Origin of the sequence: Methylotetracoccus oryzae, from assembly GCF_006175985.1 — a bacterium.
Classification (GTDB): Bacteria; Pseudomonadota; Gammaproteobacteria; order Methylococcales; family Methylococcaceae; genus Methylotetracoccus; species Methylotetracoccus oryzae.
Map to the genome: position 1 here is coordinate 56256 of NZ_SRSH01000008.1, position 56827 is coordinate 113082.

Annotated in this window: 55 protein-coding genes (2 of these 55 only partly in view); 29 read left to right on the top strand and 26 right to left on the bottom strand. The window is 63.7% G+C overall.

All coding sequences use genetic code 11. From position 1 onward, the window contains the following. The 13 genes from cpaB to BWR02_RS09670 all read left to right on the top strand — a co-directional run. Window positions 1-361, top strand: partial view of a Flp pilus assembly protein CpaB gene (gene cpaB / locus BWR02_RS09615; RefSeq protein WP_139557529.1) — the end only. 566 nt of this gene lie to the left of the window's left edge; only the last 361 of its 927 coding nucleotides appear in the window; its start codon lies beyond the left edge, outside the window; the stop codon is at window positions 359-361. Then, window positions 358-1992: a type II and III secretion system protein family protein gene (locus BWR02_RS09620; RefSeq protein WP_162560091.1), complete on the top strand. Its 1635-nt coding sequence runs from the start codon at window positions 358-360 to the stop codon at window positions 1990-1992. The genes cpaB and BWR02_RS09620 overlap by 4 nt, the downstream gene beginning before the upstream one ends. 1 nt (window position 1993) lies before the next feature. Beyond that, window positions 1994-2338 carry a hypothetical protein gene (locus BWR02_RS09625; RefSeq protein WP_139557531.1) on the top strand — a complete coding sequence of 115 codons (345 nt, stop codon included), beginning with the start codon at window positions 1994-1996 and terminating at the stop codon, window positions 2336-2338. A gap of 121 nt (window positions 2339-2459) precedes the next feature. Then, window positions 2460-3641 (top strand): CpaE/TadZ family protein, encoded by a 1182-nt coding sequence (locus BWR02_RS09630; protein ID WP_139557532.1) that lies wholly within the window; start codon window positions 2460-2462, stop codon window positions 3639-3641. 106 nt (window positions 3642-3747) lie between these two features. Further along, window positions 3748-5199 (top strand): TadA family conjugal transfer-associated ATPase, encoded by a 1452-nt coding sequence (locus tag BWR02_RS09635; RefSeq protein WP_139557533.1) that lies wholly within the window; start codon window positions 3748-3750, stop codon window positions 5197-5199. A 23-nt stretch (window positions 5200-5222) separates the two neighbouring features. After that, a complete protein-coding gene (locus BWR02_RS09640; protein WP_129882428.1) occupies window positions 5223-6197 on the top strand; it encodes a type II secretion system F family protein in 975 nt (324 codons plus the stop codon). A 35-nt stretch (window positions 6198-6232) separates the two neighbouring features. Further along, window positions 6233-7147 carry a type II secretion system F family protein gene (locus BWR02_RS09645; RefSeq protein WP_139557534.1) on the top strand — a complete coding sequence of 305 codons (915 nt, stop codon included), beginning with the start codon at window positions 6233-6235 and terminating at the stop codon, window positions 7145-7147. A 55-nt stretch (window positions 7148-7202) separates the two neighbouring features. Continuing rightward, complete coding sequence (locus BWR02_RS09650) at window positions 7203-8150, top strand: tetratricopeptide repeat protein (RefSeq protein WP_162560092.1); 948 nt, start codon at window positions 7203-7205, stop codon at window positions 8148-8150. A 50-nt stretch (window positions 8151-8200) separates the two neighbouring features. After that, a complete protein-coding gene (locus BWR02_RS09655; protein ID WP_162560093.1) occupies window positions 8201-9658 on the top strand; it encodes a TadE/TadG family type IV pilus assembly protein in 1458 nt (485 codons plus the stop codon). Further along, window positions 9658-10218, top strand: a complete 561-nt coding sequence (locus tag BWR02_RS09660) for a TadE/TadG family type IV pilus assembly protein (RefSeq protein ID WP_139557537.1) — start codon at window positions 9658-9660, stop codon at window positions 10216-10218. Before BWR02_RS09655 ends, BWR02_RS09660 begins: the two co-directional genes overlap by 1 nt. Window positions 10219-10232: 14 nt before the next feature. After that, window positions 10233-10829 (top strand): TadE family protein, encoded by a 597-nt coding sequence (locus BWR02_RS09665; protein WP_162560094.1) that lies wholly within the window; start codon window positions 10233-10235, stop codon window positions 10827-10829. 215 nt (window positions 10830-11044) lie between these two features. Further along, complete coding sequence (locus BWR02_RS20850) at window positions 11045-11203, top strand: hypothetical protein (protein WP_162560095.1); 159 nt, start codon at window positions 11045-11047, stop codon at window positions 11201-11203. A 60-nt stretch (window positions 11204-11263) separates the two neighbouring features. After that, entirely contained in the window at window positions 11264-11677 is a 414-nt protein-coding gene (locus tag BWR02_RS09670) for a DUF423 domain-containing protein (RefSeq protein WP_139557538.1), read from the top strand. A 10-nt stretch (window positions 11678-11687) separates the two neighbouring features. Here BWR02_RS09670 and BWR02_RS20855 read toward each other — a convergent pair whose 3' ends face one another. Beyond that, window positions 11688-11849 (bottom strand): hypothetical protein, encoded by a 162-nt coding sequence (locus tag BWR02_RS20855; protein WP_162560086.1) that lies wholly within the window; start codon window positions 11847-11849, stop codon window positions 11688-11690. A gap of 140 nt (window positions 11850-11989) precedes the next feature. Here BWR02_RS20855 and pepN point away from each other — a divergent pair, with 140 nt between their 5' ends. Both pepN and BWR02_RS09680 read left to right on the top strand, forming a co-directional pair. Further along, the gene (pepN, locus tag BWR02_RS09675) at window positions 11990-14644 is read left to right on the top strand and encodes an aminopeptidase N (RefSeq protein WP_139557539.1); all 2655 of its coding nucleotides are present in this window, start codon (window positions 11990-11992) and stop codon (window positions 14642-14644) included. A 76-nt stretch (window positions 14645-14720) separates the two neighbouring features. Next, window positions 14721-15716: a zinc-dependent alcohol dehydrogenase family protein gene (locus tag BWR02_RS09680; RefSeq protein ID WP_328591514.1), complete on the top strand. Its 996-nt coding sequence runs from the start codon at window positions 14721-14723 to the stop codon at window positions 15714-15716. A gap of 27 nt (window positions 15717-15743) precedes the next feature. Here the strand turns inward: BWR02_RS09680 and BWR02_RS09685 are convergent, their stop codons facing one another. Continuing rightward, window positions 15744-16313, bottom strand: a complete 570-nt coding sequence (locus BWR02_RS09685) for a hypothetical protein (protein WP_139557541.1) — start codon at window positions 16311-16313, stop codon at window positions 15744-15746. Window positions 16314-16406: 93 nt separating this feature from the next. Here BWR02_RS09685 and BWR02_RS09690 point away from each other — a divergent pair, with 93 nt between their 5' ends. The 3 genes from BWR02_RS09690 to BWR02_RS09700 all read left to right on the top strand — a co-directional run bounded on the left by BWR02_RS09690 (window position 16407) and on the right by BWR02_RS09700 (window position 19692). After that, window positions 16407-17531: a lipocalin-like domain-containing protein gene (locus tag BWR02_RS09690; protein ID WP_139557542.1), complete on the top strand. Its 1125-nt coding sequence runs from the start codon at window positions 16407-16409 to the stop codon at window positions 17529-17531. Between the two features lie 43 nt (window positions 17532-17574). After that, complete coding sequence (locus BWR02_RS09695) at window positions 17575-18981, top strand: c-type cytochrome (RefSeq protein WP_201276218.1); 1407 nt, start codon at window positions 17575-17577, stop codon at window positions 18979-18981. A gap of 66 nt (window positions 18982-19047) precedes the next feature. After that, complete coding sequence (locus BWR02_RS09700; RefSeq protein ID WP_139557543.1) at window positions 19048-19692, top strand: DUF2231 domain-containing protein; 645 nt, start codon at window positions 19048-19050, stop codon at window positions 19690-19692. 34 nt (window positions 19693-19726) lie between these two features. On the opposite strand, the gene BWR02_RS09705 is transcribed toward BWR02_RS09700, so the two are convergent. From BWR02_RS09705 to BWR02_RS09765, 13 genes are all read right to left on the bottom strand, one after another. Further along, a complete protein-coding gene (locus BWR02_RS09705; RefSeq protein WP_139557544.1) occupies window positions 19727-19933 on the bottom strand; it encodes a hypothetical protein in 207 nt (68 codons plus the stop codon). Window positions 19934-20017: 84 nt separating this feature from the next. After that, on the bottom strand, window positions 20018-20413 hold the full coding sequence (locus BWR02_RS09710) for a hypothetical protein (protein WP_139557545.1): 396 nt from the start codon (window positions 20411-20413) through the stop codon (window positions 20018-20020). 162 nt (window positions 20414-20575) lie between these two features. Beyond that, entirely contained in the window at window positions 20576-21610 is a 1035-nt protein-coding gene (locus BWR02_RS09715; protein ID WP_139557546.1) for a quinone-dependent dihydroorotate dehydrogenase, read from the bottom strand. A gap of 5 nt (window positions 21611-21615) precedes the next feature. After that, window positions 21616-22371, bottom strand: a complete 756-nt coding sequence (locus tag BWR02_RS09720; RefSeq protein ID WP_139557547.1) for a (5-formylfuran-3-yl)methyl phosphate synthase — start codon at window positions 22369-22371, stop codon at window positions 21616-21618. After that, window positions 22368-22946, bottom strand: a complete 579-nt coding sequence (locus BWR02_RS09725) for a DUF447 domain-containing protein (RefSeq protein WP_139557548.1) — start codon at window positions 22944-22946, stop codon at window positions 22368-22370. The genes BWR02_RS09720 and BWR02_RS09725 overlap by 4 nt, the downstream gene beginning before the upstream one ends. Next, window positions 22943-24349: a DUF6513 domain-containing protein gene (locus BWR02_RS09730; protein ID WP_139557549.1), complete on the bottom strand. Its 1407-nt coding sequence runs from the start codon at window positions 24347-24349 to the stop codon at window positions 22943-22945. Before BWR02_RS09730 ends, BWR02_RS09725 begins: the two co-directional genes overlap by 4 nt. 433 nt (window positions 24350-24782) lie before the next feature. Then, entirely contained in the window at window positions 24783-25319 is a 537-nt protein-coding gene (locus tag BWR02_RS09735) for an urease accessory protein UreE (protein ID WP_139557550.1), read from the bottom strand. Window positions 25320-25423: 104 nt separating this feature from the next. Next, complete coding sequence (gene urtE / locus BWR02_RS09740; protein ID WP_139557551.1) at window positions 25424-26119, bottom strand: urea ABC transporter ATP-binding subunit UrtE; 696 nt, start codon at window positions 26117-26119, stop codon at window positions 25424-25426. Then, complete coding sequence (urtD, locus tag BWR02_RS09745; protein ID WP_139557552.1) at window positions 26119-26943, bottom strand: urea ABC transporter ATP-binding protein UrtD; 825 nt, start codon at window positions 26941-26943, stop codon at window positions 26119-26121. Before urtD ends, urtE begins: the two co-directional genes overlap by 1 nt. Continuing rightward, window positions 26940-28031, bottom strand: coding sequence for an urea ABC transporter permease subunit UrtC (gene urtC / locus BWR02_RS09750; protein WP_139557553.1), 1092 nt, complete (start codon window positions 28029-28031; stop codon window positions 26940-26942). Before urtC ends, urtD begins: the two co-directional genes overlap by 4 nt. Before the next feature lie 3 nt (window positions 28032-28034). After that, the gene (gene urtB, locus BWR02_RS09755; RefSeq protein ID WP_139557554.1) at window positions 28035-29636 is read right to left on the bottom strand and encodes an urea ABC transporter permease subunit UrtB; all 1602 of its coding nucleotides are present in this window, start codon (window positions 29634-29636) and stop codon (window positions 28035-28037) included. A 212-nt stretch (window positions 29637-29848) separates the two neighbouring features. Continuing rightward, entirely contained in the window at window positions 29849-31150 is a 1302-nt protein-coding gene (gene urtA, locus BWR02_RS09760; RefSeq protein WP_139557555.1) for an urea ABC transporter substrate-binding protein, read from the bottom strand. A 54-nt stretch (window positions 31151-31204) separates the two neighbouring features. Then, window positions 31205-32500, bottom strand: coding sequence for a putative porin (locus BWR02_RS09765; protein WP_139557556.1), 1296 nt, complete (start codon window positions 32498-32500; stop codon window positions 31205-31207). Window positions 32501-32948: 448 nt separating this feature from the next. Between BWR02_RS09765 and BWR02_RS09770 the strand changes: the two genes are divergently transcribed. The 3 genes from BWR02_RS09770 (at window position 32949) to BWR02_RS09780 (ending at window position 38472) form a co-directional block, all read left to right on the top strand. Further along, a complete protein-coding gene (locus BWR02_RS09770; protein ID WP_139557557.1) occupies window positions 32949-33743 on the top strand; it encodes a hypothetical protein in 795 nt (264 codons plus the stop codon). 404 nt (window positions 33744-34147) lie between these two features. Then, a complete protein-coding gene (locus BWR02_RS09775) occupies window positions 34148-37531 on the top strand; it encodes an ATP-binding protein (RefSeq protein WP_139557558.1) in 3384 nt (1127 codons plus the stop codon). A 2-nt stretch (window positions 37532-37533) separates the two neighbouring features. Beyond that, window positions 37534-38472: a response regulator gene (locus BWR02_RS09780; RefSeq protein WP_139557559.1), complete on the top strand. Its 939-nt coding sequence runs from the start codon at window positions 37534-37536 to the stop codon at window positions 38470-38472. A 54-nt stretch (window positions 38473-38526) separates the two neighbouring features. On the opposite strand, the gene BWR02_RS09785 is transcribed toward BWR02_RS09780, so the two are convergent. Then, window positions 38527-38922 carry a hypothetical protein gene (locus tag BWR02_RS09785; protein WP_139557560.1) on the bottom strand — a complete coding sequence of 132 codons (396 nt, stop codon included), beginning with the start codon at window positions 38920-38922 and terminating at the stop codon, window positions 38527-38529. Window positions 38923-39400: 478 nt separating this feature from the next. On the opposite strand from BWR02_RS09785, the gene BWR02_RS09790 reads away from it, so the two are divergent. Further along, window positions 39401-39688 (top strand): DUF5132 domain-containing protein, encoded by a 288-nt coding sequence (locus BWR02_RS09790; RefSeq protein WP_162560096.1) that lies wholly within the window; start codon window positions 39401-39403, stop codon window positions 39686-39688. Continuing rightward, window positions 39685-40152, top strand: coding sequence for an HMA2 domain-containing protein (locus tag BWR02_RS09795; RefSeq protein ID WP_139557562.1), 468 nt, complete (start codon window positions 39685-39687; stop codon window positions 40150-40152). Before BWR02_RS09790 ends, BWR02_RS09795 begins: the two co-directional genes overlap by 4 nt. Window positions 40153-40275: 123 nt before the next feature. Here BWR02_RS09795 and BWR02_RS09800 read toward each other — a convergent pair whose 3' ends face one another. The 7 genes from BWR02_RS09800 to soxZ form a co-directional block, all read right to left on the bottom strand. Next, window positions 40276-41529: a VOC family protein gene (locus BWR02_RS09800; protein WP_139557563.1), complete on the bottom strand. Its 1254-nt coding sequence runs from the start codon at window positions 41527-41529 to the stop codon at window positions 40276-40278. Between the two features lie 189 nt (window positions 41530-41718). Next, window positions 41719-44055: a cytochrome P450 gene (locus tag BWR02_RS09805; protein WP_139557564.1), complete on the bottom strand. Its 2337-nt coding sequence runs from the start codon at window positions 44053-44055 to the stop codon at window positions 41719-41721. After that, window positions 44034-45212 (bottom strand): glycosyltransferase family 2 protein, encoded by a 1179-nt coding sequence (locus BWR02_RS09810; protein ID WP_139557565.1) that lies wholly within the window; start codon window positions 45210-45212, stop codon window positions 44034-44036. Before BWR02_RS09810 ends, BWR02_RS09805 begins: the two co-directional genes overlap by 22 nt. Before the next feature lie 46 nt (window positions 45213-45258). Further along, a complete protein-coding gene (locus BWR02_RS09815) occupies window positions 45259-45813 on the bottom strand; it encodes a hypothetical protein (RefSeq protein WP_139557566.1) in 555 nt (184 codons plus the stop codon). A 118-nt stretch (window positions 45814-45931) separates the two neighbouring features. Next, window positions 45932-47227, bottom strand: coding sequence for an MFS transporter (locus tag BWR02_RS09820; RefSeq protein ID WP_201276219.1), 1296 nt, complete (start codon window positions 47225-47227; stop codon window positions 45932-45934). 154 nt (window positions 47228-47381) lie between these two features. Further along, complete coding sequence (locus BWR02_RS09825; protein WP_139557567.1) at window positions 47382-48035, bottom strand: lipocalin family protein; 654 nt, start codon at window positions 48033-48035, stop codon at window positions 47382-47384. Window positions 48036-48449: 414 nt separating this feature from the next. Further along, the gene (gene soxZ / locus BWR02_RS09830; protein ID WP_236102095.1) at window positions 48450-48722 is read right to left on the bottom strand and encodes a thiosulfate oxidation carrier complex protein SoxZ; all 273 of its coding nucleotides are present in this window, start codon (window positions 48720-48722) and stop codon (window positions 48450-48452) included. A 279-nt stretch (window positions 48723-49001) separates the two neighbouring features. On the opposite strand from soxZ, the gene BWR02_RS09835 reads away from it, so the two are divergent. Continuing rightward, window positions 49002-49361, top strand: coding sequence for a thiosulfate oxidation carrier protein SoxY (locus BWR02_RS09835; RefSeq protein ID WP_162560097.1), 360 nt, complete (start codon window positions 49002-49004; stop codon window positions 49359-49361). A 4-nt stretch (window positions 49362-49365) separates the two neighbouring features. Here BWR02_RS09835 and BWR02_RS09840 read toward each other — a convergent pair whose 3' ends face one another. Genes BWR02_RS09840 through nagZ form a run of 3 tightly spaced genes read right to left on the bottom strand, consistent with a single transcriptional unit; the run spans window position 49366 to window position 51671 of the window. Next, window positions 49366-50103: an S-methyl-5'-thioinosine phosphorylase gene (locus tag BWR02_RS09840; protein ID WP_139557569.1), complete on the bottom strand. Its 738-nt coding sequence runs from the start codon at window positions 50101-50103 to the stop codon at window positions 49366-49368. Between the two features lie 15 nt (window positions 50104-50118). Next, window positions 50119-50667 carry a hypoxanthine-guanine phosphoribosyltransferase gene (locus BWR02_RS09845; protein ID WP_139557570.1) on the bottom strand — a complete coding sequence of 183 codons (549 nt, stop codon included), beginning with the start codon at window positions 50665-50667 and terminating at the stop codon, window positions 50119-50121. Next, entirely contained in the window at window positions 50664-51671 is a 1008-nt protein-coding gene (gene nagZ / locus BWR02_RS09850) for a beta-N-acetylhexosaminidase (RefSeq protein WP_139557653.1), read from the bottom strand. Before nagZ ends, BWR02_RS09845 begins: the two co-directional genes overlap by 4 nt. Window positions 51672-51964: 293 nt before the next feature. Between nagZ and hfq the strand changes: the two genes are divergently transcribed. The 5 genes from hfq to BWR02_RS09875 form a co-directional block, all read left to right on the top strand. After that, window positions 51965-52216 carry an RNA chaperone Hfq gene (gene hfq, locus BWR02_RS09855; protein ID WP_129882651.1) on the top strand — a complete coding sequence of 84 codons (252 nt, stop codon included), beginning with the start codon at window positions 51965-51967 and terminating at the stop codon, window positions 52214-52216. 112 nt (window positions 52217-52328) lie between these two features. Then, entirely contained in the window at window positions 52329-53558 is a 1230-nt protein-coding gene (hflX, locus tag BWR02_RS09860) for a ribosome rescue GTPase HflX (protein WP_407941061.1), read from the top strand. 132 nt (window positions 53559-53690) lie between these two features. Then, window positions 53691-54884, top strand: a complete 1194-nt coding sequence (gene hflK / locus BWR02_RS09865; protein ID WP_139557572.1) for an FtsH protease activity modulator HflK — start codon at window positions 53691-53693, stop codon at window positions 54882-54884. Further along, the gene (gene hflC / locus BWR02_RS09870) at window positions 54881-55741 is read left to right on the top strand and encodes a protease modulator HflC (RefSeq protein ID WP_236102097.1); all 861 of its coding nucleotides are present in this window, start codon (window positions 54881-54883) and stop codon (window positions 55739-55741) included. The genes hflK and hflC overlap by 4 nt, the downstream gene beginning before the upstream one ends. Window positions 55742-55880: 139 nt before the next feature. Next, a protein-coding gene (locus BWR02_RS09875; RefSeq protein WP_139557573.1) for an ATP phosphoribosyltransferase regulatory subunit crosses the window boundary here: on the top strand, window positions 55881-56827 show its 5' portion. It continues 277 nt past the right edge of the window; the window shows 947 of its 1224 coding nt (coding positions 1-947); its start codon is at window positions 55881-55883; the stop codon falls past the right edge of the window.

Sequence of the window (56827 nt, forward strand, 5' to 3'; positions counted from 1 at the left end):
GCAGGCGGAATTGCTCGACGAGGCCGGACATCGTAGCCCGCTGCGCTTTACGCTCCGCAATCCCCATGACGAGCAGCCAGCGCCGCGGGTCCCGGCTGTCCCGGTGCCCTCGCCCGCGCCGCGCGCGCCCGTTTCGCCGCCGCGTGTCGCGCCCCCGCCCGCGCCGGCGCCGAAAGCTCCGACGCCGCCCACGTTGACCGTCATCGAGTGGACCGGCAAAGGTCAGGTCGTCGTGGAGCGATGCACTCAGTGGCCGTGCGGTGGTCGGGTCACCGGCGGCGGCAGTCCGCTCCCGGCGACCGCGGCACCGCATTCCGAGTTGCTGAATTCGATTTCCGCGGTCGGACAGGCTGTCGAGTGAACGTGGCGTCCAGCAAGAATGGGTCGTTCTGGCTCCGGATCGCCCTGTCGCTGCTGCTCGGGGCACTGACCAGCCTCGCCCAGGGCCGCGTCGTCATGCGCGATGTGGATTCCGACCACATCGAGATCCCCCACCGCAAGGCGCGCGTGATCGCGACGGAACAAGGCGTTGCCCGCATCTCGATGGCCGATCCCGAAGTCGCCGAACTGATCGTGCTGAATCCGCGGGAAGTGCTGATCCACGGCAACAAGCTCGGCAGCAGCAATGTGCTGTTGTGGAATGCGGCCGGACAGGTATTCAAGACACTGGATCTGGAAGTCATCTACGACCTCGATACCCTGAAGCAGAAGCTGTTTCAGGCGCTGCCCGACGAGCGGGGCATCGAGATCTACGTGTCGGCCTGCCGGATTGTGTTGAAGGGGCAAGTTTCCAGTCTGGCGAGGATGGATGCGGCGCTGAAGATCGCCGGCAGCTTCGCGGTGCAGACCGCGCGTCAATGTGCAGGGGGTGGCGGCGCCGCGTCAGGCGGTGGTGGCGGCGTACAAGGCGGCCAGGGTGGCCAGGGCAGTGTCGAATGGAATCAGAACGTGATCAACTTGCTGACCGTGGCCGGGGCCCAGCAGGTGACGCTGTCGGTCATCGTCGCCGAAGTCAACCGGAACCTGTTGAAGACCATGGATGTTCGCTTCCGAACGTTTGGCAGCCAAGGTGACTTTCTGGCGGGCCTGGTCGGGCAGGGGGGCGGCAGTGTGCCCGGTGCACTGATTCCGGGCGGGGCGATACTGCCGGCAAGCGGCGCCTTCGGCGGTTCGCGCAACGTCGGGACTCAGGCCCTGGAGACGATCGCCAGTGGCGGGGTCTTCAACTTTCTCGGGAACAATGTGCTGGTCAACGTCGTGCTCGACATCGCCAAGACGCAGAACCTGCTGAAGATTCTGGCCGAGCCGAATCTGACCGCGCAGAGCGGTGAGAAGGCCTCGTTCCTGTCGGGTGGCGAGTTTCCGGTGCCGGTCAGTCAGGGCGGCGGCGCCGGCTTCAATGCGATCTCGGTGGACTTCAAGCCTTTTGGTGTCGGTGTCGAGTTCGTGCCGATCGTGCTCGATCCACAGCGCATCAATCTGAAGACCAACGTGACGGTGTCGGACATATCCAGCGACGCGGCGATTGCAGTGGCGGTCGGCACGACCGGCAACGAGTTCGTGATCCCGTCGCTCAACACGCGTCAGGCATCGACCACCCTGGAACTCAATGACGGCCAGACGATGAGTATTGCTGGCCTGATCAACAACCGGACGCGCGAGGCGTCGTCCCGCTTTCCGTGGCTGGGTGACGTTCCGGGCATTGGCGCCTTGTTCCGGAGCCAGGAGTTCCAGAACAACCAGACCGAACTCGTGATTTTCGTGACGCCACATCTGACCCGGCCCATCGATCCGCGCGACATCCGGCTGCCGGTCGATAATTTCGTCGAGCCCGACGATATCGAGTTCTATCTGATGGGCAAGATGGACGGGGCCGTGCGTCGCGGAACCAGCCTGAACCGATTCATGGAAACCCTGGGCTCAGGAGGGAAGGGCGGACTCGAAGGGCCGGTCGGCCTGCAACTCGACGATGAACCTGAACAGGAGCCTTGACATGGCGATGCCCAGCGAGAGACGTCTGACGGTTTGTTTGGCTCTGGTTGCGGCGGCCGCTGGTTCGGCGGGCTGCTCGCCGGTGTGGAGCGTGGATCCCGTGCTGCTTGACGACCCGCTGGGTGCGTCGGCCCGGCACACGCTCGTGGCACAGATCTACGATCCCGAGGCGGCGGCGCACCCTGATCCGAATCCGGTGACCCGGTTCGACGGCTACAAGGCCAACAACTCCCTGCAGGATTATCGCCTGACGGTTCTCCAGAGGCAGAACATTCGAACCTTCAGCGTCACCAACAGCAGCCAGTTCACCGGCGGTGGTGGTGGCGGCGGAGGCGGCGGGCAATGAGACACCGGGCCCATATCCGCATTCTGAGCGTAGCACAGCCAGCCTCGAGGCTCCTCCCACGGTCGGCCATGGCGCCGCACCCGCGATGCTTCGCGTGGACCGTTCGAGATTCAACTGATCGATGACGCAGCAGACGCTGACCGTATTCCTTGCCGGGCGCTCCGAGCTGAGCCTGAAAAAGCTGCAGCTGGAGCTGCAGGGCATTCCTCATGCCGTGATCGAGAGCCTCTGGATTCCCGCGGTCGAGGTCGACCCTCTGGGCTATCTGACCACTCGGCCCGACATCGTCGTGCTGGAACTCGGGGTCGACCCCGACGCCGAGCTCGCAAATCTCGGCAAGACACCACTCCATCTGCGCCCCGTCATCTTTCTGATCGGCCCGCCGGACAACACCGTCCTGATGCGCAAGGCGCTGCAGGCGGGCGTGCGCGACTATTTCGTGCGGCCCGCCGATGCCAACGAGGTAGCGGCCGCACTCCGCCGGGTCGTCAAGGAGAAGCTGGAATCAGGCTCCCGTTACGGGCAACTGAACGTGTTCATGAACGCCAAGGGTGGCTCCGGCGCGACGCTGATTGCCTCCAACGTGGCACACATCATGAGTGCGGAGCTGGGCATCGCCACGGCGCTGTTCGATTTCGACTTCCAGTTCGGGTCGGTTGGGCTCAATTTCGATCTGCATGCGACGCACACCACCGCCGGCGTGATCAGCGACATCGACGAGGTCGATCTGGTCGCGCTCGAAGCCTACATGTCGAAGCACCGCAGCGGTTTGAGCGTGCTGACGCATTCCTCCCAGGAGATTTCACTGCCCGGCGAGATTCCGGAGGCCAAGGTCAAACGCCTGATCGAACTGTCGCGCCGCTTGTTCGACCAGATCGTCGTCGACATCCCGCGGCTGTTCGATCCCGTGCTGGCGCGGGTCATCGACGAGGCTGACCGGTTCGTCCTGGTCATGCAGCAGAGCGTCGCGCACGTCCGGGATACCAAACGGCTGCTGCAGATTCTCAGGAACGACATGAATGTGCCGGACCAGCGGCTGCTGGTTGTCGTCAATCGCTATTCGGAACGCTCATCGATGTCGCTGGCCGAGCTCAAGCAGACGCTCCGCTTCAACCATGTCTATGCCTTGCCGAACGACTACCAGAATGTCGCGCAGTCCACGAACATCGGTCAGCCCTTGCTTGAGTTTGCCGCGAATGCCGAGATTACCCGCGGTCTGATCTCGCTGGCCGAACTGTTGACCGGGCGGCAGCGTCGTCCCGCGAAAAACCTGATCCAGCGCCTGTTTCCGTTCCTGGATTGAGGCTGGAACCGGGGGCGATTATGGCAGCCACGCGGATGGGAGAGCCCTCACACCGTGGATCGGTTAGCATAGGATCCCCAAGGACACAACGGCCTGCCTGACTTCGATGAATTCGCCGCTGGATTTACGCAGTAGAATCGGGCTCCTCGGGCAGTCCAAACCGGACCCGGACAAGACCCGTGCCGTGTCGCCGCGGCGGAGTTCGCGCGATAACGATGCACAGACGCGGGCCTCGGCGGATCCCTCGGCGCCGGTCGAGGGCTATGGCCTCGACCTGCCCGTTCTGAGCGACCGGGAACTCGAGTTCAAGGAGCGCATACACCAGCGGCTCCTGGAGATTCTCGACCTGTCGCTGATCGTCACGGTCGAACCGTCGCAGGCGCGCAAGCAGATCCGCGAGACCGCGCTGCGGTTGTTCGACGAACAGTCCGCGCCCCTGAGTGCCCAGTCGCGGATTCGTGTCTGCCAGTTGATCGAGGATGACATTCTCGGCCTCGGGCCGCTAGAGCCGCTGCTGTCGGAGCCGACCGTGTCGGATATCCTGGTCAATGGGTGTCGTCAGATCTACGTCGAGCGCTTCGGTCGCCTCGAACCGACGCCGCTGCGTTTCGTATCCAACGAGCATTTGCTGAAAATCATCGACCGTATCGTCTCGTCCGTGGGGCGTCGTATCGACGAGTCCTCCCCGATGGTCGACGCGCGGCTCAAGGATGGCTCCCGGGTCAACGTGATCATCCCGCCGCTGGCACTGGACGGTCCCATCCTGTCGATCCGGCGCTTCATGAAGGATCGGATGCAACTCGACGACCTGGTGCAGCGAACGCGTTCGCTGAACCTGCCCATGGCGGCCTTTTTGAAGGCAGCCGTCGCCGGGCGCCTGAACATCCTGATTTCGGGCGGTACCGGCAGCGGCAAGACGACGATGCTGAACGCGTTGTCGCAATATATTCCGCGCTCCGAGCGCATTATCACGATCGAGGACTCGGCCGAGCTGCAGCTGCGGCAGGATCACGTGATCCGGCTCGAAACCCGGCCGCGGAACATCGAGGGCAAGGGGGAAGTCACGCAGCGCGATCTGGTTCGCAACAGTCTGCGAATGCGGCCTGATCGCATCGTGGTCGGCGAGGTTCGCGGCGAGGAAGCCTTCGATATGCTGCAGGCGATGAACACCGGACATGACGGTTCCTTGACGACGATCCACGCCAACAGTCCGCGCGATGCGCTATCGAGGATCGAAAGCATGATCTCGATGGCGGGCTTCGATTTTCCGCTGCGGACGATACGGGCGCAGATCGCTTCGGCGATACACGTGGTCGTGCAACTCGAGCGCATGACCGATGGCGTCCGGCGGGTCACCAGCATCCACGAGATCAGCGGTTTCGAGGGGGAAATTGCGACCGCTGAGATCTTTCGTTTCGAGCGGCGCGGGATCGACGAACATGGCCGCGTACAAGGTGCCTTCGTGGCGACCGGCATCGTGCCGCGCTTCAATGAGATCCTGCAGCGCCGCGGTGTGCCGGTGGACATGTCGACCTTCGACGCCGAGTACCGCGACTGAGATGGACGGTACCGGAGCACGCCATGCCGGATAGCCTGTTGCTGCTGTTCACGCTGTTCGTCTTCGGGGCGGTGCTGCTCCTGCTGCAGCTGTTCCTGATTCCCGTGCTGGGCAGTGCGGCGGCGGACAGCCGACGAATCCGCCGCCGCCTGCGGCAGCTTTCGGGCGATCGTGGCGAGGCCAGTGTTTCTCTGGTGCGAGAGAAGTACCTCAAGGAGTTGTCGCCGTTCGAGCGTTGGATGGATAGCCTGGCGGGCATGGATGCGCTGGACATCATGATCGAGCAGTCGGGCCGCCTGTTTCCGGCCTATCGGCTGGTCCTCGGAAGTCTGGTGCTGGCCGCGGTGTTCGGGCTGGCCGGCTGGGTCGCATTGCACGACGCGCGAGCCGCCGCCGCTTTGTCCGTGCTCGCGCTGCTCGCCCCCTATGCAAAGGTTGCCCGCGATCGGCGCAAACGGCTGAAGAAGTTCGAGGAACAGCTGCCCGAGGCGCTGGACATCATCACTCGGGCGCTGAAAGCCGGTAACCCCTTCCTGGTGGCCTTGTCCTACGCAGCCCGCGAGATGGACTCGCCGCTGTCGGACGAGTTTTCGATCGTGTTCGACGAGATCAACTACGGTCGCGATCTGGCCGATGCCTTCCGCTATCTGCTGCTGCGGGTGCCCAGCGTCAGCCTGATGGCGATGAGCACGGCGATCCTGATCCAGCGCGAGACCGGCGGCAACTTGTCCGAGATCCTCGACAAGATCGCGCGGCTGCTGCGTGAGCGCTTCGTTTTCGAGCGCGAGATCGGTGTGCTGGCTGCCGAGGGTCGAATGTCGGCCTGGGTTTTGTGCCTGATGCCGTTGTTTGTGGCCGGCCTGATCCAGTGGATGAATCCGCGGTATTACCAGGAGATGTTGGCGACCCCGGCGGGCCGCAACCTGCTTGGGGTCGCGGTTGTGCTGCTGCTGGTCGGCATGCTGTGGATCAGCCGGCTCGTGAAGATCGAGGTGTGAACGTGTGCGACCGATCTGAGCGTGGAGACCCCTGAGTGGCCGGATCGTTCGGTTTGTGGCTGCCCGTGCTGCTGGTCGGCGCCGCGTGTTTTCTGCTGGTGTTGGCGATCATGGAATGGTTACTGCGGTCGCAGGACCCGATCCGGCGGCGCCTCGGGCGGATCCACAACACGGAACGTCTGGGCCGCGCGTCCCGGTTCCCCTGGCTGGAGCGGATGGGACGATGGGTGACCCCTCGCGACCGCGAAGCCGTACTGCGGATCCGCGAGCGTCTGTTCCATGCGGGCTTTCGCTCGCGGGACGCGATGTCCGCCTTCTTCACGGTGCGCTACGCGCTGGCTTTGGGACTGCCGTTGTTGATGCTCCTGATCGGGCTGTTCGTGCCGGGTGGCTTGCGGGCCGTCTTCGTCCCGGCGGTACTGCTGCTCGGCATCGGTTACGTTGGCCCGAGTTTCTGGCTCGACCGGCGGATCAAACGTCGGCAGGTCGCCATTCGTCATGCTTTGCCGGATGCACTCGACCTCCTTGTGGTCTGCACCGAGGCAGGGCTCGGCCTGGATGCCGGATTGCAGCGCGTGACGCGGGACATGGATGTCAGCCACCCGGAGATGATGGACGAGTTGACGATCGTGATCGCGGAGATTCGGGCGGGGGTCGACCGGATGGAAGCCCTGCGCAACCTCGGCAAGCGCACCGGTCTGGATGACATCCAGGCGCTGGTGATGACGCTGGCCCAAAGCATGCGGTTTGGCACCAGCATCGCCGAGAGTTTGCGTTATTACTCCGAGGAACTGCGGACCAAGCGCATGCAGGCCGCCCGCGAACAGGCGGCCAAGTTGACGGTGAAGATGGCCTTGCCGCTGGGTGTCTGCTTCATGCCGGGTTTTTTGATCATCACGGCGGGGGCCGCGATCCTGTCGCTGGTCGTCGCGATGAAGTCGATGGGATGAGCAGCGTGCGTTTCAGTGCGTCGGGCGGCAGCGTCCGCAGCGACGGGAGATGATGATGTTGAAGGTGCCTTGTGCCCGTTTCGTGTTGCTGGCGGTGTGCCTCGGCGCGTTGTTGAACGCTTGTGCCGGCGACAAGGGGAAGCTGCCTCCCAAGCCCTCGAACGCATCGGAGCAGTTCTCCGGAAGTGCGCAGAAAAGCCTGCTCGACCAGTTGTTTCCCACGGTGCAGTCGGCACCGGAGGCACTCGCTCTCGGGGATGGCAGTCTGCGCGAGGGCAAGGAGGAGCTGGCGCTGGTCTACTACCTACGCGCCTACGATCTCGATAACCGTAACCTCGACTCGCTGCGGAAGATGGCGGCGATTTACGTCCGCCGTGGCGATGCCCGTCTGGCGGATCTCGCCTACCGGGCGATGCTCAAGGCGGCGCCCAACGACGCGGGAGCGAACGAGAGCCTGGGGCTGAGCCGGCTCAATGGCCGGCGTTATGGCGAGGCCGAGGGCTATCTGAAGCGCGCTCTGGCGTCCGACCGGCGGCGTTGGCGCTCGATGAATGCACTCGGGATCATCGCCGACCTGCGCGGCAACCACGGCGCCGCGATTGCCCACTACCGCGCTGCCGCGGCCGTAGTGCCGGAGTCCCCGATGTTGCTGAGCAATATCGGCTATTCGCATTATCTGGCGGGCGATCAGCGCCGCGCGCGCGAGTATCTGAACCAGGCCTTGGGGCTGGATCCGCGGTACGGGCGCGCCGCGCGCAATCTCGGCCTCGTGGAAGCCAGGGAAGGACACTATCAGGCGGCGATCAGCCTGTTGTCGCAGGTCATGCGGCCGCACGCGGCCTACAACAATGTCGGTTATGTCTGCATGATGAAGGGCGACTACCCGCAGGCGGAGAAATTCTTCGCGGAGTCGATCGCGCTGGCACCGAGCTACTACGAGCGGGCGCACGACAATCTGAAGCAACTGCGGGCTCTCACGGCGACGACCCCGCAGGGATCCTGATCCGGCGGCTGCGCGGTCGGAAATGCAGTCGGCCTGATCGGCAGCGGGCGGTGTTGGATTTCGCCGAGTGCAGGACCCGCCTCAGGGTGCCCCGAACGTCATCGTCGCAGCGGGGCGTCTACGTGGTGCTGGTGCCGTTCGTGTTGATCGCACTGTTCGGGCTGATCGGCCTGACGCTGACCTCCGGCTATGCCTTCACCGATCGCAGCAAACTCCAGAACCTGCTGGATGCGATGGCGCTTGCCGGGGCTGCTCAGGTCAACATGATGAATGCCCGCCCTTGGCTGAATCAGCAGGACAAGTGCGCTGCGCCGCCGGTGAATCCACCCACCGGTGTGCTCGGTGTCCGGCGCGCCGTGCTGAACGTGCTGCTGTATACGGCGGCCACGCCGGCCAACGAGGCGTTGGGCGCCGCGATCGCCGAAGAGGATGTCATCATCCAATATGCCACCCGTTTGAGCGATGGCGCTTTTTCCACGACCTGTCCGCAGACGGATTCCTCCCAGCCGATCTACGTACGCATTCGGCTGAGGCAGCCGATCGACACGCCAATCGGATTCAGTGACTTCCTGATGGGTATCATCCAGCCCTGGCTGGTGGATGAACGCTACGATCTGCGAATTTCCGGCAGTGCCGTCGCCGGTCCGGCGGCGGCAGCGCCGGTGTGGGACGACAGGCGGTGCCCGTTGCCGATCTACTTGTGCGATCGCAGCACGAATGCTGATGCCGGTTGCCAAGGTGACGCTAACGGAGATCTTTGTAGTTTCGGTTATCCAAAGTACTCGGAAGGGATGTTTCTGGGGAAAGAGGGCTTCGCCTGCCTGCCACCGGAGACCACAGGAAGACAGCAGTTTTTGAGCACGGCTGATGAGGCCGTAAAAAGAGCGTCGCTGGCGGGTTTAGCCGGTGCGTGTCCCGCTCTGCCAAACGCCATAGGGCACGTCATGCTAGATGATTCTCCGGATGCAGAGACCTTTTTGGCGCAAAACCGGGGGGCATTCAATACGCGCTTCTACTCGCGTGGCCAGTGGCCGCCGGGCACTTCTGCTGGACAGTACCCGACAGACTTCGTTCCTTCTGGGCCGGATGGGGTGATGCGTGGTGTAGGGGAAGGTCCTATCTGCGCGCTTCCTCCGAATAGCGGCCGTGACCTGATCCAAGACTATGTGGGGGCGATGGCGACGATGGGGTCGCCCCCCAGCGGTACACAACCCTTGCGCCGTATCGTTAACGTGCCCGTGATTGGTTGTGATGGCGCGACCGAAGAGGGTCCGTACCCGATCAAGGGGTATGCTTGCGTGTTGCTGACTCGCGGCATGCGCAGCGATCTGATCCCGGACACCTCGCAGCACATCGTCGGCGAAATCATCGACGCTGGCCTCGTGCAGGGACTCTGCGGCGCGAGCACCGTGATCGGGCGGAGCGATTCGCGACCGCCGGTATCCGGTCAGTTGCCGCCGCTGTGGCGCATCGTGCTGTACAAGACCCCCGGCGCTGGCGACTCCTGATGCACGCAAGCGTTCCACTGTCGCCGCGAGTGGACGCCGGCTCTCGCTGCAGATTCGCGCAGCAATCGGGCTCCGCCTTCATCGAGTTGTCTTTCGTCGTATTGACGCTATTCGTGTTGCTCGTCGGAACGGTCGAGTTGACCTTGCTGCTGCTGGATTACAACCGATTAACGAAGAACGTGCGCGACGCGGCCCAGTTTCTGAGCAGCCAGGCAATCGACCCAGCCACCGCCGCCTGGCTGCCGACCTCCACCGCACTGGGAGTGGCCTACGGAGGCGGATCACTGGAACAGATCGTCGCTAATCTGGTCCATTGCGGCCGCGAAGCGCCATGCGCGAACCCGCCGGATGCGCAGTCACAGGTCACCGCCGAATTCTGTCGCGATCACGACGGTCTGAGCTACGCCATCGTGCAAGCTGAGTATCTCCACCCGTTCACTTTGTGGCCGGAGCGGTTGAGTACGGTTTTCGGAGAGTCGATCACGCTGCGGGCCACTGCTTTAGCGCGGATCACCTCCCTGGCAGGGGACAACCGCGCGGGCACGGCATGCCAGCGGTGACGAACGATAGGGGCATGCCCCGCTTGGCCCGCGGGTGGGGGCCAAATCGCCAGCGCGGGGCGCAAGCTGTCGATTTCGCGCTGACGTTTTTTACGTTCATCGTGATTCTTGTCGGCCTCGTCGAGTTGATCCGGGCGCTGTGGATGTGGAACCTGCTCGGCGAGGCGACGCGTCGGGCGGCCCGCGTGGCCGCCGTGTGCGACATCAATTCCCCGGCAATCTATCGTGCGGCCACCGACCTGCCCGGGCTCGGTCTACAGGCGCAGAACATCGCCCTGACGTATCGGTATTGCGTCGCCTCGGCCCCAATGAGCACGACGTGCGCCGGCTTTAACGAAGTCGCTTTCAACTCAGGTCAGCCACCGGCTGCCGACCAGCAGGCCGCCATCCACGGGTCACCTCAGATCTTCGTCCGGGTCGGCATCCAAGACTATGCACCCTCGTTCATGCTGCTGTTCCCCTGGGAAAATCGGGACGAGGGCGGGCGGGGCCTGTTGCGGCCCACCGAGACATTCCTGCGGCGCTTCGAGACGACCTTGCCCGCCGAAAGCCTCGGCTGGAATCCGGAGGGCGGTGCCGATGGGCGCGGTGCGTTCGCCTCGTGCCCCTGAGGTCGCAGCGGCCAGGCCACGCGGTCCGAACCGGCGTGGTGCGTAGCCTCGCGACCGGTCGTATGCTGCGGCAGGAAAGCCGGGGAACGTTGTCCTTACACGGTTCGCGATTGACTATAAGCGTTTCCCTACGTATCTTTGAAAGCCTAATTCATTCGCCCATTTGTCAGCGCCGCCGCGGTTTCGACCGACAGTGGCCCCGCTCGTGATCCCCAATGAACGTCATTTTCCCGATTGGCCTCTTCCTGGTTGGCCTCTACGCCTATCTCGACAGCAACGACAACTTCCTGATCGCCGTTGTCGTGATGTTCGTGATCTGGCTCGCTGCCTTCATTTTCGACCACTTCCGCCGGTTCTTCCCGAAGAGCGAATAGCCATGGCCGATCGGTTTGGCTCGACCCCGTCAAGCGCTGCCAAATCAGGACAATAACGCGATGGGACCGGGCGGCGTCGACGACATCTGGGCATGGCGGGTGCGGCTGTTTGCGGCCATCAGCGGCTTCGTCGGCGTGGCGATGGGAGCCTTCGGCGCCCACGGCCTGCGTGGCCAACGGGCGCCTGAACTGCTGGCGGCATTTCAGACCGGTGTTCAGTATCTGTTCTGGCACGCCCTGGCCTTGCTGCTGATTGCCGAACTGTGGCGCCGATCCCCCGATCCGAGCCTGCTGCGCTGGAGCGCGGCGGCCATGGCGGCCGGCATCGTGCTGTTCTCGGGCAGCCTCTTCGCGCTGGTGTTGACCGAGCAACGTTGGTTGGGCATGGTCACGCCGTTCGGTGGCGTCAGTTTCATGCTGGGCTGGCTGCTGCTGGCCCGTCACTGCCTGCGCCAGTCGCGCACCGTCCCCTAGAACATACCGTTCACCGTTTCCCTTCGGCGTAGAGCCGCTGCACGACCTCCAGGAACCAGGATGGTCGCTGCAGGATCACATAAAGTCCGATGAAGCCGACGATGGGGAACGGCAGGCTGTCGATCACCATCAAAAGCAGCAGGACAACAAGGCACTTCAGTCGGGTGCTCATGGGATTTACCTGTCCTGACACGCGGAAGCCGGCACGGTACTGCGCCAATCGGCCCAACGGGTTCGTGGCCGGTCAGGCCGCGGCACGAGGTCCGGCGCCGGCCCGTATAATAGCTGCAATTCACCTCCGAGGTTGTACCCGTGCGCGAAGCGACGCCCCAAGCGATCTACCTGAAGGACTACACGCCACCCGATTACCTGATCGATACGGTGGATCTCGCATTCGACCTCGAAGAGGCGGACACGCGGGTGACGTCCAGGCTGGCGGTGCGGCGGAATCCTGCCGGTGCCGGTGGTCGTCCGGCGCTCGAACTAGCGGGCGAGCAACTCGTGCTGGAGTCGGTGCAAATCGATGGCCGCCTGTTGGCCCCGGACGAGTTCACGGTGGGAGAAGAGAGCCTCGTCCTGTCCCGCGTGCCGGATGTGCCCTTCGTCCTTGAAGTCGTCACCCGCATCAATCCCGGCGCCAACACCGCGTTGGAGGGCCTTTATGCGTCGAACGGGATGCTCTGTACCCAATGTGAAGCGCAAGGTTTCCGCCGCATCACATATTTTCTCGACCGCCCGGACGTGATGGCTCGCTACACCGCGACGCTGACCGGTGACCGCGACCGCTATCCGGTATTGCTGTGCAACGGCAACCGCGTGGAGGGCGGCGAGCTGCCCGACGGCCGTCACTGGGTCCGCTGGGAAGACCCGTTCAAGAAGCCGTCATATCTGTTCGCGCTGGTGGCCGGTAGGCTGGACTGCATAGAGGACCGGTTCACGACGATGTCGGGACGGAGCATCACGTTGCAGATCTTTGTCGAGGCGCACGACCGTGACAAATGCTCGCATGCGATGGAGTCGCTGCAGCGGGCGATGCGCTGGGACGAGGAGTGCTTCGGCCGCGAGTACGACCTCGATTTGTACATGATCGTCGCGGTTGGCCACTTCAACATGGGGGCCATGGAAAACAAGGGCCTCAACATCTTCAATACGAAATACGTGCTGGCCCGGCCGGACACCGCGACCGATGCGGACTACGAGCACATTCAGGGCGTGATCGCGCACGAATACTTCCACAACTGGACCGGCAACCGGATCACGTGCCGCGACTGGTTTCAGTTGAGCCTCAAGGAAGGCCTGACAGTGTTTCGCGACCAGGAATTCACGGCTGACCACACCTCGCGCGGGGTGAAACGGATCGACGATGTGAATCAGTTGCGCATCCGTCAGTTCGCGGAGGATGCGGGACCGCTGTCCCATCCGGTCCGGCCCGAGTCCTATATCGAGATCAACAATTTCTACACCCTGACGGTCTATGAGAAAGGGGCCGAGGTCGTGCGGATGATCCAGACCTTGCTGGGGTCTGAGGGCTTCCGCAAGGGCTGTGATCTGTACTTCGCGCGGCATGACGGTCAGGCGGTTACCTGCGAGGACTTCGTGCGCTGCATGGAGGACGCCACCGGTGTGGACCTGGCGCAATTCCGGCGCTGGTATAGCCAGGCTGGAACCCCTGAGTTGCATCTGGAGGCACAGTACGATGCCAAGGCCCAGGCACTGGAACTGACGGTACGCCAGAGCTGCCCGGCGACGCCGGGGCAGCCGGTCAAGCAGCCCTTTCACATTCCGCTCGCGCTGGGCCTCGTCGGACCGGACGGGACCGACCTCCCGGTCATCCTCGAGGGCGAGGGAGCCGACGGGGCAGCGACCAGCCGGGTCTTGTCGGTCACCGAGCCGGTGCAGCGCTTTCGCTTCGTCGGCTTGCCGGCAGCGCCGGTGTTGTCGCCGTTGCGCGGCTTCTCCGCGCCGGTGCGCTTGCACATGCCGCGCAGCGAGCAAGAACTGGCCTTTCTGCTCGCGTATGACAGCGACATGTTCAATCGTTGGGATGCGGCCCAGGAACTGGCAGCACGAGCGATCATCGCGCGGATTCACGACGGGGCGGACAGCGCGCGAACGCAGACGCTCGACGCCTGTCTCGTCGATGCGATGGGCCGGGTCGCCGGAGGAGAGCTGGACGACCGGTCGTATTGGGCCTTGCTGCTGACGCTGCCGTCGGAAGACTATGTGAGTTCGCTGCTCGAACGCGTGGATCCGGACGCGGTGCATGCCGCCCGGCAGGGTTTGCGACGCCGGCTGGCCGACGATCTGGGCGCGCGTTTCGAGCGCCTCTACGCGGCGCATCACCGCATCGAGTCCGGACCCGCCGATGCCAGCTCCATCGGCCGGCGGCGCCTGAAGAATGTCTGCCTCGGTTATTTGATGGCACGCGAGACCGACGCTGCCTATCGACTGTGTTCTGGCCAGTTCGATGACGCAACGAATATGACCGATCAGATTGCCGCGCTGACGCTGGCCGTCAACAGCCATCATCCCGAGCGTGGGCGGCTGCTGGAGCGCTTCTACGAACAGTGGCGGGGGGAGGCACTGGTGATCGACAAGTGGTTCGCGCTCCAGGCGTCCTGCTCGCTGCCGGATACGCTGACGGCGGTCGTGGGTTTGTTGCAGCATCCGGATTTCGATCTGAAGGTGCCGAATCGTGTGCGATCGCTGATCGGCATGTTTTCCCAGGCTAACCCGGTGAATTTCCATGCCCGGGATGGCCGCGGCTACGAATTCCTGGCCGATCACGTGATCGCACTGAATGCCTTGAACCCGCAGATCGCCGCGCGACTGGCCGGCGCGCTGACGCAGTGGCGGCGGTATGATGAGCAACGCGCCGCGCTGCTGCGGGTGCAATTGCAACGGATTGCCGGGACCCCGGGTATCTCGAAGGATGTCTACGAGGTGGCCTCCAAGGGGCTGGCATAGCGGCGGTTTCGGGGCGGCGCGGCTTCGCGCGGGAGTATTTGCGATGCGGGCGATGGTGCTGGATCGAGTCGGGGCGATGACCCCCGAAGGTCGGCCCCTGGCCCTGCGCGAGGTGCCGGAGCCTGAAATCGGGCCTGCTGACGTGCTGGTGCGGGTGTCGGCCTGCGGCGTGTGCCACACCGAACTCGATGAGATCGAAGGGCGTCTGACGCCGCCATCGTTGCCGGTCATTCCGGGGCATCAGGCGGTCGGCGTGGTGGCTGCCCGCGGCATCGGAGTCCGCGATCTGGCGGTCGGTGACCGGGTCGGCATCGCGTGGATTTACTCGGCCTGCGGCCAGTGCGCGCATTGTCTGGCCGGGGCCGAGAATCTTTGCCCCGAGTTTCGGGCGACCGGCCGCGACGCGAATGGCGGCTATGCCGAGTGCATCGCGGTGCCGGCGGCGTTCGCGCATCGCATACCACCGGTCTTTTCGGATGAGGAAGCCGCGCCGCTGCTGTGTGCCGGTGCGATCGGATACCGTTCCCTGGCTCTGACCGGCCTGCGTGACGGAGGTCGCCTCGGGCTCACGGGCTTTGGCGCGTCGGCCCATCTGGTACTGATGATGGTCCGGCATCGCTTTCCCAACGCCGAGTCGTACGTGTTCGCCCGCAGGCCGGAGGAGCGTGCCTTTGCGCTTGAACTGGGCGCGGTCTGGGCCGGCGATACCCTGGACCGTCCACCGGTCCGGCTGGATGCGATCATCGACACGACGCCGGCCTGGCTACCGGTCGTGCAGGCCCTGCAAAACCTCGAGCCGGGCGGGCGCCTCGTGATCAACGCGATCCGCAAGGAAGAGGGGGACAAGGCCGAGTTGACCCGGCTCGATTATCCGCGGGACCTGTGGCTGGAAAGGGAAATCAAGAGCGTCGCCAACGTTACGCGCGCCGATGTGCGCGAGTTCCTGGACCTGGCAGCGACGATTCCGATGCGTCCGGAGGTGGAGATTTACGATTTCGTCGATGCGAACCGGGCGCTGATCGACCTGAAGCTGAAGCGTGTGCGCGGCGCCAAGGTCCTGCGGATCGCCTGAACGCCATGCCGGCGGCTGGCACGACGACTACTCACCGAGCGCACGTCGGAAGCAGTAATCGAACAGCAGTTGCCACTCCCGGAGCTGGATTTTCCGACACAGCATCTCCGTTGGGGCGTGGCCGAGCCGGCTCGCTTCGCACAGGTCGATGAAGGCGCCGGGGTCCCATTGTTTCTGTTCGATGAGGAACCGCGCCTCGGGCTGCTCCCCCTCGGCCAGTGCCTGGTCACGTGCCATCTGCCGGAGCTTGGGGAAGATCGGATGTTTGCCCACACGGTCGAACCAGTACCGGCTGTTCCAACTATCGGGTTCGCGGCGGTGCAGGATGCCGTGCCAGTAACTGCCGCTCGGGGTCGCGATGGCCTGGCTGATCCGGTGGCTTTCGTCGAGGAAGTCGTGATAAAGCCAGATGCCGGCAAGACAGCATTGCGCCATCGCGCGGTCGATGATGGGTTTCGGTCCGAAAGCCGTCGCGAGGTCCAGTTGCTCGAGCAACGGACGTGCCTCGGCGTTCGGCCGGCCGGGTCCGAGCGCCATCAGGCGCTCCTCGCTGAACAAGGCCGCGATACGCGCGTCTTCAGACGGGATTTCGAACATTTCTCGGCCCCTTGCTGTCGTAGCGTAGTGTGAAGTTAAACCGCCGTCGGGCACGCTGGCAAGCGGCTTGCTCCGGGCTTCGGAAGCGAATCGGTGAGCCATAACGTCAACTGGTCCCGCCACCCGGCAAGCTGGGTGCTGGCCGCCGCGCTCGTGGTGGCCGGCTGGGTGTTGTTCTCCCATCGGGGGCCTGAGTCGCCGGCACCCAGGGGTGATTTGTCCGCCGTGTTGAGCGCGTGGGACCAGGAGACCGCTGGCGCCTTCCCGAAGCCGGCTTCCGAGCGCGGCCAATTACGGTTTCCGCGGGATCACGGCGCCCATGCCGACGTTCCGTTCGAAGTCTGGGACACCGTCATGCGGCTGACGTCGGAGCAGGGCACGCGCTGGCTCCGAGTGCGCTTCCTGCGTCTAGCCGCCGCGGTGCGCGCTCCGGACCGAGGCTCGGCCTGGGCAGCCAGCGAATTCCTGCGGGCCGAGTTGACACTGGTGCCTGGCGCACCTGCCGGATCGGCGCATGTGGTCCGGAACAGCCGGGTCGCTCTGGGCATCGCGGGGCGGGCCAGTGACCCGCCGAAACTCTGGATCGACGGCGACAGCCTGGCGTGGGTTCGTACCGACGCCAGCGGCGACCAGTGGGAACTGGTGCTGCATGAGAGCGAACTGCAGGCGAGACTGCAGCTGACCCTGGCAACGCCACGGGTGACGTCGGGGGATACGGATTTGCCGGGAGGGCCCTGGACGGGCTACCTGTATCCGCATCTGGCAGTGACGGGCGAACTCAAGACGGCCGACGGCGCACGGCCGGTGCTTGGTACCGGCTGGTTTACCCACAACTGGGGCCCTGTGCCGCCGGTCGGTGGGCAGGTGACCTTCGACCGCTGGCTGTTGCAATTCGACCACGGGGATGCCCTGGTCCTAGTGCAGACACGGCGGCGCGACGGCAGCGCCCCCCCATCGTCACGCGCCGTCTGGATCGCGGCCAACGGCCAGATCCGAGCACTGGATCGCCCTGTGGCGCAGGTCAAGACGGGCATGCGTCGTCCCGACGCTTGGAGCTTGATAACGCCGGATGGCCGGACCCGTTTGAAAGTGGAAGCGGCGACGGAGTCAACCGACACGGCCACCGACCAGGGCATGTCGATCCCCGTGCGTGTGCAAGGTCAGCATGACGGGCGGCCGGTGGCCGGATGGGGCGTCATTGACGTCGGCTCACCCTGAGCTGCAATTCCATGGCCTGGACTCAATTCTGACGGAGGGCATCGTGAACGCAACTGGGCGAGCAACCTCGATCATGGCAGTGGTTCTGCTGCTTTCGGCTTGCGCCCCGGAAGAACCCGCGGTGCGCACGTCGCCTACCGGAACGGTGCCCGCGACGCCGCAGCGGGCCGGCAATCCGGACCAGGGTTACCGGGCATTGGTCAACGAAGCCTATATCAGCTGCGGCATGCCGACCGCGGCCTGGCGCAAGACACTCGGACCCGCCCCTCCGGAACAGCGGCTGCCGGGGCGCGTTCCGGGCAACGAGGAACTGCCGTACTCTCTGACGCGCCATCGCACACCGGCAGGCGCGGATCTGGTCGTCAGCAACTGCCTGGCCTGCCATGCGTCGTTCTTCAATGGCCAACTCGTGATCGGACTGGGCAACGAGAACCTCGATTTCACCGAGGACGTCAGTGCACGCGCGGAGGCGGCCGGAGCTTATGTCGAGGCTGAAGCCGATGTCGCCGAATGGAAACGCTGGGTCGCTGTTCTGCGTGCGACGGCGCCCTATACGACGACCGATACCGTCGGTGTCAATCCGGCCATCTCGGCGACTCTGGCTTTACTGGCGCATCGGGACTCAAAGACGCTCGCCTGGTCCGACACGCCGCTGATGGCGCCGCCGCCGCCGACCCCGGCCGCCACCAGCGTGCCGCCCTGGTGGCGCATGGGCAAGAAGCACGCGATGTTCTATAACACCGAGGGGCGCGGCGATCAGGCGCGCATCATGATGCTGGGCGCGCTGCTGTGCGCTGATGATGTCGCGACGGTCAAGGCCATAGACGCCTACGCACCCGACATCCGGGCCTATCTGGTCAGTCTGAAGCCACCCCAGTGGCCCTTCGGCGTCGAGGGAAAACTCGTCGAGCGCGGCCGCACCGTGTTCGAGCGGACCTGCGCCGCTTGTCACGGGACCTATGGCGCGTCACCGACATATCCGAACCTCGTCGTGGATCTGGCGACTATCGGCACTGATCCCGCGATGGCCCGCTTCGCCGCCGGCGGCGAGGGCGATCGGTTCAGCCGCTGGTTCAACGGTTCCTACTACGGAGAAATGGCGGAATCGGCGCCCGCGATGGGTTACATTGCCCCACCGCTGGACGGGGTCTGGGCGACCGCACCGTATCTCCACAACGGTTCGGTGCCGACGCTGGAGCTGCTGCTCGATAGCCCGCGCCGCCCCGCCTACTGGACGCGGTCGTTCGATTCGAAGGATTACGACCCAGCGACCCTGGGTTGGCGTTTCCGGGCTTTGCCACAGGGCAAGGCGGGGGTGGACCAACGCGAGGAGCGCAAGCGTATCTACGACACGACGTTGCCGGGGTATTCGAATGCGGGTCATACCTTCGGCGATGCGCTGACGGCCGACGAACGGCGCGCCGTGCTCGAATACCTCAAGACGCTATGACCCGGTCAGTACCCGCCGGGCGATGCCCGGGCGCGAACCCAGCCCCACAACCCAGAGACAGGCCCGATGAATAATCTGATCGCAGAGTGGATGCCCGGCTTGAATGCGATGGCCAACGTGCATCCGGTGCTGGTCCACCTACCGATTGCGCTGTTGTTCGGTTATGTCGTGGCGGCGGCGCTGGCGCTGGTGACCGGAAGGGAATCGCTGCGACATGCCGCGGCGTGGATGCTGTACTTCGGTACCCTCGGGGCTGCCGCTACGGTGGTGACGGGGTTGCTGGCAGCGGGTAGCGTCGAACACGACGAAACCGTGCACGAACTGATGGAGGCGCACGAGCGCTTCGGACTCGCCGTGTTGGGATTGGCGGCGCTGCTTTCCTTGTGGAACGTATGGGTGGGCCAGCGCCCCGCGCGGTGGGGGCGTGTTCTCGAACTCGTTGGAGGGTTGGGACTGTTGGTGCTCGTCAGCCTTGGGGCCGATCTTGGCGGAATGATGGTCTACGGCCATGGGGTCGCCATCGTGACCCGCTCGGTTCAGCCCGTCGAGGATTCAGCCGAGACCATGCTCCCGGATCTTCCGCCCGAGGATGTGCCGGCTCAGGCGTTGCCCCGGGATGCGGCCGCGCCGCCCCAACCGGCGGCCGCCGGCCACGGCCATTCCCACACACATACTCACGGGCACGGGCATACGCACCAACATAAACATTGAGAAGGCGGCCATCCTCAGGAGTGCAGCGACACGCTCAGGCCTCGAAGCTGTGCCCCGCGGTACGGGACGGCGCCGGGGTTTTACGACGCCAGCCACGCTCGCGGTAAATCAGGTAGAGAAACAGGCCCATCAACCCGGTCAGGGCCCAATACTTGATCCAGAAAAGCAGCTTAAGCTTGGCAAGAAAACCGGGATGACCCGACAGGTAGGCGTTGAAACGGCTGAGGAAGTCTCTGAGCATAGCCTATCTCTCCGCGGTTTCGACCATTCAGGTCGGCTTTGACTCGATCATCAAGGCATCAGCGCGCGATGGACTGCGCCGCTGTCAAGGCTGCACGTTTATGTAGAACGCGGTGAACCCCGCGCAGCCTGCCGGGCTCTGGCCCTTGGCGGTGATGCGAACCTTGCCCGCCTGGCTGATCGGTGCCGGGGGTAGGACATTCACCTGCAGATCACCGCTACGTAGCGGTGTGATCTGGGTCGGCACAGCCGCTCCGTTGATTTCCACCACCAAGGTACTGGCGTCGGTATCGGAAGCGAGGAAGGCGAATTCCGACAGGGAGGGTACCGTCGAACCGTCAACCGGCACCGGCTTCAGGAACTTCGGATCCTCACAGCCGCTGCTGCCGCCACCGCCTCCACCATAGGACCATGCGGCAGTCTGAAATCCTACAGCGCCCAGCAGGGCGACGATCGACAGAAAACGGCGCGGAGTGAACATGACTGATGTCCTCTTGTTGGCTAACGGCGAGACACGAACCGCGGGGCGGATAATGCGCAGGAGGGCGCGCCTCCGCTTACGATCCATTCCCGCAGCCTCTCATTGGAGAAGACGCCGGGCCAAGGGTTCCCCAACCCGTTCGGCTTGCGAGGGCGGCGCGCTTCAGCGCAGCGCCGCGACGATTTCGCTGACGATGGCCGGGCCACGGTAGATCAGCGCGCTGTAGACCTGGACCAGGCTGGCGCCGGCTTCCATCTTGGCTTGCGCGTCTTTGCCCGAGAACACCCCGCCGCAGGCGATGATCGGGAGGCTTCCGCCGAGCAGATCGGCCAGTTGCGCGACGATTGCGGTCGATCGCTCCCGTAGCGGCCGGCCACTGAGCCCGCCGGTTTCTTCCCCGTGGCGTAGACCTTCGACGCCGCTACGCGATGACGTCGTATTGCCGGCGATGATCGCATCGAGTCCGTGTTTGCGGACCGCGCCGGCCAATTCGCGCAGTTCGGGCGCCTCGAGATCCGGGGCGATCTTCACGGCAATCGGGACGGTTCGGCCATGCGCTTGCGCCAGGACTTCTCTTTCCGCTTGCAAGCCGGCCAGGAGTCGGTCGAGATGCGCGCCGCGTTGCAGATCGCGCAGGCCGGGTGTGTTCGGGGACGAGATATTGATCGCGATGTAACCGGCGACCGGATAAACCTCGCGGAGGCACGTCAGGTAGTCACCGAGCGCCTCTTCGACCGGCGTCGACAGGTTCTTGCCGATGTTAATGCCGAGCACGCCCCGGTACCGGGTCTTCCGCAAACGTCCGACGAGGTGCTCGACGCCCTGGTTGTTGAAACCCATCCGGTTGATCAGCGCCTCGGCCGGCGGGAGCCGGAACAGGCGAGGCGGTGGATTGCCGGGCTGCGGGCGCGGGGTGACGGTGCCGAGTTCGATGAAGCCAAAGCCCAGCGCACCGAGGCCGTCGATGCAGTCGCCATCCTTGTCCATCCCTGCGGCCATGCCGACCGGATTGTCGAAGCGCAGACCCATGACGTCGCGCGGCAACGACGGCACGCGCTGTCTCACCGGATTCAAGGGTCCGAGCGCGGCGAGTGCCTGCAGGCTGGCCAGGCTCCAGTGATGGGCGGTCTCGGGAGCGAGCTGGAACAACAGCGGCCGGGAGAGTCGATAGGCAGCGGACAGGAGCTTAGGGTGCATGGGTCTCAGATCTCGAGTGGGGAGACGGACGGCGCCGGGGGGTTGGCAGGAAAGCCGGGAGCCCCGCGGAATGGTTCATCGATGGAGCCGCGCACGGCCATCCCGATCTCTCGCAGCAGGTCAGGGTCGATGCACTGTGTGCGTTGATGTTCGCGACACAGCGCGCCGCGAAAGCCCAGATAGTCGGGCTGCAGGGGTAACAGAGCCGGGATGTCCTCGGCGCATAGCGAACCGGCCAGCCCACACAGCAGGCCTTGGCTTCGCACTTCCGTCACGAAGCGCGACAGCGACTGGAGCGAGCAGATCTCGGTCAGGGAACCGCGCGTCTTCTCGGCCGTGTCCAGCATGCAGCCGGCGAAGCCGGCCCGAGCCAGCATTCGGGGAAGCTCTGCACTGGGGGCATGATCGCCGAACAGTACCGCGACCAGACGGGTGCCGGATCGGGCCAGGGGCTCAAGCGCCGAGAGCGTGCCCTCGAGGTTGCCGCCGGGGAAAAAGCCGAGCTTGACATAATCGACGCCGGTCGCTGCCATGGCGCGTGTCTCCGTCAGGATGCGCGCAGGCTCCAGCGGCAGGTCGCCGATGGTGGCGCTGATGCGCTGGGAGTCTCCCAGGCGGCGGACGATCTCCGCCACGTCGCCGACGTCCAGTGCCCCAAGGGCGCCGTGCTCCGGCGCCTTCAGATCCAGGATATCGACCGCAGCGGCTGCAGCGATCCGCGCCTCTTCCAGGTTCCGGACGCTGGCGAGAAAGCCGGTCATGCCGACACCGCCTTGCTTTCCGCCTTCCGCCGGTGCTCGGCGATCCGGTCTGTCAGCCAGCCCCAGGCTTCGCGCTCACGCGGACCCGCCGTCTTGTCCATGCCGATCTGCAGGTAGGTCATCTCGGATTCGATCTTGTGCGGCGGTAGCCGATCGAGCCGGCTGACCAGGATGGCTGCCTCAAGTACCGCGAACTGGGCGCGGTTGAAACCCCGAAATGCCTGGTGATGAGCTTCGTGCACGGCACGGCACAACAGCCTGGGACGTGTGTCGTCGTCTCCGATTTCGATGACCTCGACCTCGACGTGAGCCAGCGTGTCGCGCAGGCGACTGCAGGCGATCCGAGCGGCCGGGGCCAGCGGCCAGTCCCGCCGTCCGGTCAGGCAACCGGCGAAGATGCGCACGTCATCGGTCATGTTGATGACCGCGCAGCCGGACGCAAGCAGGTTTTCGAGGGTTGTCGATGGGCGGAAGGGCATGATCAGGTAGCCCGCGTCCACGACATGGACACCCATTGGAGCGATGTGGCACGCGCCGCCGGGTGCCTGACTCGTGACGATGGTTTCGAGGATCATTCGTCGTCCTTTGCTTTGCGTTGCAGGGTCGTGCCGGCCTGCTTGTAGGCATGCAGATCCACGCCGGCGGAGGCGTCGTCTTTGGTAGCGCAGCCCCAGCGCAGCGGCTCGTCCTGCGTGTATCGCTTGCCGAGCAGCCAGGCGATCTGGGCGCGGGCTAGCTCGACACCGAGGTAGAAGGCATGCCCACCGTCCTGTTCGACCCCGAGTTCGGGAAACAGCGCGAACGGATCGGTGGCGGTGTGCAGGCCGTTGCGGCTGAAGATGTGCATGCCTTCGCTGCTGACCTGGATACGGTAGCTGGGATCGTGAATCGCTTGCGCCAGGGCGCGGATCTCGTCCGCGGAGTAGGGGAAGGGCGAGCGTTCGTGCAAGGCCATCAGACCGTCGTCAATCAGTTTCGGCAGTGTGCCGAGCCCGGCGGCCGCATGCATGATGCGCCGCGCGAGGTCGGCTTCGGCGACTGCCCGTCGGGCATGCTTGCTGACCTCGGTCGCGAGGATCTGGTTGATCCCGAGCTCGGAACAAACGCCTAACAGGATAGCATTGATGCCCGCGGTGTCGGCGTGCGTCAGCTCGGTCAGATTGCCGACCCCCATCATGATCTCGGCGCCCGGGTGCCGCGCGCGCGTGTCCCGGTAGCGCACCAGCGAGTCCGTGAAACCGAAATGGATGGGGTCGAGGATCGGGTCGAGAATGAACGGCCGGCCGCGGGCTTCGAGTGCATTGGCGGCCCGCGACAGCGAGTCGAGATCGCCGTGGGTCTCCGGTATCAGGATGGGCGTCGCGGCAACCTCATCGGCGATCCACAGCGAGCTTTCGTGCAGGCTCAGCAGATAATCGGCCCCGGCGCGACCGCCACGCAGCAGATCGTCGTCTTCCAGCGAGTCGACACTCACCTGGAACCCCTCGGCTTTCAGTGCCCGGACCGACTCCTCGAGATGGGGGAAAGGGGTTTCGGGCAGGCAACCGAGGTCGATGACGTCGGCGCCGTCGGCGCGATAGGCTGTGGCACGGCGGCCAATATCCTCGACCGAGAGCCGGGGAGCGTCGGTGATTTCGGCAAAGATCCGCAGGCTGTAATGGCTCAGGTCCGGCTGGCGGGCCTTCCGGCCGAAGAATTCCGGCAGGTCGCGCAATTCCTCGGGACCGCGCTCGAACCGTATGCCAAGATCTTCGGATAGCTGATCGAGGTCGCCCCGGCAACGGCCGGGCACGATCACGCGATCAGCGCCGAAAGTGTCCTTCAGCCGTCGCCGGATCATGTCGGCGGTCATCAACGCGGCGACGCTGACGCCGAGTTGGTGCACCGTGTAGGTGAACTCCGGCTGGATCTCGGCCAGCACCTGACGCAGCTGAGGTTCGGCGAGTTTCCCGGTCAGGAACAGGACATGCCCGGTCATCGGCGCGAGCGGGGTTTTGCTTGCGGTTTGGGGCCCGTATCCTTGCACGGGGCGGGCAGGTCGGTAGTTCCGGGGTGGTTCATGAAACCGTGATATCCGGCGATTGCCGTCCGGTCTGATGCAGGGCCGATCGGGACGGGCAGGGGCAGGGATACGGCTCGCAGCTCACCCCGACAGGTGATCCGTGGCGTGGCGCAGGACCGCGTGTGATGACGATGGTATCAAAACAGGCCGGACGCTGCCCAACGCCGCCTTCCTGCAGTTGCTGCAGGCGGGTATGCGGTGCCGGCCGATTGCTGTGTCGTCCCTTTACCGGGGCGGACGTATACGCAGGGATTTGCTCCCGTTCAATAAAGCTCCCCCGACCAAAGCTCGCCTGACCAGATCCCGCCCGCACTGTCTGCGGTGGGGCATCAAGCGGCTGGGGCCGGCCTCACAAGCGTTGGGCTGAACCCGGAAAGCCCGCTCGATGCCGAGCAGAGGCGCCAAGGCGACCCATGGTGGAGAGCCCGACCCAATTCGAGGATTTGCGGTAGGGAGGTGTATCGAGGACCGTCGGGGGCGCAGGTTCCGGCGTGAACGGCGCGCTCTCCTCGCGAACCTCCAGGCCCGTCGAGCGCAACAGCTCGTTCAGCAAATGATCGTGGGGATAACGTATTTCGCCGCTGCCGATCTGCAGCGGCACACGCTGGCTGCTCAGTTGGTGACCGATCCGCGCCAGCAGGCCCTCATCGTCGATCCGGACTATCGAAACCGCTTCGCTGGCCGCGCGCACCTGGACCACGAGACCCTCGTCGCCCAGCAGGCGGTCGCCGTTGCGGAGCACCGAGCCGCGGGCCAGCACCACACCGACTTCACGACCGCTGTCGAGCTGCGCCAGGAAGCGGCTGCGCTGACGCTCGTCGAAAGGGAGAGTGAGCGTGTCGCTCGCCTGGGCGCCGTAGCCGGCAAAACGGGTCAGCTTCAACATCTTCGGTAGTTACCCGGGTAAGTCAGGTTCAGAAGGCGACCGTGTCCGGCGGCGGCCCCGGCCCATTTCATCGGCCCGCGCTGGGCGGGCCCAGACGGTCGCCGTCAAACCGACAGAAACCGTTGCACGATGTCACCGTTCAGGTCGCTCATCGGTCCGGACGCAACGTTCCGACCCTTCTCCATGATGACGAAATGGTCGGCAACGCGGCGGGCGAACGGCAGTTTCTGTTCGACCAGCAACACCGTCACCCCCATTTCCCGGTTGAGCCGGACGATCACGTCCCCGATCTCATGCACGATGTTGGGCTGGATGCCTTCGGTCGGCTCGTCGAGGATCAGCAGCTTCGGATCGATCACCAGCGCGCGCCCGATCGCAAGCTGTTGTTGCTGTCCACCCGACAAGTCCCCCCCGCGCCGGTGCAGCATGCTCTTCAATACCGGAAAGATCTCGAACACCTGGTCGGGTATCGTCTTCCGGCGGTCCGCTCGCGCCGCCAGGCCGATTCGCAGGTTTTCCTCTACCGTCATCAGAGGAAAGATGTCCCGTCCCTGCGGGACATAGCCGATACCCAGGCTTGCTCGCGCTTCGGCCCTGACCTTGGTCAGGCCCTGGTCCAGCAAATCCATCGCTCCGGATTTTGTCGGCAAGAGCCCCATGATGCATTTCAGCAGTGTGGTCTTGCCGACGCCATTCCGGCCCATAAGGCAGGTGCATGCCCCCCCCAACACGGTCAGGTCAAGATCCCACAGAATGTGGCTCTCGCCGTAAAACTGGTTCAATCCCGAGACTTTTAACATCAGGCCCCCAAATAGACTTCGATGACCCGTTGATCCTGCTGGACTTCATCCATCGACCCTTCGGTCAGCACGGAGCCTTCGTGCAGCACGGTGACCTTGCGAGCAATGGAACGGACGAATTCCATGTCGTGTTCGACGACCACCACGGAATGCTTGCCCGCCAGTGACAGCAGCAACTCGGCGGTGCGCTCGGTTTCCTGGTGTGTCATGCCGGCAACCGGTTCATCCACCAGCAGCAGTTTCGGTCTCTGCATCAGCAGCATGCCGATTTCCAGCCACTGTTTCTGACCATGGGACAAGGATCCCGCTCGCTGCCGGCGCTGTTCCGGCAGGCCGATCGTGTGCAGCACGTCCTCGATGTCGTCCCGTTGCTGGCCGTTGAGCTTGGCGAAGAGGGTCGGCCAAGTGCGCTTGTCCGTCCGCATGGCCAGTTCCAGGTTTTCAAAGACACTGAGTTCCTCGAACACGCTGGGTTTCTGGAATTTTCGTCCGATGCCGGCCTGGGCGATCGCGGGTTCGTCGAGTTCGAGCAGATCGATGATCTGCCCGAAGAAGGCGGTGCCGCGGTCGGGCCGTGTCTTGCCGGTGATCACGTCCATCATCGTCGTCTTGCCGGCCCCATTGGGGCCGATGATGCACCGCAACTCGCCGTCGTTGATGTAGAGCGTGAGCTGGTTAAGTGCGCGGAACCCATCGAAGCTGACGGTGATGTCTTCCAGGTACAGAATTGGGCCGTGCGTGGTATCCAGGCGAGGATCCGCGACGCCATCGGTGGCGGACGCCGGGCCGGCCGGGTTCGTCGTGAGTACATGCGCGCCGGTCATGCCCTTTCTCCGCGCCGCTGGCTCATCAAGCCGATCAGGCCGTGTGGCAGGAACAAGGTCACCAACACGAATAGCGCACCGAGGGCAAACAGCCACACTTCCGGCAGAATCGCCGTGAAGACCGTCTTGGAGTAGTTGACCAGGATGGCGCCGAGCACCGCGCCGTAAAGCGTCGCCCGGCCGCCGACCGCCACCCAGATCACCAGTTCCAGCGAATTCAGCGGGGAAAACTCGCCGGGATTGATGATGCCGACCTGCGGCACGTAGAGGGCGCCCGCGATACCGGACAGCACGGCGGAGAACACGAAGATCCAGAGCTTGAACCACTCGACGCGGTAGCCGATGAAGCGGGTGCGCGATTCGGCGTCGCGCACCGCCACGACGACCCGCCCCAGCTTCGAACTGACGACGAAGCGGCAGGCGACATAGGCGAGCGCCAGGCACAGCGCGGTCGTCACGAACAGGAACACCCGCGTGCCGTCGGCCTGCAAGCTAAAGCCGAGCAGATCCTTGAAGTCGGTCAGTCCGTTGTTGCCGCCGAAGCCCATTTCGTTGCGGAAGAAGGCCAGCATCAGGGCATAGGTCAGGGCCTGGGTGATGATCGACAGGTAAACGCCGGTCACCCGCGAACGGAAAGCCAGCCAACCGAATACAAAGGCCAGCGAACCGGGTACGAGCAGCACCATCAGCGCGGCGAACCAGAACCGGTCGAAGCCCAGCCAGTACCACGGCAGCTCCGTCCAGTTCAGAAACACCATGAAATCCGGCAGCAGCGGATTGCCATAGACGCCGCGGTCGCCGATCTGCCGCATCATGTGCATGCCCATGGCATAACCGCCCAGTGCGAAAAAGGCGCCATGGCCCAGGCTGAGAATGCCGCCGAAGCCCCAGACCAGATCCACCGCCAGTGCCAGCAGCCCATAGCAGAGGTATTTGCCGATCAGGGTCAGCGTGTAAGCGGAAATATGCAGGGGCGATGTTTCAGGCAGCAGCAGATGGAGCGCGGGAAGAAACACACCGACCAGCACCAGTAGCGCCAGAAAGACCCGGCCACCGGCGTCGCGTGCGAGCAATACGGAAATACCCATGTCTCAGCCCTCCGCCGCGCGCCCTTTCTGCGGGAACAGTCCCCGCGGGCGTTTCTGGATGAATACGATGATGAAGATCAGGATCAGGATCTTGGCGAGCACGGCGCCGGCAAAGGGTTCGAGGATCTTGTTGGCAACGCCCAGCGTCATACCGCCCACGAGCGTCCCCCACAGATTGCCCACGCCACCGAAGACGACCACCATGAAGGAGTCGACGATGTAGGCCTGCCCGAGGTTGGGGCCGACGTTGGTCAACTGGCTGAGGGCCACACCGGCGACGCCGGCGACGCCCGAACCAAGTCCGAAGGTCATGGCATCGACGCGATCGGTACGTATTCCCATGGCCTTGGCCATCGACCGATTCTGGGCGACTGCTCGCACTTCCAGCCCCAGACGAGTCTTCTTCAGGATCGCCAGCAGCGCCCAGAACACCAGCAGGCCGAACACGATGATGTAGAAGCGGTTCAGCGTCAGCGACAGGGCCCCGTTGATTTCGACCGAGCCGCTCATCCACGAGGGCGTCGCCACGCTGCGGTTCAGCGGCGAAAAGATCGACCGGACGACCTGCTGCAGAAACAGGCTGACCCCGAAGGTCGCCAGCAGCGTTTCGAGAGGCCGCCCGTACAGGAAGCGGATGATGCCGCGCTCGATACCGATGCCGACGAGGCCGGAGAGCACGAAGGCCGCCGGGATCGCCACGAACAGCGACCAATCGAGGTGCTCGGGCATCAACAACTGCACGACATAGGTGGTGTAGGCGCCCAGCATCATCAATTCGCCGTGGGCCATGTTGATGACCCCCATGACGCCAAACGTTATCGCCAGTCCGATGGCTGCCAGCAACAGCACGGCGCCCAGGCTGAGGCCAAAGAACAGCGTCTCGGCCAGATGATTGAGCTGGAGCTTGAGTTCCAGGTTACTGATCACGGCGGCGGCAAGATTGCGGACATCGGCGTCCGGTTCGACAAAGCTGCCGTCCTCTCGTGTCTCCACCAGTTCGGCGAGCTTGTTGCGAACCTGCTGGTCGAGATTCCCTTCCAGGGCGCGGATGGCCTGCAGGCGCGTTGCCTTGTCCGCGCTGCCGATGTCGGCTAGCGCCAGTGCCGTGCCGATCGCGGTACGGACAGCCGCATCCTTCTCCAGCGGATAGCGTGCGCGGAGCAGGCTAGTCGACTCGACATCCGCCTGTTCGGTGAGGGCCTGCACGGCTTGCAGGCGTTGCCCGGCATCCTCGGCGCCCAGTTCGCGCCGCGCGATCAGCCGCTTCACCGCGTTGCGGAGCGTGTTGTTGATGGCGATTTTCTTGATGTCGAAGCGGCCAGCGCTGCCCGCGGATTGACCGGATTCGAGGTCGGTCAGATCGAAACCATCGCCAGTCGTGGTGGCGGAGACGATGCGTCCGCTGCCCTTGACGACATAAAGGCGGTTCTCCAGCAGTGCATTCAAAGCTGCCAGGACGCGCGGATCATCGACCGTGGCCAACCGCTCGATCGCTTCCGGCAAGTCCGCCGTGGGCGCGTCCTTCAGACGCGATAGGGCATTGCCAAAGGCGGTCGATTCCGACTCGGCCTTGACCAGCGCCGGAATCAGTAAACAGCCGATCATGATCCAGATCCCCCGCCGCCAGGACCGCCGTCGAGGAGGTGGGGAAGGGCACCTGCCGCCAACACTGGCGGGAAACCGTGAAAAAGTCGTGCGATACGTCAAGATGTCGGCCTCCTTGGTCCCGATTCGAGGTTCCGATTTCATCGTGTGGCCGCTCGCCGCCACCCGGCTGGCCACGGAGGGCCCGTCCGGTGGCGGTGGGGCGAGCCGTCTCAGTATTTCTGACCGGAGCACTTCTTGGTCTTGGTGTTGTAGTTGCCGCAGTTGATCGGCGGCGTCCAGTCGGCCACGATGGCCTTGCTCTCCGGCAGGAAGTCGGACCAGGCATCGCCATCCACCAGGCCCTTGGTCTGCCAAACGGTCTGAAACTGGCCATCCTCCTGAATCTCTCCGATCAGCACCGGCTTCGAGAGGTGATGGGCCTTGTTCATCTTGGCGATGCCGCCGGTGAGGTTGGGGAACTCTGTGCCGATCATGGCCTTCTCGACGGCGTCGGTCGCGGTCGATCCGGCTTTTTCGACCGCCTTGACCCACATGTTGAAGCCGATGTAGTGCGCTTCCATCGGGTCGTTCGTCACCCGTTTGGTGCTCTTGATGAAGGTCTGCCACTTCTTGATGAAATCGACGTTCTCGGGCGTGTCGACGCTCATGAAGTAATTCCACGCCGCGAGGTGTCCGACCAGCGGCTTGGTGTCGATGCCGGAAAGCTCTTCCTCGCCGACCGAGAAGGCGACCACCGGCAGCTTGTCGGCCGCGATGCCCTGATTGCCGAGTTCCTTGTAGAACGGAACGTTCGCATCGCCGTTGATGGTCGATACCACCGCCGTTTTCTTGCCGGTCGAGCCGAACTTCTTGATTTCCGCGACGATGCTCTGCCAGTCCGAATGACCAAACGGGGTGTAGTTGATCATGATGTCCTTGGGCTTCACGCCCTTGGCCTTCAAATAGGCCTCCAGAATCTTGTTGGTCGTGCGCGGATAGACGTAGTCGGTTCCTGCCAGCACCCAGCGCTGCACCTTCAGGTCGTTCATCAGATAGTCGACCGCCGGGATCGCCTGTTGATTCGGAGCCGCCCCGGTGTAGAAAACGTTCTTCGACGATTCCTCACCCTCATACTGGACCGGATAGAACAGCAGGCCGTTCAACTCCTCGATCACCGGCAACACGGACTTGCGCGACACCGAAGTCCAGCACCCGAAAATCGCGGCTACCTTGTCCTTGGACAGCAACTCCCGTGCCTTTTCCGCGAACAACGGCCAGTTTGATGCGGGATCGACGACCACTGCCTCGAGCTTCTTGCCCAGCAGTCCCCCCTTCTTGTTCTGCTCCTCGATCAGCATCAGCATCGTGTCTTTCAGCGTCGTCTCGCTGATCGCCATCGTGCCGGACAGTGAATGCAAAACGCCGACCTTGATGGTTTCTGCGGCCTGGGGCGCCGTCGCCGGCAATACGGTGGTTAGCGAAACAAGGGCGAAGCGGGACAGGGCTCCGCGAATTGACGTGATTCTCGTCATGGATGAGATGCTCCTGGTTGCGATGATAGTGAAGTGGGCGGGACGGCAGACGGGTCAGATCTGCATCTGGAAACCCAGCGAAATGGCCGTGGCGTTGTTGCCGGTTGCGGTGGTCGTGTAATCCAGTCCTTTGGTCAGCAGGCTGCCGTATTGTCCCAGCAGGGAAATACGCAGGTTGTGGCCATCGATGACATAGTTCACGCCGCCTTCGAACATGTTGCGATCCGGGCTGTTGATCGGCGCGACCTCGACATACCGCACATACGGCTGGAACTGCCCGATCCAGACCTTGTTCGGGATCAGATACATCAGGCTGGTGTCGATCGCGTTACCTTCGAACATCGGGAACGAGTTCGCGTAGCCATTGGCCTTGTCGGCCAGGCGCGCCGCCATGTCGTACCCGTGGATGCCGTAGTTCTTGTACTCCCCGTTGAAGGTGATGACACCCGAGTCGCCTTTGTCGAAAGGCATCTCGAACAGGAGATCCACCGAGGTGGCACGCAGGTTGCCGGGGTTGAGCCGGTTGCCGGCGCCTTCCTCCTGGTATTGGTTGCTGGCCGCGAGTGTCAGGATGTCGCCGCCTTTACCGTAATAGGTGCCCGAGGTGTAGTAAGCGGGATTCTTCTCGACGTCGAGGAAGTTGTAGGCGACACGCTGCGCGTACAGCAGATTGGCATCGTGGTTGGCGCCGCCATTCAAGCCATTGAAGAACCCGAAGGCATACTTGAGGCGCTTCTCGTAGAACTCGCCCCAGGCGGTTACGCCGTCATCACGGCCGAATGAACCGGCGGAGATACCGCCGCCCGCGAACACCGGGAAGAAATCGGCCGAGATGAAGGGCGTGCCGGTGATGAAGCCGTTCTGCGAGGAATCGCCTGCCGAAGCGAAGGGCATATAGGTCGGAGAAAAGAACGGTCCGTTCATCTCTCGCCGCTCGGCCGGAACCAGCATGCGGCCGACCCAGACATTGAACAGGGGATGCACATCGAATTTGGCGATGGCGTCGAGCACGCGGACTTCGCCCCCGTCGTTACAGGTCTGGCAATCGGTGTTGAACTCCAGTTTGAAGTATTCGTGCAACTGCGCATTCAAATAGATACGCATGTTGTCGATGTTGAAGTTGTTCGATGACTTGTTGTCGGTGAGCCCGGACCCACCCGACAGCGAACTGAAACTGGTCCTTAGCCCCAAGCCGATACTGATCCACTTGGTGTCGTCAATCTTGAATGTGGCGCCGGCCTGTGAGGTCGGCGAGTGTCCCAGCGATGCCACGGCCAACGCTGCCGACAGCAGCGCCGTCGGCTTCATCCGCTCTCTGATTGATGCGCCGAAGTATCGGACTTTGGTCATTGCGATAACCCCTTGGTGGACAGATTGACAGTCAGTGCTGAACCCAGAACGGAACCCGCTTCGAGAAGCCGTCCGGCGTCGGAAGGCACCGGAAGGAATGTACCGATACGGGTTTAAGTCTTTGTTCGTACGGGGCTAATTAGAGTTTGGCAACGGGCGCCGCTCAATACGTCAAATGACGTATGGGAGACGGTATCGGCATGGTGTCCAATACACGGCTACTTGCTGCGAGGCGGTGGCGCGAAGGCGCTCCTTCCCGGGATTGAGGTCGCGGGAAGGAACGCCACGGACTTCGCGTGACCCCGATCCGGGAACGGCTCGAATCGTGCTGGCGCAGGTCATGGCTGTTGCGTGAACATCAAAGAAGAGAGTGCTTATGCGTGCAATTCCTCCGCTGCTTTCGGCGATCGTCCTGACGTCCTGTGCGACGGGGAACCGACCTGAGGGCATGATCCCGCTGCCCAACTCCGTCAGGAGTATTCGCCTGCAATTGACTTCCGAGCAGCTGGGGCCCGCGTCCGGACTGGGCCGGACCCGCGAGCTTTCCGCGGCCATTGGCCGCAATCTGCGATCTCACGGCTACCCGGTTTACGACGATGACCCTGTCCGGGGCGGCCATGCCGCGTACACGCACGTAATGGGGGCGCGCGTCTCGGCGCCCGAGAAGCGCAGCACCCCGCCGGGGCTGTCTTTTACCTTCGGCAGCTCCGATCCGCGCGCGCTCGATTTCCAGAAAGCGGACGTGGTGTCGATCACCTGCCTGCTGGGCTCCGTCGAGAAGCCAGACGAGGCGGTCACCTTGAAAGGCGATTTCGCGCTGGAAGTGGGGCTCGGCAACTGGCTCCAGGCGCGCCGCGCGCCCGCCTCGATGGCGTTCTATACCGATCGTATCGGCACGGTTTGTCTGAATCTGCTGGCCAATCTGGGAATCCTGAAGGCGCCCACGCCCGAGAGTGCGACCCAGGCGCCCTGGACGCCCGAGGTGCGGGTCGAGGTCCGCGACAAGCCGGGTAGCGTTGATGACGACGTTCTGCCCTGGGTTTCATCCCCGGCTCCCACCGCAACGGCCGAGCCCACCCCGGGGCCGGTCAAACAGGCCGCCGTGCCGGCGGCGACACCCGTACCGGCCCCCGATGATGTCAAGACCGAGGTCCGGACACCGCAGATCAGCGATCGCAAGCAGGTCGTCATCCACAGCCGCGGCAACCCGGTCATCCTCGAGTTCGGCTACGAGCGCAGGTAAGCCCATCGTCCGGGGCGGGTGCGTTTTCCGGTCGCCTCAGCCGAGCGGCTGAACCGGTTTGGTGCGTATCGGGAGGTTCCCTGACCTGGGGTAGTGCAGGACCTGAGAGTGCGGGCCAGCGGCGACGCCCGGGGAGTCGCCGCCGCGAGAGTCTGGGCAAACTCAGCCGGCTATTTGTTGAGTCAGTGACTGGGGTTTGGATCGGGCGCGGGGCCGATAGCGTCGCCAGGACGGTCGCGGGCCTGTAACTTGCTTGCCACAAATTGTGGCGACGCTCGCCAGCGCTCAAGCTGCATCATCCGCCGACGGGCAGAGGTCCGGGGCTTGGGAGCTGACTCAGGCCGGTCAGAACGCCAGCGCCCGGAACGAACCCCCGGCACCATCCACCGTCCAGGAACCTTTTCGTGAGGGTATTCAGCCAGCAGTCCGTAGCCAAAGTCCGCCGCGACTACAACGCCTGGGTCGCGGACGAGACCCTCGAAGATTATGCCCTCCGCTTTGCACCGCGTTCGTTCCGCAAATGGTCGGAGTTCAGGGTCGCGAACACGGCCTTCGGCTCCGTTTCATTTCTGGTACTCGAAGCGATCGGCGGTTCGCTGACCATCAGCTACGGCTTCACCAATGCCTGCAGCGCCATCCTCGCCGTCGGCCTGATCGTTTTCCTGACCGGGTTGCCGATCGCCTATTACGCGGCGCGGCACAACATCGACATGGACTTGCTGACGCGCGGCGCGGGGTTCGGCTATCTGGGGTCCACGATGACCTCGTTGATCTACGCGGCCTTCACTTTCACGCTGTTCGCGTTGGAAGCGTCGATCATGTCGCTGGCGCTGGAACTCTATTTTCATATCCCCATCGCGCTGGCTCACGTCATCAGCGCCCTGGTGATCATCCCCCTGGTGGTTTACGGCATCACCAACATCAACCGTCTGCAGTTGTGGACGCAGCCGATCTGGTTGCTGTTGCTCACGCTCCCATTCGTCGCGGTCTTCCTCCGCGAGCCCGGTGCGCTGCAAGGTCTTGGCGCGTTCGGAGGCCATGGGGAGCACCCGGCGGCATTTGACTGGCTGAAGTTCGGGGCCGCGAGCACCGTGGCGTTCTCGATGGTGGCGCAGATAGGCGAGCAGATCGACTTCCTGCGCTTTCTGCCGGACAAGACGCGGAACAACCGCTGGCGCTGGTGGGCCGCGACCATCATCGCGGGTCCCGGCTGGATCGTGTTCGGCATCATCCGCCAGTTGGGTGGGGCGTTTCTGGCCTACCTGGCGATACAGCACGGCGTGAGCCCGGATCATGCACACGAACCCAGCCAGATGTACCTGATCGCCTACGGCTTCGTATTCGCCAATCCCCAGATCGCGCTGACGGCGACCGCGGCGCTGGTGGTGGTCTCACAGATCAAGATCAATGTCACCAACGCTTATGCAGGTTCGCTGGCATGGTCGAACTTCTTCTCGCGCCTGACCCATAGCCATCCAGGTCGCGTGGTGTGGCTGGTGTTCAACGTCGCCATCGCACTGTTGCTGATGGAGTTGGGCGTCTTCGGTGCGCTGGAGCGAGTGCTTGGCCTGTTCTCGAACGTCGCGATCGCCTGGATCGGTGCCCTGGTGGCAGACCTGGTCGTCAACAAGCCCCTCGGTCTCAGTCCCTCCGGGCTCGAATTCAAACGGGCTTATCTGCCCGACATCAATCCGGTCGGCGTCGTGTCGATGCTGTCTGCGTCCGCCCTGTCGATCGTTGCTTACCTCGGATTGTTCGGTGAAATCCCCCAGGCATTCTCCGCGTTCATTGCCCTGGGTACGGCGTTTGCGCTGGCTCCGGTCATCGCGAAACTGACGCGTGGCCGCTACTACCTCGCACGCGACCGGAGTCACTGGGGGGCGGCCAGCCCGGAGGCTGCCTGCTGCATCTGTGGTAACCAGTTCGAAGCCGAGGACAAGGCCTATTGTCCGGCTTACCAAGGTACGATCTGTTCGCTGTGCTGTACGCTGGATGCCCGCTGCCGCGATGCCTGCAAACCCGGTGCGCGACTGGAAGACCTGTTGCGCCGCTTGGGAGAGCGCTGGCTTCCGAGACGCTTTTCGCCAGAGTTCAAGTATCGCCTGAGCCAGTTCCTGATGCTCTATCCCATTCTGGCCGGCACGATGGGTCTGTTCATCGGCGTCATCTACTATCAGGACATACTGGCTTTGGCCGACCGGCAGGGTACGTCGGTCTCCTTGCTCTACAGCAACTTCATCAAGGTCTACTCGTCCTTGCTGGTGTTCCTGGGACTCGGCGCCTGGTGGCTGGTACTGAACAATGAGAGCCGGCGCGTGGCCCAGGAGGAATCCAATCGCCAAACGGGGCGTTTGCTGCGGGAGATCGACGAGCACCGCAAGACCGATGCGGAGTTGCAGCAGGCCCGACAACTGGCTGACCGCTCAAACCAGGCCAAGAGCCGGTTTCTCAGCGATATGAGTCACGAAATCCGCACGCCCTTGAACAGCATCCTGGGCTATGCCCAATTGCTCAAGAAGGACCCGCGCATACCAGAACACCGTCGCGATGCGGTGGAAATCATCGGGCGGAGCGGTGAACACCTGTCGCGCCTGGTCGACGACATTCTGGACATTGCGCGCATCGAAGCCCGGAAATTCGAGCTGAAGCGTAGCGTGTTCGATTTTCCGGCGTTGATCGAGCAACTGGTGCGCATGTTCAAGCCGATGGCTGAAGCCAAGGGTCTGGCCTTCCGGTGTCAGATCGTCGACCCCTTGCCGCGCCGGATACGGGGGGACGAGAAGCGGGTCGGACAGATTCTGATCAACCTCCTCAGCAACGCCGTGAAATTCACGGCTTCGGGGGAAGTCCTGCTGCGGATCGGCTGCACTGGGGAAGTGGTGACGATACACGTCGTGGACACGGGCGAGGGGATTCCGCACGATCAGTTCGAAGTGATCTTCGAACCGTTCAAGCGCTTGAATAGCCAACACGGGAATGCCGCTTCCGGTACCGGCCTCGGGCTCACCATCAGCAAGATCTTCGCGGAGATCATGGGCGGTGAACTCAGCGTGCAAAGCGATGTCGGCCAAGGCACGACCTTTTCGCTGAAACTGTTTCTGCCCTGCGTCGAACACTATGGCGAGCCGGAGCAGGAGGCCGCCGTCGTGGGCTATGCCGGCCGGCGCCAACGTATTCTGATCGTGGATGATCAGGCGGAGCATCGGGCTCTGCTCCGTTCCATCCTGACCCCCCTGGGTTTCGTGTTGAGTGAGGCGGCGTCCGGAGCCGATTGCCTGGTCCAGGCCTGCCGCGACAGACCGGACCTCATTTTGCTCGATCTGGTGCTGAACGACCTGCACGGTGTCGAGGTGGCCCGCCGCTTGCGAAGCTCGGGGAACAAGATGCCGATCATTGTCGTCAGTGCCAACGCGTACCAGAGCGACCGCCGTGAGGCGATCTCGGCTGGATGCGACGATTTCATCGCGAAGCCGATCCAGATTCGCGAACTCCTGTGTCAGATCAAGTTGCACCTCAACCTGGACTGGATGGCCGAGTCCGACGCCTTGGTAGACATCCCTTCAAGCGTGAGTGCGCAGGCGTGGGAGGAACCCATGCTCATGCCCAATTCGATCCAGTTGGCCAAGTTGGCGGCCGACGCGCGAATCGGTGACCTCCGCGCGCTGACGGAACGTCTGCGCGTGCTCGCCTCCGACGATGCCCGGTATGTGCCCTTCGTCAACCGCGTCCAGAGCTTCGCGAAGGAATTTCGGTTGGGTGACATCAAACGTTTCCTCAACGGCGGCTGAGCATGGCCCGTTCGAACTTCGGCAGCGCCGGCACCGTGATGATCGTCGATGACGTACCCGCCAATCTGGCGTTACTGTCGGATGCGCTGGAAGACGCGGGCTACCGCGTGCTCGTGGCCACGGACGGGCCGTCCGCGCTGGAGCAGCTGAACTGTGTCAGGCCGGATGTGATCCTGCTCGATGGTGTGATGCCGGGAATGGACGGTTTTGAAGCCTGTCGGCGTATGAAACTGGATCCGGCCACGCGGGACATACCGATCATTTTCATGACCGCTCTAGGCGAACTTCAGCATTTGCTGCGCGGTTTCGACGAAGGCGCCATCGATTACATCGTCAAACCGCTCAGAAACGACGAGGTCATTGCGCGTGTCGGTGCTCACGTCGCGCAGGCTCGTATCGCCCGGAGGGCAGAGCAGGCGCTGGAGTACAACGACTTGGCAGCGGTGGCGATCGACAGGTATGGTCGGATCACCTGGCTGACCCCCTCAGCCCGCTACTGGTTGCGCGCGGTAGCCGCGGCCCCGGTCGGGGCCGATGAAGCGGATTTTTTCGAGCGTTTGCCGGAGCCGCTGTCGTCCTGGGCACGGCAACAAATCGAGGCAGGCGAAGAGTCCCCCTTCAGCTTGCGACAGCGCGGCGACCATTTCACGGCCCGTATGGGTGATGGACGGATCGAAGGTGAGCATTTGGTGTTGCTGCAACGGCGTTCGGGCGAGTGGGACCTGAATTCCGTCAAGGACCGCCTCGGCCTGACCTTCCGCGAGACCGAAGTGCTGATGTGGATCGCCCGCGGGAAAACCAACCGTGACGTCGGACAGATACTCGGAAGCAGCCCGCGCACCGTCAACAAGCATCTCGAGCATGTGTTTTACAAACTCGGAGTGGAGACCCGGAGTGCCGCCGTTGCCTTGGTGTTGGACCAGCTACAGCAGGTCCGGTGACGTCGTCAAAAGGGCGATCGGCGGCGCGCCGCAGCCGACCGCTCTCGTTTCGAGTCACTCGATGACGATGGAAGGTAGCTTGCCCAACTCGTCCGGCTCGGCCCCGGCCGCCGGGTAGCCGTAGATGAACTGCCCGTAGGCCGGACTCACGTAAGTGACGTTCAAGGCCGCCGCGGGTCGTTCGCCCAATTGCGGATAGCTATGGATGGCGGGACCGTAGGCCAGGCTCTGGTAGGAAATCTGGGGACTTTCGATCGCCGTCGGGGCAAGTGCTCCGGCGTACCCGTGTAAACCGAAATTGACCGCGAAGGAGTCATAGAACACTGTGCTTTCCTGCGTGGTCGCCACCGGCGAATTCCGGACGTGCGTATCAGCGATCGGCGTGGTAGCCGAACACGTGGCCAACAGCGCCAAGATGATTGACTGGCGTTGGTAATTTTGTTTCTTCATTGCACTCTCCTGATGACGGGACCGTCAACTGGCGCGCCAACGGATTCGACATGCGGGAGACCCCGGCGGTTCCGATGGCAATCCCGAGAACGATGGTGCGTTGCCTTCGAACCGCCGCGAATCGTCGGCTGAGCCAGCCTGACCGCAAAGGATAGGACAGGCCTTGCGCCCCGCTGGCCGTTCCCGATTGTGGCCCAGGCGTTGCGCGCGGTTGCCGGGGCGTGTACGCCGGGCGCGAGGGGCTGCACGTCACGAAACCGTAACGCCCGGCGGTTACCGTTACCGGCCGGTCACACGCAGCCGCGGCGTCAGGAATCCAGAGATGAAGAGGTCTGCGTCTCCGGCCCGTCCTTGGAAGGGCAGCGCGGGTTCGTTGGGTCCCGACCAGATCCGGGTTGCAACGAGTCCTGCGCGCTATGCCGCCGCCGGTTTTTCTGGTTTACTCTTACGCGATCCGTACGCTTGAGCTATGTTGAGCATGCCTAAAATTTCTGAATTGATTCAAAACGATATTGCCCGCGGTGTCGCGATTGGCGTCGGTGTTGCCGCGGCGGGGGCATTCCTGCTTCCGGCCGTGCGTCCGGTCGCGCGTGCGGTGCTGAAGACCGCGATTCTGTCGTTCGAGAAGGGGCGCGAGGTCGTTGCCGAGGCTGGGGAAGCCTTTGAGGACATCGTCGCGGAGGTGAAGGCGGAACTGGCATCCGAGCGCCTTGGCGTTGCCGAACCGGTCCCCGAGGCGGCAGCCGAGGTGGTTCAGCCGGAATGACCGAAGGTCTGGTTTCGGCCTACCTTGTTCACGCGCTGCCCGGGCGCATTCGTCTAAGAATCCCCCACAAACGCGGTGACGTCGCCTATTTCGCCGGTCTGGCGCAGGTCCTGTCGCGCGAACGGATCGGCGATGCGTCGGTGAACGCGGTCACCGGCAGCGTGCTGCTCCGGGTCCCCGTCAGGCTCAAGCCGGACGAGTTGGCCTTGTCGGCCCGGAAGCTCGCGCTGTTCGACCTGCGTGAACCGGCGCCACTGGGTGGCCGCAGCCCATTGGTGACGGCCGCGGCGGGACTCCATGGGGTCGACGGGTTGTTCCTGCGCGCGACAGGCGGATATCTCGACGTCAGGTCCGGCGTCTTCATCGCGCTGCTCCTGCTTGCGGGACGGCAGATCTACAAGGGTCAGTTCATGGTGCCCGGATTCACGTTCCTGTGGTACGCGCTGAACCTGATGATGGAGTGAGCGAAGGCCACCGCCTGCCGGCTCGCTGCCGCACAGACGAATGGGTGACGCTTTCGTGTAGAACGTGAGGCTCGCCGGTTCGGCCAAGTCATTCGGAACCGGCGGCCAGATCGCTGCCGAGAATCAAGTATCCAATACGGCGCTGGCGGCTTCAGCCTGAAGGGCTTGCAGGCTTTCCTCGACGCCCGCGGCGTGCGTCAGTTCGGACACGTTCTGCTTCGTGAAGAATCCGCGGAAGTCGTTGAAACGCTGCACGTACTCGATGATCAGCGAGGAGTGCTCCGAGGCGCTCGAAAAGATCTGCTTGAGTCCCTCTTCCTGCGAGCCGATCACCTCGAGCAGGAAGTCCTTGCCGGCTTCGCGAATCGAGTCCACGACATAGTCAATGTTGGTCTTGTCGGCGCGCTCGCCGTCGGCCACCGCGAACGCGATGTGATGGAGCCGCGGTCCGTAGTTGCGCACGAAGTTCTCGGTGGGTGACGGCAGCTGCAGCAGGTGATTCACGAAGTAGGGGTAGTTCGCGGCCGTGAAGACCTTGGCCGGGCTCACGCGCTCCTCTGAATGGTGAACGCTCTTCGTCACGTTCGTCGAGGAATTCTGGTCGACGATGTCGTAGGAGCCCCAGTAGTAATAGCTCGACAGGCTCAGGAACTCGAGTATCGCCGCCTCTCGGTTCTGGCTGTAGAGGCGCGTCGCGAGGTGATCGATCGGCAGGATCAGATCCTCGATCCGGAGCTTTTTCTGCAGTTCCTTGGCTGCCAGATAGGACTCCTGAACGTCGCTCCGGATGCTGCTGAGGCCGAGGGAGTAGACACGCAGCTGGTCGAGCGGACGCTCCCAATAGCCCAGGATGTTATGCGTGTACGGCGACGGCTTGACGACCGCCATGTTCCCGGGCAGTTCCAGCTTGCGGATCTGGTCCTGCGTGAAAAACCGGATCTCCCGCGCCTGCTGCTGTTCGACGACTTCGTGCAGGTTCGTGACCCGGAACACCTCGCCCATGTAACGTGAGTTCGGTTTGTGCGCTCCGATCGGATAGACCTCGTTGAGGCTGCGGAAGACGCCACGCGTATTCGGGTCCTTTACTTCGCGGATCAGGATGTCCGGCGCGTTCATGTCCACCCGCAGCACATGGGTGTGGTGCGATTCGGATTCCAGCGTCACGAGGTAATGGTAGGGCGACATCAGGCACAACTCGCCGACGTAGGCAGCCGAGCAGCCGGGTTCGACCGTGATCATCATCACGTCGATTTCGCGGATCATCTCGGTCAGGCCGACGCGATCGCGCTCTTCGAGCAGGCGTTCGAGGTATTCCTCGAAGAATGCGGAATTCTGTTTGTCGCCGTTTCGTTGGAAACTCAGCGATAGGGAGGTCATCGGAGTACTCCTTTCACTTTCGGATGTTGCGGTGTTCAGATGTTGAGCGAGCCCTGACCAGCCGGCGGAAACGCGGTGGGGTCACGGGCAGGGCAGAGGAGGCGCGGGCCACGGCGGGTTCGAAAGAGGAACTGTGCGCGGAGCGTAATCAGCCGACATGATCCGCTGTCGGGGCCGCTGGCGTCAAGGTCAGGGAGTCGCGTCGAGGGCTTGGCCGGGCTTGCGCGCCACGAGGAGCACGGACACCGGGCGGCTGCGCGGAGGCAGTGCACGGATCCGATGGGCAAGATGAGCCAGTCCCCAGGCCAGTCCCAGGCTGAGGTGCCAGTCCCAGCGATGGGCAAAATATCGGCCGTCTCGGTCGTATGCCGTCTTGCTCGCGCACAGGCGTTCCATCCAGTGGATCATGCCTTCGTGAGGGGAGGCGCCTAGCTCTGCCAGTTCGATGACCTCGAGCCCGCAGTGCCCAGCGAGCGCTTCAAAGGCAGGTCGGTTCCACCATGACAGATGGTGCGGCGGTGCATTCAGCAGAAAGTTCGGTAGGGCGGTCATCGGTGAGGGGTGCAGCGGGGCGCACAGGATCAACAGGCCTCCGGGCTTCAGCGCCTCCACCATGGATGCGACGAGCCGCCGCGGCTGTGCGAGGTGCTCGATAACCTGGAATGCCGTCACGACGTCATAGGTGGCGGGATGTGCTCGACAGTGCTGTTCGGCGTCTTCCCGCAGCACCAGCGAATCCGCTTCGGCCGGAGCAAAGGGATCCAGCCCCAGAAAGCGGGCATCGGGCACATGGGCGCGGAATGCGCCAACACCGCAACCGATGTCGAGGACGCGATCGCCGGGGCGAACATGCCGCGCTGCCCGGCGGTACTCGACGCGCGAGAGCAATTCTCGGATCAAACGCTCGTGCATATCTACGCGGGAATAAAACTCCGAATAGAACCGGGCATCCCCCTCGATCGCAGGGTGGAAAAACAGCAGCCCGTGATTGGACTCATACAGCCCGAGTGGTGTGTGACCCGGAAACAGGCGGGCGACATCGATCCCGGTGCCGACGCGCCATAGCGAGCGCAGCAGCGAGCGGCGGAGCAGCTGAATCCGCCGTTGCGGCGCTTCCCCGGTGATGGGGCAACGCGGTTCGTCCCGCTCGGCCTCCGCCTCATTGACACGCCGTGTCAGCGACAGGTAAATCTCACGGTCGGGGCGGGAGGTCAGACTGCCGAGGGGTTCCGGCTGATCCGACATCGAGGGCGTGAAGCGGAAGCGTCCGAGCAGCAGGCGGACGATCTGCTGTGCTTCGAGTTCCGCGAAGCGCGCGCCGGGACACGTGCGCGGGCCCATTCCGAACGGAATGTAGGCTGCCCGAGGGCAACCCGGCCCCTGACCCTGCCAGCGCTCGGGCCGGAATTCATCGGGCGCTTCCCAGAGTTTGCGGTGGCGGTGCAGAGTCCACGGCGCAATCACGAAAAAGCTGCCTTTGAGGATAGGTTTGCCGCGAAAGGTCGTCGGCTTATCGGCATCCCGCAGGAAGAAGGCAATCGGTGGGTAAAGGCGCAGCGCTTCCTTGATGAGGGCCTGCGCCGCTTGGTCAGCCTCCTCTGACGCAACGGCTTCGTGGTCCTCCGCCGGGAGCAGGCTTGCGATTGCAGCCTGTCGCTCAGGCGACCGGGCGAGTTCCCAGAATAGCCAACTGAGGACAGATGCCGTTGTCTCGTGGCCGGCGAGCAACATCACCGCGATCTCGTCGACTGCTCGCTCCGCCGTGTCCGATGTGGGATTCAGCAACCCGGCCTCGATGAGTTGGGTGGCGAACGGTGCGGCCCGCACGGCGTGATCCCCAGTGAGTAGCGGCGTGACGAAGCGGTCCCGGATCAGCATCCGCATGGCCGAACCGATCGTTGCCAATTCCATGTGGTCGACGATGTGTGCGTGCAACGTGGAGTCGTCCGCAACCGGCAGCAGCAGCAATGGAACGGCTCGCTGGTGATATTCGAAAAACAGCTCTGCGAAGCGTTCGGACTCCTCGGGGTCGAAGGTCGCGCCCAGGGTGCACAGCGCGACGATGTCCACGGTCATCCGGGACATCTCGGTGCAGAAGGGAAGTCGTTCCAGGGCGCCGGAGCGCAGCCAGCGCTGGAAATAACGTTCCGTTACGGTGCGTGTGACCTCGACGACTACCTCATCCGGAATCGCGGCCAGCGCCCGAGAGTAAAGCTTCCGCGTCTCCCTGACTTCCGGTCCTCCCGGCTGACCGAAGACGCCCGCGCCGATCAGAGGGCGCAACAGCGCGCCGAGAGCCGCGCTTTTCGGAAAAGCGCCGGTGCGATCCTGCATGACGGCCTCGACCACGGCGGGATCGTTGGCCAGGGCGAGCGAGCGGCGGCCGAGATCATAGGTCAGCAGCCAGCGCTCGAGCGGCTTGCCTGCGATGAAGCGGAATGGGCTCGGTGCGATCCGGCGCAGGGCTCGGGTCAGCAGCGTCGAGCGCCCGACGGCGCGCCAGATCAGTGTTCGGAAGGTTGCCATGCGCCTCTCGCAACGACGGCGATAGCGGTGGGACCACCGACGCGGTAGGTCACGTGCCCCCAGGCAACCGACCGGACCCGGGCTGCGGCGATGATCATGCTCCAGTGAAAGGTATCCACCAGGGGCTTGGCGACGCACAGCAGCAGTTGGAGCGGGAGGATGTCGGCCTGATCATGGTGGCCAAGCTGCACGCCGATCCGGTCGAGAAGCCGCGTCTTGCTCAGTGCCAGGCCGAACAGGACGGCGGCAGCGAATCCGGCCAATGGCTGGCGAAAGGCGCAGGCGATGGCTACCCAACAGGCCAGTTGCAGTGTGGCGGTCGTCAGCGCCAGCAGCCAGAGCTGTGGCCGGTAGACCCGGACCATCTGATACTGGCGGCGCCCGAACCGCCAGGCGTCGCCCAGCGTGTATGACAGCGGCGAAGGTACTCGCAGTAAGCGTCGAAACAACACAGGAATGCCGGCTTGTCGCGCGAGCTCGCCTATCGTCAGGTCGTCCGACAAACGGCGCCGGAAATGCTCTGCCAGGGCAAGACGATCGATGGTCTCGCGCCGCATCGCGGTCGAGCCGCCCCAGACGGCTTGAGCCCAGCCGAGGCGGGGCAGGGTCGCAATGCCGCGGTCCAGTGCCAAGATCAGATGTGCGCCTAGTGTATTGCGTGCGATCGTCGGCCAGCGGTAACCCGAAACCACGCCATAGCCCCGGTTCTTCAGCGGCGAAACCAGGGCCGATAGCCACCATGGCTGGGGCTGGATGTCGGCGTCGATGAAGGCCACGAACTCGTCCGCGGCATCGAGCCGGTCGAGCGCGGCGGCCAGATTCACGCATTTCTGGCCGGCCCGCTGGGCGAGACCCGCAAGGATGAGCTCGATCGGTAGCGCGCAATTCGGAATGGCCTCGCAAACGCACCGGTAAGCGGGATCGTCGGCCGATTCGACGGCGATCAGCAGGCGTCGGGGCTTGAGTGTCTGAGCCTGGAGCGCCGCCAGCAGCCCCGGCAAACCGTCGGTGCGCCCGGTCAACGCCATCACCAGGGTGACGGCCGCGTCCGGAACGGCGACGGGTAGGGTGAGGCCGCGCCGGAAAAACGCCGCGGCCAAAACCGACAGGGCGCCGATCACGACGCCGGCCATGATCGCAAAGACTTTCCAGCTCACCGCGTGAAGGCGTGGGCGACTGGCTTCGGGGTCGGCCCGCCGCGCGTCACTCCATCAAGGGAATGCCCTTGGCCATGCCGAACTTGATGCCGGCATCGAGTTTCTGATCGGTCTGGAAGAAGCGGGCGACCTGCTTGGGATTCAATACGGCGTCGAACTTCGGCAGGTATTTTTTCTTGACGTCGAGCGCCTTCTGATCGATGTCCATGTATTCGCGCGTCATCGCGGAGGCATCCTGATCCTGCAGCTTGCCGAAGCGCGCTGCGTAGTCGGCCACGAGCCGCGTCATGCGCTGGCCGAGTGCCGACATCTCGCTACGATAAGCGGTATACACGGGCCAGAAGCGCTTTGCCTCGTCCGGTGTCAGGTCCATGACTTCACCGACGACATTGCGCCGCCGTCCCTCCTCGAGAGCCCGAGACTGGTCCAGATCCTCGAGCGCGCTCTTGTAGGCTGACTCGACCTCGGCCGAATGCGAATTTCCGCCGAGCACCTGGTAGGGCGTTGGGGTCGTTGTCGTGCAACCGGACAGCAGCAGGCCGCCGAGTCCAATCGCGGTCAAGAGCCGGAAGCCGCGCGAATAAGGGACAGAACAATGCATCGTGGTTCGCTCCGTGATGATGTGTCGGAAACGCCGGCGCCCGGTCGGGCCCCGGCGGCAGCCGGGAAGTCTAACAGACGCAGCACGCGGGGCGCAGCGCGTCAGGTGCGTTCAGCGATCAATGCGTCGCGATCGCCGCTGCGCGGCCGCGCTGGGCATTCACGCCGCGCAGCAGCAGCAGACCGGCGATGAAGAACGACCCCGTCAGCAGCATCGCCATCCGATGATCGCCGTTCGAGATCCACGTGACCAAGCCATAGGTCATCGGGCCGAGAATCGACGACAGCTTGACTGCCAGACCCCACAGTCCGAAGAACTCGCCCGCGTGCCGGGGTGGTGACAGATAGCCGACCAGTGCGCGCGCAGCGGACTGACTGGAACCGAGGCACAGTCCGACGAGGTTGGCGGCAATCCAGAACAACAACGGCCCCCGCGCGAGCCAGGCGATAATGACCACGGCGCACCAGCCGACCAGTGTCACGGCGAGGGTTGCGACATGGCCTAACCGGTCCTGCGCCTGTCCGAAGGCAAACGCGCCGATGGCGGCGGTAATGTTGGTCACGACCAGCAGCAGCAGCGTTTCCTTGGTCGTGAATCCCATCGCGACCTGTGCGTAGATTGCGGCGAGACTGACGACGGCCTGAATGCCCGCCTGGTAGAACACGATGCAGATCAGGAAGCGCCATAGATCCTGATACCGCCGAGCCTGATGCAGTGTGGTCGCCAGTCGTCCAAACGTCGCGGCGTACCAGTCCGGCGCACCGCCGAGCGGTTGCGCACGCTCCTTGAGCAGCAAAAAGGTCGGCAGGCTCGCCGCGGCGAAAATCGCGGCGGTGATCAGCATCGTCGCGGGTACCGCAGCATCGGAACCGATCCCTTGCTGATCGGCCCAGTACAGGTAGGCGAGCGAGGCGACCAGGCTCATCAGTCCGCCCAGGTAGCCCAGGCTCCATCCCCAACCGGACAGCTTGCCCATGCCGGTTTCGGTGGCCAGTTCGGGCAGGAACGCCGCGATGATGTTTTCCCCGCTGCCGAAACAGTAGTTCGACAGCACGATCAGCACCATGCCGAACGCCAGATCGCCGCGCCCGACGAGGCTCAGCGCCGCCGTGAACAGCACGCAGCCCGCCGTGGTCGCCAGCAGCACACGCTTCTTGGCGGCCCGCGCGTCGGCGTAGGCACCCAGCAGTGGTCCGGTGATCATGACCAGCGCGTACGAGAGCCCTAGCGCCACGGTCCATGCCAGAGTACCCCAGGCCTTGCCCTCGGCGACGACCCCCACGAAATAGGCATTGAACAGTGCCGTGATGACAACCGTGGTATAGCTGGAGTTCGCAAAGTCGTACATCGCCCAGGCCCAGACCTCGATGGTCCGGACGCCGGGCGCGAGCACGCGGGTGTCGCTCAGGGGCATACGCAGCGTGTCGATTGCGAAGCGAGACAGTGGCCGACGGGAGGTACCCCGCCGCCAGTACCCATCCGTTCGCGATTCACGCTCGATCGGCTCATCCAGGGCGCGGGTCTGGAAGTGATCCTGGACGGCATGCTCATCGCGGTCGGTCGCCTCGTCAGGGCTTCGCGGGAGCCGGGGCGGGGGACGGGGCCGGTTGGGTGGGCGCAGTCGGAACTGTTGCCCCGACCGGTGAAGCTGCCTCCGCCGGTGGCGCGTGGCTGACCCGAATGATCTTGTCGGTGTCGAAGCCCCAGACCTTCGCCTGATGCAGCAGGCCTTGAAGCACGTCTTCCGGGAGCGTTTCCTGGCGTGACAGGATCCACAAATACTTGCGTGAAGGTCCGGTCAGCATCGCATAGCGGTAGTCGTGATCGAGGGCGAGGACGTGATACCCGCCGTAGAACGGACCAAAAAACGACACCTTGAGGCTGCCCACATGCGGGTCCCCGACAAAGCGGGCGTTGCCTTCCTCTTCCTCCCAGCGCCTTTCCTCGGTGTTGTAGCCGCGATTCAGCACCGCGATGTCGCCGTCGGGCTTCAAGGTGTATTCGGCGCTGACGTTTTGCAGCCCCCTTTCGAAACTGTGGTCGAGGCGTGCGATTTCGTACCACGTGCCGAGATACCGATTCACGTCGAAGCCGGTGACAGGCTGAAGTCCTTCGGGGACGCGGGTACATGCCACCAAGGTCGTTAGCAGCACCAGTCCCAGCAAGGGCGCCAACCGGCGGGCCAGTTGAGGGAGGCAGTCGGTCGTGAGATATCGGATCATGGCGTCGAAACGGGATGGGTTGAGCGCATTGCCAGGCAAAACTGCGGCGATACTTTACCCCGGAAGCTTCCGCGCGGCCAATCCCGGTTTCGCGTGCAGCGCCGGTTGGGGTACGCGTCGGGTGCTGGCGCACCCCGCGTTGCAGCGCAGTGATTTCGTGTGCACAGCGCGCGCTGCAGTGCGGGCATCTCAGAACGGGCGCCGCGCGCACGCAACACCCTAACCGCGGAGGCGGTTCTTCGGAAATCCCTGGCGCGAAGATGCGCGTTAGCAAGCCCCCTTGGCCTTCACGCGATCGCCCCAGGGGGCTCAGTCCTGCGCTGTGTCGAGGCGCGATGCCCTTCTCCTGGCGGAGCGTCGAAGCAGCCCTCCGGCATCACGCACGCTCAGGGGTTTATTCGCTGAGGGGTTTATTCAAGGTAACAGCACCTGCTCGGTGCCGGCGCCGCCGAGGTTGTCCGACCAGTGAACCGTGAGCCGGTCGCCGGACGCACCTCCCTCGAACCGGAACGACAGATAGGGATCGCGCGACACCGCGGTACTGAGTGTACAGTCCACCAGCAACTGGCCGTTGCGCTCGATGCGCAGTTCGCGCAGATAGTGCGCCGCGATAAGCGCGTTGCTTGAAGGATCTCTTTGGCGTCCCGTATGCATCGGATGCGTGATCAACAGCCGCACCTCGGTCATGCCGTCGAGTCGTTTGGTTCGAATCTTGATCGGGACCATGCCGGATGAGATGCCTCGAAGAGGGGGACCGCGCCGACGTGAACGATCACGTTGGCCGCGCGCTTGATTTGATGCCGGCGACTAGAGTATCCATAGTCGTATGGCCAGACAAACCGCAGCGGTGGCATGCGCATGAACCCAGGGCAACCCGGTAGCCGGAGAGACTTCCTCCATCGACTCGTCGATGCAGCCCTTCTGGTCTGTGTCGCAGGAGCCTCTCGTGCCGGAACGCGGCCCCGGGTGGCCACGGACGACCCTGACGATCCGTTAGCGCTCGCCTTGCGCCGTGAGGTCGGGCCGGCCGAGCTCGGGAGCACCTCGCTGCTGAGCTTCACGATTCCGGCGGTTGCCGAGGACGGTGCGGTGGTACCGGTCAGCCTGGAAAGCCGGATCGCCCGAACCGATCGGCTGGTACTGTTGGCCGAGAAGAACCCCTTCCCACTGCTCGCGGCCTTCGACTTTGCTGCGCCGGCCGTGCCGTTCGTCACGCTGCGGGTCAAATTGAATGCAACCGGTCGCGTCGTCGCTTTGGCGCGGGCCAACGGCCGCTATTTCGCGACGGAGAGGCTCGTACGCGTCGTCGTGGGGGGCTGCGGCTGAACACTCAGCCCTTCAAGAACGCGCGCAGCAGTTGCGCCACGTCTGTCATCCCGCGGCCCAGGTGTAGCTCGATCTCGGCCATTGTGATCTCGCCCTCGGATTTTCCTGCGCCCCAGTTTGCGACGACTGCACAGCATGCGTATGGCAGAGAGAGCTCGCGTGCCAGCGCGGCTTCCGGCATGCCGGTCATCCCGACCAGATCGCAGCCGTCCCGCTCCATGCGGCGGATCTCGGCAGCCGTCTCCAGGCGCGGTCCCTGGGTGGTGCCGTAGGTTCCGCCATCGACCGCCGCGACCTTAGCCCTATCGGCAGCAGCGAGCAGTCGCTGGCGCAGATCCGCCGTATAGGGTTCGGTGAAGTCGATATGGACGACCTCGGCGAGATCGTCCTCGAAGAAGGTTCCCGCACGGCTGTGCGTGTAGTCGACCAGTTGATCGGGGATGACGACCCGGCCCGGACTCATGGCATCGGTGATGCCGCCGACCGCGGCCACTGCAATGACCTCGGTCGCGCCGGCCGCGCGCAAAGCCCAGATATTGGCGCGGTAGTTGATGCGATGCGGGGGCGTGCGGTGCGGGTTTCCGTGTCGCGCCAGGAAAATCACTTCGCCCCCGTGCAGGCGGCCCTGCAGGAGTTCGGAGGATGGCTCGCCGAATGGTGTCGCGATACGCTCGCTTCCGGTGATCTCGATCCCTTCAAGGCGGGTGAGTCCGGTTCCGCCAATAATCGCCGTGACAGTCATGGCTTGCGTCGTCCGCTACAGGTGGGTGCAGGCATAGATTCCGGCGGCATTGCGCAGGTAATTGCGATAGTCCATCCCGTAGCCGAACAGATAACGGTCGTCCGCCTCCAGGCCGACGAAATCGGCGCGACAGGGTTTGGCGCGCGGTAGCCTCTTTTCGATCAGCACGGCGATCAGCGCGACGGCAGCGCCTTGTTCGACGCAGTAGCGCTGCAACTCGGCCAGCGTGTGGCCCTCATCGAGCACGTCGTCAACCAGCACGACGGTTCGGCCCGCTAGCGGTGTCTTGGGGTGCAGCCGCCACTGGAGGCTGCTGCCCTGCGTCTCGCCGCGGTAACGGCTGACGCTGACGGAATCGAGCTGCAGCGGGAAATCCAGCAGCGGCAGAAGCTTGCCGCAGAAAATGATGCCGCCATCGAGGACGGTGACGACGAGCGGATTGCTGCCCGCGACTCTCCGGGAGAGTTCGGCGGCGACGCGGCAGATGGCTGACTCGACCTCGGCACAGGAGTACAGCAATTCGGCGGCCGCACGGACTTCGGCCAGGTGCGCGAGGGTCGTCATGCCGCCGGCGCCTCGTCGAGGCGGCGCAGCGCCGTCGTTGCTTCGCGCCACTCGGTGCTCTCCGCAAGCTGAGTCCGGACTACTGGAAATCGGCCGCGCATCGCTTCCAGCCGCCTCTGGCGCTCCGGCGGGTCATCGTCGGCGAGCGCGTCCAGAACGGGTTCGACCGCCTCCGAGACGTTACACACGAGCACCATGTCACAGCCGGCGTCCAGGGCCGCCCGGGATCGTTCGGATAGGGTGCCGGCGACCTGCGCGCCGAACATCGATAAGTCATCGCTGAACACCGCCCCAGTGAACCCGAGCCGGCGGCGCAGCACCTCCTCGATCCAAAACCGGGAAAATCCGGCCGGTGAGGCATCGCAGGCGGGGAACAGGACGTGTGCCGGCATGATGCCCTGAATGCCGGCTTCTATCAGCGCGCGAAAGGGGATCAGGTCCCTTTCGTCAATCTCTTCCCAGGCCCGGTGGTCTATCGGGAGGGCAAGGTGGGAGTCCGCGCTGACGCCACCGTGGCCAGGGAAGTGTTTGCCGACGGCTGCCATCCCGGCCCTCTGCATGCCGCGGAAAAAAGCAGCAGCCAGTGCGGCGGCTTCTCCGGGCTGGTTGGAGAATGCCCGGTCACCGATGACCTGGCTGATACCGCATTCCACGTCCAGCACGGGCGCAAAGCTGAAGTCGACGTCGGCCGCGCGCAGTTCGCTGGCCATTAGCCAGCCGGCCGATTCGGCGGCTTGTGCCGCCGTGGCGTCTGACCCGGTGGTGCGATAGGCGGCCGCCGCGGGCAGGCGCGTGAACTCGGTTCGAAAGCGTTGTACGCGGCCACCTTCGTGGTCAACGGCGATCAGTACCCCGGGTCTCGCGTCCCGGATAGCGGCAATCAACGAGCAGAGCTGGGCGAGATTCTCGTAGTTGCGCGAGAACAGAATAACGCCGCCGGTCGCCGGGTGTCGCAGGCGGCGAACTTCGGTCGCGTCCAGCGTCATGCCGGCCAGATCGATCATGACGGGTCCGAGATGCGCGTGGGTCTTCACGATAGCCTTAAGGGAACGAGTTGCGGGCAAAGGATTCTAACCCATTCGCCAGACCGATGGCGCCGTCCATCGGCAGTGGCGAACTTGCACTGGGAGGCTTGGCGTGTCGGCGAATGAACGCCGCTGAGCAAGGGGTCGCGCGAGTTCGGAAGCGCTGCGTCAATGGCGCGCGCGATGGCGGAAAACGGCGTTTTCTGATTAAATGTGGACGTTTGGTGATGCGAGCGGTGCCGCAGCAAGAACTAAAAATAAGGGGAAATAGGATGTCGAAAGGGCAAAATCTGCAGGATCCCTTCCTGAACGTGCTTCGGAAAGAGCATGTACCCGTATCTATCTATCTTGTGAACGGTATCAAATTGCAGGGCAAGATCGATTCCTTCGATCAATATGTGATCATGCTGAAAAACACCATCAGCCAGATGGTTTACAAACATGCGATCTCCACAATAGTACCCGCTCGACAAGTCCGTCTTCCGCACGGCGACGATGCAGAGGGCGAAGGCGAGGATGCTTGAGTGTCCACGGGTCGGAATCTTACCGTAGACAAACTCTCGCCGGGGCACATGATTGTTTGATCGGCCGAGTGCGGGCGAGCGGGCCGTTCTGGTCCACGTTCAGCTGGCACCGGTGCCCAACGACGTTGACGAACTGAGGGAGTTGGCGATCTCCGCGGGTGCCGATCCGGTGGCTGTCGTGCGGACGCGGCGACACAGCCCGGATCCCCGCTATTGCATCGGCAGCGGTAAGTTGACCGAGCTTGCCGAGGTCGTGCAGGCGAGCGAGGCCGAACTCGTTCTTTTCGATAATCCCTTGACGCCAAGTCAGGAGCGGAATCTAGAAAAGGCCTTGAATGTTCGGGTAATTGACCGAACGGCACTGATCCTCGACATCTTTGCGCAGCGCGCGCAATCCTTCGAAGGAAAGCTCCAGGTTGAACTCGCCCAGCTCCGGCACCTGTCCACGCGACTGGTTCGCGGCTGGACCCACTTGGAGCGGCAGAAAGGCGGTATCGGACTCCGCGGACCCGGCGAGACGCAGCTGGAAACCGATAAGCGGCTGATCGCCAATCGCATCCGGCAGATTCGGAAAAAGCTCGACAAGGTCGAGCAACAGCGCGATCAGGGGCGTCAGGCCCGTCGGCGCAACGCAGTTCCCGTCGTCGGCCTGGTCGGTTACACGAATGCCGGCAAATCCAGCTTGTTCAATGCCTTGACGCAGTCCGAGGTGTATGCCGCCGACCAGTTGTTCGCAACGCTGGATCCGACCTTGCGGCGGCGCCCGGTCGGTCCCAATCTGGCGGTCATTCTGGCCGATACCGTCGGCTTCATCCGGGACCTCCCGCACGAGCTGATCGCGGCTTTCCGCTCGACGCTGCACGAGGCGAGCCGAGCGGATCTGTTGCTTCACGTCATCGACGTCAGTGACGAACATGCCGCTGAAAAGTACACGGAAGTCGAAGCCGTGCTGGCAGAGATCGGAGCGGAGTCAGTACCCCGGATCGAGGTCTACAACAAAATCGACCTGATCGAGGGTGAGAGCAGTCGTTACGAGCGGGATTCGGAAGGACGCGTGGCCCGTATCTGGCTCTCCGCGCGATCGCGGGAGGGTCTTGAATGGCTCGATCAGGCGTTTGAGGAGCACTTCGCCGCCGATCTGACCGTGCTCCGGCTGCGCCTGGCGCCCGCCGAGTCCGCGCTGAGAGCCAAACTTTATCAGCTCGGCAGGGTCCTAGAAGAGCGTGACGATGACGGCGGGGGGTGGCACCTGGTGGTGGAACTACCTACCCTCGAACTCCGGCGTCTCGAATCATCCGGTTTCGTCATGCCGCGCGCCGACGTGGCCGAGGCTGCTGCCTAGTACGCAGTTCCCCCGCACCGCGTCCGCGCTCACCGCGCCGGCGTTTAATTTTGTCAGCACGCCGTTTTTTGCGGATAATCGCCGGTCTTGCGGATCGGCCGTAGCCACCGATTGTTTATGAGGAGCGTACTAATGTCCTGGAACGAACCGGGCAGCCCGAAGAAAGACCCCTGGAGTGGGCGCGACCAGCAGGAATCTCCGCCGGATCTGGAAGAAGTGCTGCGATCCTTGCAGGACCGGTTCAACCGCCTGTTCGGCGGCCGTGGCGGCTCAGGCCCGGGCGGCAGCATGGGTAATCCCGGAAAGCTCGTGGGACTGGCCGCAGGCGGTCTCGTTCTGATCTGGATTCTGACCGGTATCTACATCGTGCAGGAAGGCAACCGTGGCGTCGTGACGCGCTTCGGCAAGTACGCAGAGACCACGATGCCCGGCCCGCATTGGCACATTCCGGCGCCCATCGAGAGCGTGCAGATCGTGAATGTCGAACAACAGCGTGTCACCGAAGTCGGCACTCGCGTGAGTGGTCGCTCCTCGCAAGACATGGCGTCCGGCGAATCTCTGATGCTGACGCAGGACGAGAACATCGTCGACGTGCACCTGACCGTGCAATACCAGATAAAGGATGCCAAGGAGTATCTCTTCTCGGTACTGGCCCCGGAAGCCACGCTGAAGCAGGCCACCAAAAGCGCCCAGCGCGCGGTGATCGGCAAGAGCACGATGGATTTCGTGCTGACCGAGGGCCGCAGCGAGGTTGCCGAGGAAATCAAGAACGAAGTCCAGAGGATGCTGGACGACTACGGTACGGGTATCCGGGTGTTGTCGGTCAACCTGATGGATGCCCAGCCTCCCGAGGAAGTGCAGCCCGCCTTCGCGGATGCCATCAAGGCGCGCGAGGACGAACAGCGTTTGAAGAACGAAGCGCAATCCTACGCCAATGAAGTCATTCCGAAGGCCCGGGGCGCGGCGGCGCGTCTGTCCGAGGAAGCTGAGGCGTACAAACAGCGCGTCATCGCTCGGGCACAGGGTGAAGCGGGACGCTTCAGTCGCCTGCTCGCGGAATACGAAAAGGCCCCGGACGTCACGCGCGAGCGCCTTTACATCGAAACGCTGCAGGATATCTACAGCCGCTCGAACGTCACGCTGGTCGATGTCAAGGGCGGCAACAACATGTTCTACCTGCCCCTCGACAAACTGCGAGCGGCAAGCGCTCCCGCCGTCTCGATGGCGGAGGAGGACAGAATCTCTCAGCTTCAGGATTCGTCCGATAGTGGCGCGAGAATCGTACGCCCTGCAGCGCGTGGTCGCGAGGGAAGGAGCCAGCAATGACACAGATAAAGACTATTTCATTCATCGGTATCGTTTTGCTGGTTCTGGCGTCGATGTCGATGTTCACCGTGTCGGAAACCGAAAAGGCGATCAAATTTCAATTGGGAGAGATCGTTCGGGACGACTACACGCCGGGTTTGTATTTCAAAATTCCGCTGATCAATAACGTCAAGAAGTTTGATGCGCGGGTGCTGACTCTGGAGTCACGTCCGGAGCGCTACCTGACATCGGAAAAGAAGAACGTCATCGTCGACGCCTTCACCAAATGGCGAGTCAAGGACGTCGCGACGTATTACAAAAAGGTCTCGGGCGATATCGCGCAAGCCAACATCCGCCTCGACCAGAACATCAAGGATGCCACGCGCAGCGAATTCAGTCGCCGCACGATCGGGCAGATGCTTTCCTCGGAACGCAACGAATTGCGCGACATCCTCGTGAAGGCGCTCGCCCCCAAGGCCGAGGAATTGGGTGTAGAGATCCTGGACATTCGCATCATGCGAGTCGACCTGCCCAGCGAGGTCAGTTCGTCGGTCTATCGAAGAATGGAAGCCGAGCGGGCGCGCGTGGCGCGTGATTTCCGGTCGCGCGGCGCGGAGAGCGCCGAGCGGATTCGCGCCGATGCGGATAGGCAGCGCGAGATCATCCTGGCCGAAGCCTATCGGGACGCGGAACTGAAGCGTGGTGAGGGCGATGCCACGGCATCCGAAACCTATGCGCAGTCCTACGGTAAGAACAAGGATTTCTTTGCATTTTACCGCAGCCTGAGCGCCTACAAGGGCGCGTTCCAGGGCGAAGGGAATACGATTGTGACGGATCCGGATTCAGAGTTCTTCCGTTACTTCAAGCAGCTCCGCTAGACTTCCGGACCGGGACCCCGGCAGCCCCGATCTCCAGGCGCTGCCGCGGTCTCATGACCGAGATGCCATCCTGTATCATTCCAGCGCCCGGACCACCGCAGCGGTGTCCGGGCGCAACGCCGTGTCAATTGCCGATCACATGACTCGTCCCAGCCTCCACGACGATACTTGGCTGCTCCCCGAGGGCATAGAGGAAATACTCCCCGACGACGCGGCGCGTCTGGAACGTATGCGTCGAGAAGTGCTCGATCTGTTTTCCACCTGGGGTTATCGCCTCGTGGTGACGCCGCTGATCGAGTTCATGGATTCCCTGCTGACGGGAACCGGGCATGATCTCGACATCAAGACCTTTAAACTGATCGATCAAGTCAGCGGCCGCCTGTTGGGGGTCCGCGCGGACATGACACCGCAGGTGGCGCGGATCGATGCCCGCCATTCGGAAGAAGGCGTGCCATCCCGAATGTGCTATCTCGGAACCGTGCTGCATACGCTCAACGATCGGCTGGAGTCCTCGCGCAGTCCGATGCAGGTCGGTGCCGAGTTGTACGGCCATGCTGGCGGTGCCAGCGACCTGGAAGTCGTGGCGCTGATGTTGGAGATGCTGGCCGTCGCAGGGATCTCCAGCGTGCACCTCGACCTCGGGCACGTCGGTATTTATCGTTCGCTGGCGGCAGCCGCCGGGCTGGATTCGATCACCGAGAGGGAGTTGTTCGAGATCCTGCAGCGGAAGGCGCGCCCGGAACTGGGTGAGTGGCTGACCGCAGCCGCAGTGACGCCGACGGTAGCCGACCAGTTTGCCGCATTGATCGATCTCAATGGTGGGGTGGAGGTGCTGGCTCAGGCACGACAGCGTCTCGCTGCGGGCGACGGCGCACTGCATCGGGCGCTGGACGAACTGGAGAGCATCGCCCACGCCGTGCAGCGACGCTTCCCCAGTCTCCCGATTCATTTCGACCTCGCTGAACTCCGGGGTTACCATTACCAGACCGGCGTCGTGTTCGCCGCCTTCGTACCGGGCTATGGCCGTGAGATCGCGCGTGGGGGACGCTACGACGATATCGGTCGCGTCTTCGGTCATGCCAGGCC

Excerpts from the sequence above, each read along its gene's own strand:
- BWR02_RS09700 (WP_139557543.1), top strand. The coding sequence starts at position 19,048 with ATGAATAATCTGATCGCAGAGTGGATGCCCGGCTTGAATGCGATGGCC.
- BWR02_RS09800 (WP_139557563.1), bottom strand. The coding sequence starts at position 41,529 with ATGACCTCCCTATCGCTGAGTTTCCAACGAAACGGCGACAAACAGAAT.
- BWR02_RS09845 (WP_139557570.1), bottom strand. The coding sequence starts at position 50,667 with ATGACGACCCTCGCGCACCTGGCCGAAGTCCGTGCGGCCGCCGAATTG.
- BWR02_RS09680 (WP_328591514.1), top strand. The coding sequence starts at position 14,721 with ATGACCCCCGAAGGTCGGCCCCTGGCCCTGCGCGAGGTGCCGGAGCCT.
- BWR02_RS09705 (WP_139557544.1), bottom strand. The coding sequence starts at position 19,933 with ATGCTCAGAGACTTCCTCAGCCGTTTCAACGCCTACCTGTCGGGTCAT.
- BWR02_RS09685 (WP_139557541.1), bottom strand. The coding sequence starts at position 16,313 with ATGTTCGAAATCCCGTCTGAAGACGCGCGTATCGCGGCCTTGTTCAGC.
- BWR02_RS09630 (WP_139557532.1), top strand. The coding sequence starts at position 2,460 with ATGACGCAGCAGACGCTGACCGTATTCCTTGCCGGGCGCTCCGAGCTG.
- urtC (WP_139557553.1), bottom strand. The coding sequence starts at position 28,031 with ATGGGTATTTCCGTATTGCTCGCACGCGACGCCGGTGGCCGGGTCTTT.
- hfq (WP_129882651.1), top strand. The coding sequence starts at position 51,965 with ATGTCGAAAGGGCAAAATCTGCAGGATCCCTTCCTGAACGTGCTTCGG.
- BWR02_RS09770 (WP_139557557.1), top strand. The coding sequence starts at position 32,949 with ATGATCCCGCTGCCCAACTCCGTCAGGAGTATTCGCCTGCAATTGACT.
- BWR02_RS09815 (WP_139557566.1), bottom strand. The coding sequence starts at position 45,813 with ATGCATTGTTCTGTCCCTTATTCGCGCGGCTTCCGGCTCTTGACCGCG.
- BWR02_RS09725 (WP_139557548.1), bottom strand. The coding sequence starts at position 22,946 with ATGATCCTCGAAACCATCGTCACGAGTCAGGCACCCGGCGGCGCGTGC.
- BWR02_RS09625 (WP_139557531.1), top strand. The coding sequence starts at position 1,994 with ATGGCGATGCCCAGCGAGAGACGTCTGACGGTTTGTTTGGCTCTGGTT.
- BWR02_RS09735 (WP_139557550.1), bottom strand. The coding sequence starts at position 25,319 with ATGTTGAAGCTGACCCGTTTTGCCGGCTACGGCGCCCAGGCGAGCGAC.
- BWR02_RS09650 (WP_162560092.1), top strand. The coding sequence starts at position 7,203 with ATGTTGAAGGTGCCTTGTGCCCGTTTCGTGTTGCTGGCGGTGTGCCTC.
- BWR02_RS09825 (WP_139557567.1), bottom strand. The coding sequence starts at position 48,035 with ATGATCCGATATCTCACGACCGACTGCCTCCCTCAACTGGCCCGCCGG.
- BWR02_RS09660 (WP_139557537.1), top strand. The coding sequence starts at position 9,658 with ATGCACGCAAGCGTTCCACTGTCGCCGCGAGTGGACGCCGGCTCTCGC.
- BWR02_RS20850 (WP_162560095.1), top strand. The coding sequence starts at position 11,045 with ATGAACGTCATTTTCCCGATTGGCCTCTTCCTGGTTGGCCTCTACGCC.
- soxZ (WP_236102095.1), bottom strand. The coding sequence starts at position 48,722 with ATGACCGAGGTGCGGCTGTTGATCACGCATCCGATGCATACGGGACGC.
- BWR02_RS09805 (WP_139557564.1), bottom strand. The coding sequence starts at position 44,055 with ATGGCAACCTTCCGAACACTGATCTGGCGCGCCGTCGGGCGCTCGACG.
- urtE (WP_139557551.1), bottom strand. The coding sequence starts at position 26,119 with ATGTTAAAAGTCTCGGGATTGAACCAGTTTTACGGCGAGAGCCACATT.
- BWR02_RS09795 (WP_139557562.1), top strand. The coding sequence starts at position 39,685 with ATGACCGAAGGTCTGGTTTCGGCCTACCTTGTTCACGCGCTGCCCGGG.
- BWR02_RS09720 (WP_139557547.1), bottom strand. The coding sequence starts at position 22,371 with ATGACCGGCTTTCTCGCCAGCGTCCGGAACCTGGAAGAGGCGCGGATC.
- BWR02_RS09715 (WP_139557546.1), bottom strand. The coding sequence starts at position 21,610 with ATGCACCCTAAGCTCCTGTCCGCTGCCTATCGACTCTCCCGGCCGCTG.
- BWR02_RS09780 (WP_139557559.1), top strand. The coding sequence starts at position 37,534 with ATGGCCCGTTCGAACTTCGGCAGCGCCGGCACCGTGATGATCGTCGAT.
- BWR02_RS09670 (WP_139557538.1), top strand. The coding sequence starts at position 11,264 with ATGGGACCGGGCGGCGTCGACGACATCTGGGCATGGCGGGTGCGGCTG.
- urtD (WP_139557552.1), bottom strand. The coding sequence starts at position 26,943 with ATGACCGGCGCGCATGTACTCACGACGAACCCGGCCGGCCCGGCGTCC.
- nagZ (WP_139557653.1), bottom strand. The coding sequence starts at position 51,671 with ATGATCGATCTGGCCGGCATGACGCTGGACGCGACCGAAGTTCGCCGC.
- BWR02_RS20855 (WP_162560086.1), bottom strand. The coding sequence starts at position 11,849 with ATGAGCACCCGACTGAAGTGCCTTGTTGTCCTGCTGCTTTTGATGGTG.
- urtA (WP_139557555.1), bottom strand. The coding sequence starts at position 31,150 with ATGACGAGAATCACGTCAATTCGCGGAGCCCTGTCCCGCTTCGCCCTT.
- hflK (WP_139557572.1), top strand. The coding sequence starts at position 53,691 with ATGTCCTGGAACGAACCGGGCAGCCCGAAGAAAGACCCCTGGAGTGGG.
- BWR02_RS09710 (WP_139557545.1), bottom strand. The coding sequence starts at position 20,413 with ATGTTCACTCCGCGCCGTTTTCTGTCGATCGTCGCCCTGCTGGGCGCT.
- urtB (WP_139557554.1), bottom strand. The coding sequence starts at position 29,636 with ATGATCGGCTGTTTACTGATTCCGGCGCTGGTCAAGGCCGAGTCGGAA.
- BWR02_RS09640 (WP_129882428.1), top strand. The coding sequence starts at position 5,223 with ATGCCGGATAGCCTGTTGCTGCTGTTCACGCTGTTCGTCTTCGGGGCG.
- BWR02_RS09820 (WP_201276219.1), bottom strand. The coding sequence starts at position 47,227 with ATGCCCCTGAGCGACACCCGCGTGCTCGCGCCCGGCGTCCGGACCATC.
- BWR02_RS09635 (WP_139557533.1), top strand. The coding sequence starts at position 3,748 with ATGAATTCGCCGCTGGATTTACGCAGTAGAATCGGGCTCCTCGGGCAG.
- BWR02_RS09790 (WP_162560096.1), top strand. The coding sequence starts at position 39,401 with ATGCCTAAAATTTCTGAATTGATTCAAAACGATATTGCCCGCGGTGTC.
- BWR02_RS09765 (WP_139557556.1), bottom strand. The coding sequence starts at position 32,500 with ATGACCAAAGTCCGATACTTCGGCGCATCAATCAGAGAGCGGATGAAG.
- BWR02_RS09840 (WP_139557569.1), bottom strand. The coding sequence starts at position 50,103 with ATGACTGTCACGGCGATTATTGGCGGAACCGGACTCACCCGCCTTGAA.
- BWR02_RS09785 (WP_139557560.1), bottom strand. The coding sequence starts at position 38,922 with ATGAAGAAACAAAATTACCAACGCCAGTCAATCATCTTGGCGCTGTTG.
- hflC (WP_236102097.1), top strand. The coding sequence starts at position 54,881 with ATGACACAGATAAAGACTATTTCATTCATCGGTATCGTTTTGCTGGTT.
- BWR02_RS09730 (WP_139557549.1), bottom strand. The coding sequence starts at position 24,349 with ATGACCGGGCATGTCCTGTTCCTGACCGGGAAACTCGCCGAACCTCAG.
- BWR02_RS09665 (WP_162560094.1), top strand. The coding sequence starts at position 10,233 with ATGCCCCGCTTGGCCCGCGGGTGGGGGCCAAATCGCCAGCGCGGGGCG.